Source organism: Companilactobacillus halodurans (genome assembly GCF_009600995.1).
In the GTDB taxonomy this organism is placed as follows: Bacteria; Bacillota; Bacilli; order Lactobacillales; family Lactobacillaceae; genus Companilactobacillus; species Companilactobacillus halodurans.
Genome location: NZ_VDFO01000024.1, coordinates 1 through 44460, shown reverse-complemented (window position 1 = coordinate 44460; position 44460 = coordinate 1). Strand labels below are relative to the sequence as shown.

Annotated in this window: 34 protein-coding genes and 1 pseudogene; 16 read left to right on the top strand and 19 right to left on the bottom strand. The window is 36.7% G+C overall.

Annotated features, from left to right (window positions below; all coding sequences use genetic code 11):
• Positions 1–356 precede the first annotated feature (356 nt).
• Together FHL05_RS07430 and FHL05_RS07425 are read right to left on the bottom strand one after the other, a co-directional pair.
• Positions 357–1901 carry an ABC-F family ATP-binding cassette domain-containing protein gene (locus FHL05_RS07430; protein ID WP_153386068.1) on the bottom strand — a complete coding sequence of 515 codons (1545 nt, stop codon included), beginning with the start codon at positions 1899–1901 and terminating at the stop codon, positions 357–359.
• Between the two features lie 74 nt (positions 1902–1975).
• A complete protein-coding gene (locus FHL05_RS07425; RefSeq protein ID WP_153386070.1) occupies positions 1976–3205 on the bottom strand; it encodes an LCP family glycopolymer transferase in 1230 nt (409 codons plus the stop codon).
• A 286-nt stretch (positions 3206–3491) separates the two neighbouring features.
• Here FHL05_RS07425 and FHL05_RS07420 point away from each other — a divergent pair.
• Positions 3492–4941: pseudogene (locus FHL05_RS07420) on the top strand (amino acid permease).
• A 192-nt stretch (positions 4942–5133) separates the two neighbouring features.
• Here FHL05_RS07420 and FHL05_RS07415 read toward each other — a convergent pair.
• The gene (locus FHL05_RS07415; RefSeq protein ID WP_153386074.1) at positions 5134–7854 is read right to left on the bottom strand and encodes a transglycosylase domain-containing protein; all 2721 of its coding nucleotides are present in this window, start codon (positions 7852–7854) and stop codon (positions 5134–5136) included.
• Between the two features lie 9 nt (positions 7855–7863).
• The gene (locus FHL05_RS07410) at positions 7864–9159 is read right to left on the bottom strand and encodes a hypothetical protein (protein WP_153522381.1); all 1296 of its coding nucleotides are present in this window, start codon (positions 9157–9159) and stop codon (positions 7864–7866) included.
• Between the two features lie 73 nt (positions 9160–9232).
• Between FHL05_RS07410 and FHL05_RS07405 the strand changes: the two genes are divergently transcribed.
• Complete coding sequence (locus FHL05_RS07405; protein ID WP_153386076.1) at positions 9233–10162, top strand: hypothetical protein; 930 nt, start codon at positions 9233–9235, stop codon at positions 10160–10162.
• Positions 10163–10571: 409 nt separating this feature from the next.
• Here FHL05_RS07405 and FHL05_RS07400 read toward each other — a convergent pair whose 3' ends face one another.
• The 13 genes from FHL05_RS07400 to dnaA form a co-directional block, all read right to left on the bottom strand.
• Entirely contained in the window at positions 10572–11858 is a 1287-nt protein-coding gene (locus FHL05_RS07400; protein ID WP_153386078.1) for an adenylosuccinate synthase, read from the bottom strand.
• A gap of 20 nt (positions 11859–11878) precedes the next feature.
• The gene (dnaB, locus tag FHL05_RS07395; RefSeq protein WP_153522379.1) at positions 11879–13258 is read right to left on the bottom strand and encodes a replicative DNA helicase; all 1380 of its coding nucleotides are present in this window, start codon (positions 13256–13258) and stop codon (positions 11879–11881) included.
• 7 nt (positions 13259–13265) lie between these two features.
• Positions 13266–13721, bottom strand: a complete 456-nt coding sequence (gene rplI, locus FHL05_RS07390) for a 50S ribosomal protein L9 (protein WP_153386081.1) — start codon at positions 13719–13721, stop codon at positions 13266–13268.
• Between the two features lie 17 nt (positions 13722–13738).
• Positions 13739–15742 carry a DHH family phosphoesterase gene (locus tag FHL05_RS07385; RefSeq protein ID WP_153386083.1) on the bottom strand — a complete coding sequence of 668 codons (2004 nt, stop codon included), beginning with the start codon at positions 15740–15742 and terminating at the stop codon, positions 13739–13741.
• Between the two features lie 226 nt (positions 15743–15968).
• On the bottom strand, positions 15969–16205 hold the full coding sequence (gene rpsR / locus FHL05_RS07380) for a 30S ribosomal protein S18 (protein ID WP_010625570.1): 237 nt from the start codon (positions 16203–16205) through the stop codon (positions 15969–15971).
• A gap of 21 nt (positions 16206–16226) precedes the next feature.
• Entirely contained in the window at positions 16227–16823 is a 597-nt protein-coding gene (ssb, locus tag FHL05_RS07375; RefSeq protein ID WP_153386085.1) for a single-stranded DNA-binding protein, read from the bottom strand.
• 37 nt (positions 16824–16860) lie between these two features.
• Positions 16861–17157, bottom strand: a complete 297-nt coding sequence (rpsF, locus tag FHL05_RS07370) for a 30S ribosomal protein S6 (protein WP_153386087.1) — start codon at positions 17155–17157, stop codon at positions 16861–16863.
• A 198-nt stretch (positions 17158–17355) separates the two neighbouring features.
• A complete protein-coding gene (gene gyrA / locus FHL05_RS07365) occupies positions 17356–19902 on the bottom strand; it encodes a DNA gyrase subunit A (protein WP_153522377.1) in 2547 nt (848 codons plus the stop codon).
• A 16-nt stretch (positions 19903–19918) separates the two neighbouring features.
• Positions 19919–21868, bottom strand: a complete 1950-nt coding sequence (gyrB, locus tag FHL05_RS07360; RefSeq protein WP_153386091.1) for a DNA topoisomerase (ATP-hydrolyzing) subunit B — start codon at positions 21866–21868, stop codon at positions 19919–19921.
• Positions 21868–22989 carry a DNA replication/repair protein RecF gene (gene recF / locus FHL05_RS07355; RefSeq protein WP_153386093.1) on the bottom strand — a complete coding sequence of 374 codons (1122 nt, stop codon included), beginning with the start codon at positions 22987–22989 and terminating at the stop codon, positions 21868–21870. Before recF ends, gyrB begins: the two co-directional genes overlap by 1 nt.
• Positions 22990–23199, bottom strand: coding sequence for a S4 domain-containing protein YaaA (yaaA, locus tag FHL05_RS07350; protein WP_153386095.1), 210 nt, complete (start codon positions 23197–23199; stop codon positions 22990–22992). It lies immediately after the preceding gene.
• A gap of 239 nt (positions 23200–23438) precedes the next feature.
• Positions 23439–24575: a DNA polymerase III subunit beta gene (dnaN, locus tag FHL05_RS07345; protein ID WP_153386097.1), complete on the bottom strand. Its 1137-nt coding sequence runs from the start codon at positions 24573–24575 to the stop codon at positions 23439–23441.
• Positions 24576–24732: 157 nt separating this feature from the next.
• Complete coding sequence (gene dnaA / locus FHL05_RS07340; RefSeq protein WP_153386099.1) at positions 24733–26109, bottom strand: chromosomal replication initiator protein DnaA; 1377 nt, start codon at positions 26107–26109, stop codon at positions 24733–24735.
• A 505-nt stretch (positions 26110–26614) separates the two neighbouring features.
• Between dnaA and rpmH the strand changes: the two genes are divergently transcribed.
• The 13 genes from rpmH (at position 26615) to FHL05_RS07275 (ending at position 42207) form a co-directional block, all read left to right on the top strand.
• Entirely contained in the window at positions 26615–26755 is a 141-nt protein-coding gene (rpmH, locus tag FHL05_RS07335; protein WP_025085419.1) for a 50S ribosomal protein L34, read from the top strand.
• Between the two features lie 67 nt (positions 26756–26822).
• Positions 26823–27164, top strand: coding sequence for a ribonuclease P protein component (gene rnpA / locus FHL05_RS07330; RefSeq protein ID WP_153386101.1), 342 nt, complete (start codon positions 26823–26825; stop codon positions 27162–27164).
• A gap of 32 nt (positions 27165–27196) precedes the next feature.
• A complete protein-coding gene (yidC, locus tag FHL05_RS07325) occupies positions 27197–28039 on the top strand; it encodes a membrane protein insertase YidC (protein ID WP_162000248.1) in 843 nt (280 codons plus the stop codon).
• Positions 28040–28180: 141 nt separating this feature from the next.
• Positions 28181–29569, top strand: a complete 1389-nt coding sequence (mnmE, locus tag FHL05_RS07320) for a tRNA uridine-5-carboxymethylaminomethyl(34) synthesis GTPase MnmE (RefSeq protein ID WP_153386103.1) — start codon at positions 28181–28183, stop codon at positions 29567–29569.
• A 19-nt stretch (positions 29570–29588) separates the two neighbouring features.
• The gene (gene mnmG / locus FHL05_RS07315) at positions 29589–31499 is read left to right on the top strand and encodes a tRNA uridine-5-carboxymethylaminomethyl(34) synthesis enzyme MnmG (protein WP_153386105.1); all 1911 of its coding nucleotides are present in this window, start codon (positions 29589–29591) and stop codon (positions 31497–31499) included.
• Between the two features lie 447 nt (positions 31500–31946).
• Complete coding sequence (locus FHL05_RS07310; RefSeq protein ID WP_420360966.1) at positions 31947–32783, top strand: ABC transporter permease; 837 nt, start codon at positions 31947–31949, stop codon at positions 32781–32783.
• Positions 32761–33549 carry an ABC transporter permease gene (locus FHL05_RS07305; RefSeq protein ID WP_153386107.1) on the top strand — a complete coding sequence of 263 codons (789 nt, stop codon included), beginning with the start codon at positions 32761–32763 and terminating at the stop codon, positions 33547–33549. The genes FHL05_RS07310 and FHL05_RS07305 overlap by 23 nt, the downstream gene beginning before the upstream one ends.
• Positions 33550–33559: 10 nt before the next feature.
• Positions 33560–34561, top strand: a complete 1002-nt coding sequence (locus FHL05_RS07300) for an ABC transporter ATP-binding protein (protein WP_153522375.1) — start codon at positions 33560–33562, stop codon at positions 34559–34561.
• Between the two features lie 12 nt (positions 34562–34573).
• Positions 34574–35638: an ABC transporter substrate-binding protein gene (locus FHL05_RS07295; RefSeq protein ID WP_153386111.1), complete on the top strand. Its 1065-nt coding sequence runs from the start codon at positions 34574–34576 to the stop codon at positions 35636–35638.
• A 24-nt stretch (positions 35639–35662) separates the two neighbouring features.
• A complete protein-coding gene (locus FHL05_RS07290; RefSeq protein WP_153522373.1) occupies positions 35663–37336 on the top strand; it encodes an adenine deaminase C-terminal domain-containing protein in 1674 nt (557 codons plus the stop codon).
• A gap of 177 nt (positions 37337–37513) precedes the next feature.
• The gene (locus tag FHL05_RS07285) at positions 37514–38587 is read left to right on the top strand and encodes a S66 family peptidase (protein ID WP_153522371.1); all 1074 of its coding nucleotides are present in this window, start codon (positions 37514–37516) and stop codon (positions 38585–38587) included.
• A gap of 162 nt (positions 38588–38749) precedes the next feature.
• Positions 38750–41284: an excinuclease ABC subunit UvrA gene (locus tag FHL05_RS07280; RefSeq protein ID WP_153386117.1), complete on the top strand. Its 2535-nt coding sequence runs from the start codon at positions 38750–38752 to the stop codon at positions 41282–41284.
• Positions 41285–41298: 14 nt separating this feature from the next.
• Entirely contained in the window at positions 41299–42207 is a 909-nt protein-coding gene (locus FHL05_RS07275) for a Gfo/Idh/MocA family oxidoreductase (RefSeq protein WP_162000247.1), read from the top strand.
• A 385-nt stretch (positions 42208–42592) separates the two neighbouring features.
• Here FHL05_RS07275 and lacB read toward each other — a convergent pair whose 3' ends face one another.
• Together lacB and lacA are read right to left on the bottom strand one after the other, a co-directional pair.
• Entirely contained in the window at positions 42593–43186 is a 594-nt protein-coding gene (gene lacB / locus FHL05_RS07270) for a galactose-6-phosphate isomerase subunit LacB (protein WP_153386119.1), read from the bottom strand.
• 2 nt (positions 43187–43188) lie between these two features.
• Positions 43189–43617 (bottom strand): galactose-6-phosphate isomerase subunit LacA, encoded by a 429-nt coding sequence (lacA, locus tag FHL05_RS07265; protein WP_153522369.1) that lies wholly within the window; start codon positions 43615–43617, stop codon positions 43189–43191.
• A gap of 185 nt (positions 43618–43802) precedes the next feature.
• On the opposite strand from lacA, the gene FHL05_RS07260 reads away from it, so the two are divergent.
• Entirely contained in the window at positions 43803–44276 is a 474-nt protein-coding gene (locus FHL05_RS07260; protein ID WP_162000246.1) for an Rrf2 family transcriptional regulator, read from the top strand.
• Positions 44277–44460: the final 184 nt, after the last annotated feature.

Sequence of the window (44460 nt, the reverse complement as noted above, 5' to 3'; positions counted from 1 at the left end):
GTTAAAACTTTGTTCAGTTTTCAAAGGTCTACCAGCTGATTAAGCGCTTACGCTCATCAGCGACTTAATTATTTTATCAAGCCGACAAGTTAATGTCAAGAACTTTTTAAAATAATTTTTCTAACAATTTAATGAAATAATCATCAAATTGTTAGGTCGTTGCTCTCAACGAGTCAACTTAATAATCATAACAAGTTATCAACTCAATGTCAACAACTTTTTAAAATTATTTTTTCAATGATTCAGCAGCAAAACTGCCAAACCATTGATACGACTGACTCGTCGTGACAACAGGTAATATATTACCGTTTATGGTAAACCAATGCAAGTACTTTTTCATATTTTTTTGAAAATAATCAATTTTCTTTGATCTTTTCAATATCTAGGACCTTATCGATCCAGTCGCTACTATAGAAATCCTCTTCGTGAGTTACTAGAATCATTGAGCCATCATAGTTTTTCAGCCCTCTACGCAAAGCGGCTTTACTTTCATCATCCAAATGATTAGTTGGCTCATCCATGAATAGGAAGTTAGTATTATCAAACATTAAATCAGCAATCTTGACCTTAGTCTGCTCCCCACCAGAAAGTGAACGCAACGATGACATGATTTGTTGATTAGTCAAACCAGTTCTAGCTAAGACCTGACGAACTTCTTTACCATCCCTATCAGGGTGTTCGCCACTGATATATTGATAAGGTGATTCGAGGTTATTCTTCCATACTAAATCTTGCTTGAAATAGCCAATCTTAACCGTCTCTGAGAAATCAAAGTTACCCTCAATAGGCTTCAATATCCCTAATAGGGTTTTGATCAAGGTAGACTTACCGATACCATTGAATCCTTTGATAACCATTTTCTCGCCACTAACAATCGAGAAGTTCAAAGCTTTATCAAAAAGAGCTTCTCCATCATATCCAACTTTTAGGTTATTTACTTCCAATAGCATCCTGGAACTAGGTACTTCGACATATGGAAAACCAAAGCTAGCGGCTGTCTTATTCCCAGGAGGAGTCAAAACGTCCATATGTGCGAGTTGTTTCTCTCTACTTTTAGCACTCTTAGAACGAGAACCAGCCTTAAATTTCCTAATATAGGCCTTAGTCTTTGAGATTTTCTCCTGTTGCTTAACGTAAGCCTTCATATATGTTTCTTTATTAGCAGCCTTTTGCTTGAGAGCTTGATTCAAAGTCCCAGTATATTTAGTAATCTTACCAAATTCAAAATCAGCCACGCAGTTGATGATGCGGTCCAAGAAAGTATAGTCGTGGGAAATTACGATAAAGGCACCACTAAAATCATTCAAATAATCAGCTAACCAGTCGATATGGTTAGTATCCAAATAATTAGTTGGCTCATCCAGTAAAATCATATCTGGTTCTTCTAACAAAATTTTAGCTAAGATAATCTTCGATCTTTGACCACCACTGAGTTTGGAAACGTCATGATCATATCCAATCGCATCTAATCCTAAACCTGTCGCTACTTGTTGAATTTTAGTATCCAACTCATAGAAATCATTGGCATCCAAGATTTCTTGGAGTTTTCCAGCTCTTTCAAGGTCTTCATCTGAAGGATTATTCATGTAAATATCGTTTAATTTGTCGCTTGTTTCATACAAGTCTGAAAAAGCTGTTTGTAGATACTCATAAATTGATAAACCTGGGGCTAATTTAGCTTGTTGGTCTAAATAACCAACAGTTAGATGCTTCTTCCAGGATATTTTTCCCTCATCTGGTTCGATTTGACCAGTCAATATTTTGATAAAAGTTGATTTACCAACACCGTTTTGACCAATTATTCCTAAATGATCTTCTTTATTAACTTGTAAATCCGCATCATCATACAATTTCTTATCCAAAAATTGTTGTGATAATCCGTGTACTTCTAAAACACTCATATTTATCTCCTTTTATTTCCCATAACATAACAAAAGGCTGAAACCTTTGTCTCAGCCCTTTTATTTAAACTCTATTAAAACATTTTATTTCTTGTATAGCCTGTTGTATTCGAGTTGTTTGTGGTTCCCGTATTGCCAAATGTACTTCCATAAGAACTTGTATTACCAGTATAAATCGTATAATTTTGCTGGCCATTAGTTGAATTAAATGAGAACCCATTCTTCTCATTCAAAGAATTTAGCTTCGTTTCTTTATTATTCAACTGTTCTTTTGAAAGATTCAATTGCTTACGCAATTTATTGGAAACACGTCTTAATTCCTTAGTTGGAATAACTTCATATGACGAACCACTAATCATAGAACTATATCCTTGCAAATGATCTGAATCGATATTCTTAGCTGCTCCACGGTAGTTGAAGAAAACTGATTGCATATCATTGAAACTTAGATTAGTTGTCATAGAACTAGAAATACTATCTAACACTTTTTGATAGTGCGTGAATGTATTGGCACTTGCCGCACTCTTGATGATTGCCGTTATGACCTGACGTTGTCGTAACTGACGTCCATAATCTCCTTGAGGGTCTTCGTAGCGCATTCTGGAATAATCCAAGGCTTGCTTGCCATTTAAATGCATCTTTCCCTTCTTAAAGTGAGATTCTTTTTCACCGGTATCTCCATAAGAGAAGCTAAATGGTACTTTAACATCTACACCGCCAACAGCATTAACAATTTGCTTCAAAGAATTAAAATCAACCTTAACATAATAATCGATTGGTATGTTCAAAAGCTTCTCCGTCGTTGCAACGGCGCCCTCTTCATTTCCGAGATTATAAGCTGAATTTATTTTTTGAATTTTCTTTGTTTTCTTATTATCATTTTTCCAAATTTGTGCCATTGAATCTCTTGGTACTGATACCATTGTCGTCTTGTTTGTCTTTGGATTGACTGTAACTACGATCATCGTATCTGAATTTCCGTGATAATCTTTTTCCATATCACGAATCCCATTATCGGTCGTATCGACTCCTAATAATAAGATAGAAATTGGTTTTTTATTGTTGATTCGTGTTGAAACCTTTTTACCATCCAAAGCCTTATAAGTTTTACCCAACGAGTTTTGTGCTTGAGCATATAATCTAAATCCATATGCACCCGTTACAAATATCACGACTAGAAGCACTAGCCCTAATATCTTAAGAAATGGGCGTTTAATCTTCCCATTATTGCCAGATGCTAAGGCGTTATTACGCGTTCTGCGCCTGCGTTCTCTGGACATATTATTCTTATTGTTATTATCCATAGTAAACTCCGATTAATTTGCTACCTAATATAAAACAAGCTCTCTTTTTGTTCCATTCTGTATTATATCTAGATAGAGTGCAATTATACAGCTTAATTCCATTGATTAAAAATAATTCTTTTTAACAGCCGCATTCCTAAATTATAATTTTTTGATGCAATCTGTCAATTTCATAAAAAATTATTTACTTTAATATAACATTATATATAGTAAAAAAACTATATCATTATTTAGAAGTTTTGTTTGTATATTTCATGTATAATCTCCTTCGTAGGAGGATTTAACTATGTCAGATGCTAGTAATGCAAAGACATTTAGATGGTGGAATATTGCTCTTTTAGGGTTTACCACCGTTTGGGGTCTTAACAACGTTATTAACAACTTCGCTAATCAAGGTTTAGCTGTTATAACATCATGGATTTTAATTATGGTTCTTTATTTTGTTCCATACACTTTAATGGTGGGACAACTTGGATCAGCCTTTCAAGAAGAAGGCGGGGGTGTCAGTTCTTGGATTAAGATGCTCTCAAACAATAAGTTTGCTTATTTTGCCGCTTGGACATATTGGGTAGTTCATGTTCCTTACCTTGCCCAAAAAACTACAAATCATTATGGTTAGTTTAAGTTGGTTATTCAAGGGAAACGGTTCATTTATCCAAACTGCTTCACCTTTAGTCGTACAAGGAGCAAGTTTGATTATTTTCTTACTCTTCGTTTGGTTAGCTAGTAAAGGGGCAACCACTTTAAATAATTTAGGTAGTATTGCCGGAATCGCAATGTTTACCATGTCGATGCTCTTTATTATTTTAGGTGTCAGTGCACCATTCATCACTCATGTTCAAATTGCCACACCAGACATGACTGATATTCACACATACATACCGAAATTCGATTTCCAATATTTTACAACTATCTCAATGTTAGTCTTCGCCGTTGGTGGGTCAGAAAAAATCTCGCCATATGTTAACAAGACTAAGAATGCTTCGAAGGAATTCCCACTAGGTATGATTATTTTAGCTGTTATGGTGGCTATTTCAGCTATTCTAGGTTCATTTGCTATTGGTATGATCGTCAATTCAAATCATATCCCAGCTGATTTGATGGCTAATGGTGCTTACCAAGCCTTCCAATTCCTTGGAAATAGCTTCCACGTAGGAAACTTGTTCGTCTGGGCATATGCCATCACGAATACCGTTGCTTCAGCGGCAGCCTTAGCAATTTCTATCGATGCACCACTAAGAATGCTTTTAGGCGATGCTGATAAGAAGTACATCCCTAAGTCGCTTTCGAAGAAAAACAAACGTGGTATTGCCATCAACGGTTATAAGATGACTGCCATTCTTGTTTCCATTCTTATTATTGTGCCTGCACTTGGTATCAATGGGATGAACGATTTATATAATTGGCTCTTGAATCTAAATTCAATCGTCATGCCAATGCGTTATCTCTGGGTCTTCATTGCTTATATGCTTTTGACTAAACAACTAGATAAATATAAATCAGACTATATGTTCGTTAAGAATAAGTACGTTGGCTTTGGATTTGGCCTTTGGACTTTCTTCTTAACAGCATTTGCTTGTGTTTTAGGAATGGTTCCTAAGATGGATATGGCAAAAGATCCATCATCATGGTGGTTCCAATTAGCTTTAAACATCATTACGCCAATTGTCTTGATTGCTCTTGGTTTAATCTTGCCAGCCATTGCTAAACGTACTAATGACCTTGATCCTGAATAATATTTCTTAATAAAAGAGAGCGGAATATAACATGGTCAGCTTTCGAATATTAAGGCAAATAGCTCCTGGTAATCGTACTTTGATTACCAGGAGCTATTTATTTTAAGCATAAAAAGCTATGTTATGTTCTGCGTCTATGCTGCAAGCTTAGAAGAAAAATAGTTATGTTCCAAACCTATTTTTTGTTTATCTTTAATTGCTACTTGAATCATTACTTGAATTCGAAGAACCCGAGCTTGTTGAATCTGAGGAAGATGAATCAGAATCTGAACTGGAACTGCTATTGACTGTAATCTTCACATCTGGCACTGTTCCACCATAACTACGAATCTCATTCATAATATCGACCAATTTTTGCTTTTGGTCTTCTTTATCAGAGTCGTTATTCTTATAAGCGCTCTTGACCTTTTGAAGTTGCGAATTATATTGCGGCATTAGTTTATCAACCATGTCTTGACGCTTTTCTTCTCTTCGAGTCTCGATTTCCTCTTTTTCAGATTCGTACTTGGCCACTTTCTTGTTATCCTTAGCAGTCTGGAACATCGCTTGACTCAAATTGAGATCCTTTTGCAATTCCAGAATTTGCTTATTGAAGTTGACCTTAGCACTTTGACGTTTAACGTTAGCGTTCAGGTACCGAATTTTTTGCAATTCACTCAATTTTTTATTGTATTGAGATTCTTTAGTAATTGGTGAATCAGTGTACTTATCAATTGCTCTTTGGACTTTCTTTTCCCGCTTGAATTCTTCTTTTTTCGTCAAATGATAAATAATCCGATAATCCAAGTTATAAAGTCGATTAGTATTCTTATTTTCTTGATCAGTATTGTACTTAGAAAAGTCAGTATCGATTACATCTTGAATGCTTGGCTTTTCATTACTAGTATTTACCGACAAATTATTGCCGCTGACAGTCACGGTACTTGGTTTTTTGAAGTTCTTATTCTTTTCTTTCATATAATCGACCATGTACTCTCCTTCAGCTTTAAAGGCTTGCATCGTTAGAGCATCTTCACTGCTAGTCAACGTTGATGGCGTATCGTTTCCGGTCCAGTTAGCAATCGTAAAGTCCGGAGTCATCCCTACAAAATAGGAATCCTTAGTATTATCAGTCGTACCAGTTTTACCAGCCGTATATTTGTAATTATCCAAAGCAGCTGCTTTACCCAAGCCGTCAGTGATAACTGACTGCATCGTATTAAGCATCATATAACTGGCATTCTTGGTATAAACGTCTTTTTTCATATGCGTGTTTTGATAAATGTAACGACCATTATCATTATCATAAATGCTGCTCAAATTGCTGGGATGAATGAATTGACCATTGCGAGCAAATGAGCTGTAGGCTGAAGCCATTTCCGTAGTTGTGACGCCATAAGTAAATGACCCGATTGCCAATCGTGGATCGGCCTTTTGATTAGGATCTAACCTTGCAAACTCCATTTTTACCATGTCATCGTAATAACTATGTTTCGTATCGGAAGCGGCCAATTTGTAAGCAATCGTATTGATTGAATTTTCCAAAGCGTGTCTTAAAGAATTACTGCCAGTATATCCGCTATACCAGTTATGAATGACTGGATTACCAACTGCTGAATCGGTGACAGTACTCTGTGGAAAATAGCCTCTTTCAAAAGCTGGTGCATAAGCTACGATTGGCTTAGCCGCTGATCCAGGTTGACGATAACCGCTTATCGCCCGATTAACTTGATCGCCATCTGTCGTCCGACCACCAACGACCGCTATAACGTCGCCAGTCTTATTATCGATAACAGTACTGGAAACTTGTGGCGTCAATTTGCCATTGGCATCGCGTCCTGTATACGATTGATAAGTTTTATCGACTAAAGCTTCAATCTTCTTTTGAAGATTCATATCGATGGTTGTACGAATCGTGTAGCCACCGTCCATCAACTCACCATGAGCCCGTTCGTATTCTTGTTGGTATCTCGTGTTGTAGGCTTTTCGCTGCGCATTATTTTTAAATGAATATTGCATTGTAAATCCTGAAGATTTCATCAATTCTTCAGTCGCATTGAAGACGGCATAACTAAGGGCATAATTATTTGAAACATTGTTATCATATTTACGTTCATTGACTTTTAATCCCAAAGGCTTTTTACGAGCAGCTTGATAAGTCTTTTTAGAGATTAAGCCACGTTGGTTAAAGATATAAAGAATCATGTTGCGGCGTTTCAATGCTCGCTTAGGATAACTGACCGGATCATAATAAACTGGATTATTAGGGATGCCCACTAGCACTGCTAATTTATCAATTGATAAATCCTTTTGTTTTTGGGAAAAGTAATAATCAGAAGCAGCACTGAATCCATAAGAACCGTGTCCCATGTAAACATCATTGATATAGAATTCCAGGATTTGTTTCTTAGTAAATTTCTTTTCCAATTGTTGGGCGATGACCATTTCTTTGAGTTTACGCGTGAGATTTTGCGATTGATCTTTTAAAACAACGTTTTTGACCAGTTGTTGCGTCAAAGTTGAGCCACCTTCAGTTCGATGATGCAACAAAGTTGACACGACTGAACGCGCGATACCGTATAGATCGACCCCATGGTGAATATAAAAGCGTTGATCTTCAACAGCAACTAAACCCTTCTTGATTTTGGGGTTAATTTTATTTATTGAAGTATAATTGGAACTCGACTGTGAGAGTTTCTTAAGTTCTTTACCGTTACGATCATATATAACGGTCGAATTTTTGGGATGAAAGTCAGATTTTTTTAATCCCTGACTATATGAATAGCCATCAGCAATCGTATTACGAATATCATAACCATATTTCCACCAAAAGGCCCCTACGCTCAAGACAATCAAAAGTACAATAGTCAGTAAGACAAAAGGCCATTTTTTTCTTTTTCTAATTAACCTATGTTCCATTTTTTTCTTACGCATAATTAGCTCCTAATTAACATAGAATGTTATTCCAGAAGAGATTTGTGACATCAAATTAGACAAGTCTGACGAACTAATTTGCATACCATTATTGTAGCTAGTGCCACCTGCATAAATAAATCCAATCGTCGAACTATCGCCAAAATAAATCGAACTCGTCAAAGCTGAATTATTCTTGAACCAAAAAACCGGCGTTGCTGAATTGAAATCTTCAGTCGTATTGTCAGGATCAGTCACATTTAATTCCTTAAGGTCATCTTCAGAAGCATTAGAGACGTATTCGCCAAAATTGCTATTAGAACTGTCAGTAATAATTGCATCAGAACTATTAGCATCTACGATTTTCTTGATTGTGTATTTTCCGGAACTGACTTGCGAACTCAAGACAGTACTATAACCATCTTCAGCGACATACTTGCCACTAACTCGAGTCATCAAAGCCAAAGTATTTTTACTTGAATTGTAATAGAGAACATTCTTTGCGGTAATGCCAGCCTGACTCAAGTTATCAGAAGCACCACTAGTTGAATTCATGCTGGAAACAATATCCACATTTGCTGGCGTATAGTCCTGAGTCAACGGCGACTTCTTCAAAGCCTCTAATTCAGCCTTGACTGCCGCAACTCTTGAACTTTCATTTTGATGATTGGCAAAATATTGATCCATTTGTCCAACGGCTGACTTCCAATTGTTCTTAGCCGTTTTGTTCTTGATTAACTTATAATACGTATTGACCATTGAAATCTTCTTAAAACTCAGGCTATCTTTGTCAGAATTAAATTTATTCCAAGTTTTATTCAAATATTTATCAGCATCTTGGGTCTGTTCAAACCAAATTTGAATCGTATCCAACTTATTTCGTTGTTTTTGATAGACATCCTGATTTTTTTCTTTGAGCAAAGTCTTATCCAAGCTGTTGATTTTATCGCTTGTCACACTATCTTTGTAGTAACTCTTGCCATTGTAAAGTCCATTGACATCTTTGGTACGATTTTTTCGTGCTTGAATGTAATCTTCCAACTCCTGATACTTCTTGATATTGCTAGGTGTCACTACATAACCATCGCTTACGTCGATTAATTTCCCAATGAAATCTAGCGATTTATAATTCAAGTTAGTCTTTAAAACTTCTAATTCCTTATCTTGATACTGACTAGATATTTTAGATGTAACCACGGCATTGACTACGCCACGTGAAAGCATCACAAAAAAAATGACTGCCGTTAGTACACCGACAACACCAGCACCTATTAGTAAATAATGTTCTGATTTAGTCCGAGTCTTTAAATCTTTCTTATCTTTCATGATTTTCCCCAAATATCTAGTTCATCTTGTTATTATATATAGTAAATTATCCTACAAATAAAGGGTGGAAATTTTGAAAAAATTAAACAAAAAATATATTAAATGGATCATTATTCTTCTCTTAGTTGTAATAATCGTTTCCGCATATGCCCTTAATCTTGGAAAAATCAAAGACAAAACCGTTGATCATATTGCCCAATTAACGATTCCCTTTTCATTGATTGTAAATCCTAAAAATATCGATGAAGATATTGCACCTAAGTCTATCACTTTAAAAAATAGCGACATGGACAAAGATAAGCAAAAAGCGCTTGATTTAATCAATACTCTTAACGATGACTATAATAATACAAAAGACTTGTCATTTTTATCTAATGATCAAGAAAAAGCCCTTTCTAAAAAGGTTCACAAAAAATCTCATCGCTATATTGCTAATTTGACCTTACTTAACTTTGGAAAGGATACTCACGGAAAGTACATCACTATCAGCTGCAATCGTTACGATGACACCAAAAATATCGTTGGCTACCGTTATCGTTTGTACTATCAAGATGATTCCATTACTTCTGCTAAATATCTCAATCAAAAAACCAATAAATACCCTGCCAAATACGTGCTCGATGACATTGCCATGGGAAAAGATGGAACTTCACAAGCAAATGCCTTCATGCAACGTCTCAAAACAGCTATTATCAATTCTAATTTAACAGCGACAAATGCTAATGACCCTGGTAATTTCAACCAGATATCACTCAATTTAGGTCTCAATCCTGACAAAAGCGACGTTGGACTTTTCACTTTAGCTAAGAATTCCAACTCTCGTGTTAGCAATTCAAGTATCGTGGGGTATCAGTTGTCTGATGTGCCTCGTTATACTCGGGTTTATATCAAACAATTGAGTAAGAATGATAGTTACTTTTATACGCTGACTTTTAGTCGTAATAGTGGACGGTTTATTAATTTTCAACGTGGGATTATTTCTACTGATGATTTGAATAAGTGATTAAATACTTTTAGACATAATAAAAAGCAATTTTCTTCTTTAGATTCAAAGGAGAAAATTGCTTTTTTTGTTGTTTGTGTTGAATTTAGTTTTTAGTTTTTTGGTTCGTTTTGGTGCATTTAATTTTTATTGTTTTAGTGCGCTATATATGCTGCATAGCGGAAACGAGCTACACAGGACAGACACTTCCGGTTAGACCTATTTCACGAATCACTCGCAAGGTACGCGAGCAATTTGTGAAATTGCTCTAATCCTCGGTGTCTAAGCGGTCCTGCTTCGCTCTCTAGTTTAAAACGAGCTACGCAGGGGCAACTCCCTACACCTAAGGCTATTTCCCGTCTCGTCTGCTTCGCAGCCAAGTCGTGAAATTGTCTTAGGCTCCGGGAGCTGGGCGCCCCTGCTTCGCTCTCTAGTTTTTCCAAACGTCATTAACTTCAATAGTCTGTTCTCTATCTGGTCCAACTGATACTGTGGCATATTCCACTCCCAATTGGTCTTTGATAAAGTCCAAATAATCTCTAGCTTCTTTTGGTAGATCTTCTAACTTCTTAGCTTGTGTTATATCTTCTGTCCAGCCTGGCAATGTCTTATATACTGGCTTGCATTTTGCTAGTACGTTTAAGTTAGCTGGATATTCGTCGATAATTTTGCCGTTTAGGTCATAACCGGTACAGATTTTAATTTCTTTTAATCCGGTCAATACGTCTAAACAGTTCAATGATAAATGCGTTACTCCTGATACGTTGCTGGAGTGTTTTAGGACAACTAGATCAATCCAACCAACTCTACGAGGACGGTGCGTTACGGTTCCGTATTCGTGGCCAGCTTCTCTTAAGAAGTCTCCTGTGTCGTTTAATTGTTCTGTTGGGAATGGACCAGCGCCAACTCTTGATGTATAAGCTTTTACAACGCCAATCACGTTGTCGATCAATGGTGCACCGATTCCTGCTCCGGTTGTGACGCCTCCGGCTGGGTTTGAAGAAGTTACGTAAGGATATGTTCCATGGTCGATATCGAGCATGATTCCTTGTGCTCCTTCAAATAATACGTTTTTGCCATTCTTTAATTCTTTATTTAAATAGGCTGATGTATCAATGACACGATCTTTAAGGTCTTGGCCAATTTGATAATATTTTTCAAAAATATCGTCAAATTCCATTGGTTCAACACCATAAATCTTTGTAAATAGTTCATTTTTTTCTTGAAGATTTTCTTTCAATAACTCTTTGAATAACTCTTTGTCCAAAATATCAGCTACTCGAATACCAACACGGGATGCTTTGTCAGTATAGGCAGGTCCGATTCCGCGGTTAGTTGTCCCAACTTTGGCATCGCCTTTAGCCTTTTCTTGGAGTTTATCTAATTCAATATGATATGGAAGGATCAACTGTGCACGATTAGAAATTTTTAGGTTAGTTGTATCTACGCCTTGGTCATGCAGACGCTTCAATTCTTCTTGAAGTGATTCAAGGTTTAAAACAACGCCATTTCCAATAACACTAGTTTTATCTGAATACAAAATGCCTGATGGGACTGATCTTAACTTGTAAACGTGATTATCGATGTTCAAAGTGTGTCCTGCATTATCTCCGCCTTGGTAACGTGCAATAATGTTAGCTTCACCACTGAAATAATCGGTAATCTTACCTTTACCTTCATCGCCCCATTGGGTACCTACTACAACAACTGTTGTCATTTCTTCTACACCTACACTATTTAATTTTCTGGAATATTCGCTATCGATGAAAACTTATTATAAGATTTCACGAACAATAACTTAGCCGTCCCTCTTGGACCAGAACGGTTCTTACTGATAATTACTTCAACTTCCCCAACATCTTGATCCTCAGGTTCGCCTTGGTCATTATCATTGTCATCGCCATCTTCATCACGATAATAATCATCACGATAAAGAAAAGCTACGATATCCGCATCTTGTTCAATTGAACCAGATTCACGGATATCTGACAACATTGGTCTTTTATCCTGACGAGCTTCAACGCCACGGGAAAGCTGTGATAAAGCGATTATTGGTACATGTAGTTCTTTTGCTAATTTTTTCATATTACGAGAAATTACTGAAACTTCTTGTTGTCTATTTTCTTGGCCGGTACCTTCGATCAATTGCAAATAATCGACGATAACGAGATCCAATTTGCCGCTTTCTTTTAAAAGACGACGACATTTTGAACGAATCTCAGCCATCTTGATACCAGGAGTGTCATCAATGTAAACATTAGTCCGAGCTAAGCTACCCATAGCTACGACCAAACTATTCCATTGATTCTCGTCCAATTTACCAGTTCTAAGCGCATTTGCATCGATACTGCCTTCCGAACATAGCATCCGGTTAACTAATTGCTCAGCACCCATTTCTAGAGAAAAAATAGCAACAGTGGCATTGGACTTAGTGGCGGCATTTTGAGCTAAATTAAGTGCAAAGGCTGTTTTTCCGACACCCGGTCTAGCAGCGAGAATAATTAACTCATCCTTGTGCAATCCTGTCGTCATGTCATCAAGGTCTTTGTAGCCTGTTGAAAGTCCAGTAACATCACTATCTTCGTCATATAATTTATCGATTTCTTCAAAAGAAGACTTAACGACATCAGAAATTCTTCGAAATCCTTTGTGGTTCCGATTTTCTGAAACGTCCATGATATCCTTCTCAGACTGATCGATAATACTATCGACATCTTCATCTTCTTCAAAACTGCGGCTTACAATATCAGTTGCAGCATTGATCAGACGTCTTAAAGTCGATTTGTTCTTAACGATTTTGGCATGATAAGTCGTATTAGCAGCTGTCGGCACAGCATTGGCCAATTCTGCTAAATAACTTACCCCACCAATATCTTCAATTTGATTTGCACGATCTAATTCATTTTGAACCGTCACGACATCGACTGGTTCTTCTTCATCGTTTAAATTCATCATTGCTTGGAACACTAGTTGATTGGCGTGTTGATAGAAGTCGTCGGCATCAACGTATTCCATAGCTTCAATTAAAGCATCCTGACTGAGAAAAACCGCTCCTAATACGGCCTGCTCGGCATCCTTATCATTGGGCGGTATTCTTGAAGTTATATCATTATTCATTTATATCCTACTTCTTTTCAGCGACATGAACTCTGATGGTTGCTTCAACACCTTCGAATAATTTAACTGGTACATTAATATATCCAAGGGACTTAATACCATCAGAAAGTACCATCTTGTGTTTATCAACTTTGATATCGTATTGCTTATTGAGTTCTTCAGCAATTTTCTTAGTTGTGACTGAACCAAACAAACGACCATCAGCACCAGATTTGGCTGAGATTTCAACAACTGTCTTATCGTTTTCGATTTGTTTCTTGATTTCCTTAGCTTCTTGTCTTTCAGCTTCGTAATCTTTTTCTTCACGATTTTGTTCAGCCTTCAACTTAGCTACATTAGCTTTAGTAGCTTCAATTGCTTGCTTATTTTTAATCAAAAAGTTTTGAGCGTAACCAGTTGCCACGTTCTTAACTTCGCCTTTTTTACCTTTACCTCTAACATCTTCTAGGAAAATAACTTTCATGCTATATGATCCTCCTCTTAGTTCTTCTTATCCGAATCAGTCAATACCTCAACTAATTGATTCTTGACCTCTTCTACCGTTGAATCAGGAATTTGAGTTGCAGCGTCAGACAAGTGTCCGCCACCGCCAAGTTTTTCCATAATTACTTGGACATTAACGCTTCCTAAACTACGTGCAGAAATACCAACACGACCGTCAGGACGTTTACTAATGACAAATGATGCTTCAACATTATTTAATGATAACAATGTATCCGCTGCTTGAGCAACAATAACTGGATCGTAAGTCTTATCCTCTTCGCCAAAGCAAATCGCCATATTGTCATTGACCATTGTGATTGTTTCAATCAAATGGCTCTTTTGAATAAAGGAATCAACGTTTTCCTTCAAGACATTTTGAATAATAGTCTCATCAGCACCAACTGAACGCAAATAACTAGCTGCATCGAACGTTCTCGTTCCTGTTCTAAGTGAAAATGACTTAGTATCAACAGTAATACCTGCCAACAAGGCTGTAGCTTCAATTTTTTCAATCGCTTTCTTATTCTTAGGTTGATATTCAAGCATTTCAGTAATCAATTCACTAGTTGAAGAAGCGTAAGGCTCGATATAAATCAACATAGGATTTTCAGGGAACTCTTCCCCACGTCTATGGTGATCGATAACAACGACCTTATTGTTGTCTCCTTCAAATAAGTCAGGATTGATTGAAATACTTTGCTTCGAATGGTCGACCATTACGATTAAAGTTTTCGGCGTCTTGATTGAAACCGATTCATCTGGTGAAATGATATCCTTCTTGATTTCAGGATCTTCGTCAATCATGCCTAGCAATCGACTGACATCAGAATGCAAAGTATTTGGATTAATGACAATCTTGCATGGAGTATTATTCATCATTGAAATTCGTCTAATACCAAGCGATGATCCCAAAACATCCATATCGGGATGCGAGTGTCCCATAACGATTACTTGGTCGCTTTCCTTGAGCAATTCTTGGAGAGCTTCACTGATCATTCTGGCACGGACACGAGTTCTCTTTTCCATTGGGTCGGTATTTCCGCCATAGAAACGAGCTTTTTCGCCAATCTCTTTGACTACGACTTGGTCGCCACCACGTCCTAAGGCCAAATTGAGATTTTTTTGTGCTTCAGTATTCAATTTATTTAAATCATCGACCCCATATGAGAAGCCCATACTTAAGGTCAATGGAACATTTTGCTGTGAAGTGAATTCACGAATGACATCCAAAATCTTGAAGCCATTTTGCTCCATGTTAAAAATCTTTCCAGTATATGCCATGATGAAGAAATGATCATCATCGATCCGCTTCAAAAACATTTGTTGGTCGGAAGCCCAGTTAGATAATTCATTGGTAATGTAATTATCCAAATTAGAGACATCCCGATCACTCATTGATTGCGTGATTTCAGCATAATTATCCAAATAAACTTGTCCAACAACAGAACGGTTGCCTTCATATTTATTTTCAATATTTGAATAATACGTAATATCTAATAAATAGATAACCTTCAATTCCGTTTGGACTTGAACTAAGTAATACTTATTATCTATTTGAATAGTTTTGTTACCAGCATGTTCTTGGTCGTCAATCAAGCTTGATAACTCGCTTGAAATATCGCCGACACTCATACTGTTAGATGGATTAAAGCCCGTCTTCTCAACAAAGTAAGGGTTTACCCACTGAATTCGTTTATCAGCATCATACAAAAGTATTCCTAAAGGATACTCTACGAAACTGTTGTCTGTTCCTCGATCGATTCGATATTGTAAATTGTTCGTATATTTACCTGCTTTTTCTCCTAAAAGCAAGAACAAATATATAAATAGTACTAATGAGATAATTATTAAAACAGCTTGGATGTAACCGGCTGCAGAGCCTCTGACCAATCCAACTATTAAAATAGCCACTAGCATTACAATCAAAGAGACCGCCGTGAGTTGAGTCGAATGGTCAACTCGCGAAAGGAAGAATTTCAGATTAGATTTTATCTTTTTCATATTAGTCCCCTCTTAGATATACCCCTTAATTTTATCACAGCCGACTTCTTCTTTTCGAATTATATTTATGGTAAATAAATCGTCAAAAGTCGTCTTATAAAAAATATTATATAGCATAATTTCTAAGAAATAATAACAATTTTACGAAACAAGAAATTTTAAAAAATCCGATTTAGAGTTTAAAAAAAGACCACCTGAAAGTGGTCTTTAATTAATTTTCAAAAAATTAGTCTTCAGCAACAAATGGTAATAGAGCCATGATTCTTGCACGCTTGATAGCAATTGTAAGTCTTCTTTGGTTCTTAGCACTTGTACCTGTAACACGTCTAGGTAAAATCTTACCACGTTCTGAGATAAATCTCTTAAGTAAGTCTGTATCTTTATAATCGATGTATTCGATGTGGTTAGCAGCGATGAAGTCAACTTTACGTCTTCTACGTCCGCCTCTTCTTTGTTGGGCCATTATCGATTGCTCCCTTCTATATTAAAATGGTAAATCATCGTCAGATATGTCAATCGGTTTACTATTGTCAGCAAAAGGATCGCTCATATTATTGTTAGAATTGTTAGATTGGTTATTATTTGAATTATTACTATCGTTATTATTGTTATGGTAATTATTTCCGTTACCGGAGTTATTACCATAACTGTTGTTATTACTATTATTGTTTCCGAATGGAGACTGATTTGATTGATTTGAATTATTGTAGTTAGAACCTTGGTTAGAGTTATTGTTACCGGCGTTTCTCTTTTCACTTTCGGCACGAGATTCAAGCAATGAGAAGTTTTCAACAACTATCTCAGTTACATAAACTCTTTGACCTTGTTGGTTTTCATAGTTACGTGTTTGAAGACGTCCATCAATTCCAACAAGAGAACCTTTGTTTGTAAAATTAGAAAAATTCTCGGCAGCTTTTCTCCAAATAACACAATTAATAAAATCGGCTTCACGTTCACCTTGAGAATTAGTGAATTGTCGATTTACAGCAACTGTAAAACTGGCAACCGCTGCTCCATTAGCAGTGTATCTCAATTCAGGATCACGTGTCAGGCGTCCAACTATAACTACTCGATTAATCATTTATCTGCCTCCTTAAAATGTTTCACGTGAAACAAGACTAGTCTTCGCGTCTAACGATCATGTGACGAAGAATGTTATCTTCAATCTTTGAAAGACGGTCGAATTCGTTGATTGCTTCATCGTTTTCAGCATCTACATTGATAATGTGGTAGATACCTTCTTTATAATTAGCAATTTCATATGCTAAACGTTTCTTTTCCCAGTCTTTTGAGTCGATTACTTTGGCGCCGTTATCAGTAATGATCTTATCGAAACGATCGATCAATGCCTTCTTTGCGTCTTCTTCCATATCAGGTTTAATGATATATGTGATTTCGTAATGTACTTCAGCCATGACTGTACACCTCCTTATGGTCTAATGGTTCTAATTAAAGAACAAGGAGCATAAATTAACTACATTTTATACTCACGAAATGTAAGTTTATCATAAATTACTCTCAATTACTAGAACCTATTCAATAAAAAATCGTTTCTGCCTGACACGCATCTCTTTTTAGAGATACATTTCAAAATACGCAGAAACGATTATTTTTTATTTATTATCTGAATCTTCATTATCATCAGTTGTTGTAGCATCATTTGAATCAACATTGTTTTGGTCGTCTGTCTCAGAATCAGAGTCAGAATCTGAATTCTCATCATCATCATCTGAACCTGAATCAGCAATTTTAGCCATTGTTGAAACGATTGAATTATCATCGACCTTGATCAATCTGACACCTAGCGTAGCACGACCTGTTTGAGAAACGCTTTGTACCTCAAAACGAATCATGACACCTTTGTCAGTAATCAACATGATATCTTCGTCGCCATCAACGACAGTCAAACCAGCAATTGGTCCATTCTTTTCAGTTACGTTAGCAGTCTTGATACCTTTACCGCCACGTCCCTTGACTGGATATTCACTGACTGAAGTTCTCTTACCATAACCCTTTTCAGAGATAGTCAAGATTTCTTGTCCAGCTTGGGCAATTGATGAACCAACAACGTAGTCTTCTTCACGAAGTTTAATACCACGAACACCAGCAGCAGTTCTTCCCATTGGACGAACGTCGCTTTCTCTAAAGGTTACAGCATAACCCTTGTGAGTTCCGATAACGATAACTTTACTGCCATCTGTTAAGAAGACATTCGTTAACTCATCTTCATCTTTAAGAGTGATTGCTCGTAAGCCAGAATGTCTGATATTAGCAAAGTCATTGACTGGAGTACGTTTAACAGTTCCCTGCTTAGTTACAAAGAACAAGAAGGAATTGTCGCGGTCAACATCTTTATCGACATTGATAATGGTTTGAATCTTTTCGCCTTTTTCAATATTCAAAAGGTTGATTACCGGAATTCCCTTAGCTGTTCTTCCATATTCAGTAACTTCATAACCTTTAAGACGATATACCTTACCAGCATTGGTAAAGAATAATAGTCGGTCATGAGTTGAGGTATAAATCATCTGTTCGATGAAATCATCCCCATGGATGCCCATGCCTTGAACACCACGGCCTCCACGATTTTGAACACGGAATTCGTCAGCTGAAAGACGTTTGATGTAACCATTGTGAGTCAATACGATTAAGATATTTTCCTCTTCGATTAAATCTTCATCTTCGATGTTAGCAATTTCACTAGCACGAATTTCTGTTCTTCTGTCATCGCCGAATTTTTCTTGAATTTCAAGCAATTCATCATAGATGATTTTATCGACACGTTCAGGTTTTGCCAAAATATCTTTGTAGTCGGCAATCTTAACCAACAAATCTTGATATTCGGATTCAACTTTATCACGTTCCAAACCTGTCAAACGAACCAAACGCATATCAAGAATAGCTTGTGATTGCTTGTCAGATAGTTTGTAACTATCCATCAAAGTTTGTTTAGCGATTGCTGAAGTTTGTGAACCACGAATAATCTTGATGATTTCATCGATGTGGTCCAAAGCAATCCGTAATCCTTCAAGGATATGAGCTCTTGCTTGAGCACGTCTTAATTCATATTCAGTTCTACGTCTGATTACGACTTCTTGGTGCTTCAAGTATTCAACTAAGATACCCTTTAGTGAAAAGACATGTGGTGTTTTTCCAACAATCGCAACCATGTTGATACCATAAGAAATTTGTAATTGCGTTAGTTTGTAAAGATTATTCAAGATAACTGAAGCACTGACATCACGACGAACATCAATAACGATTCTCATACCTTCACGGTCTGATTCATCATTCAAGTCAGTGATTCCTTCAATTTTCTTTTCACGAGCTAATTCAGCAATTCTTTCAACTAAACGAGCTTTATTGACCATATAAGGAAGTTCCGTCACGATGATTTGTTCAGCGCCACTCTTCTTTGTATTAACGTCAACTTTAGCACGTAAGATGATTGTTCCCTTACCTGTTTCATAGGCTTTTCTGATTCCAGAGCGACCCATGATGATACCGCCAGTTGGGAAGTCAGGTCCAGGAATTGCTTTCATCAAATCAGCAATCGTAGCATCTTTATTTCTCATCAAAATATGTAGAGCATCGATGACTTCTTTTAAGTTGTGTGATGGGATATTAGTTGTCATACCAACGGCGATACCAGTTGCCCCATTGACCAAAAGGTTAGGGAATCTAGCTGGAAGAACCATTGGTTCTTTTTCTTCGCCATCATAGTTAGGAACAAGATCAACGGTATCTTTATTGATATCGCGCAACATTTCAACTGCCATCTTGCTCATTCTAGCTTCGGTATAACGCATAGCAGCAGGTGGATCACCATCGATTGATCCAAAGTTTCCGTGTCCATCGACTAATGGATAGCGATAACTGAAATCCTGTGCCATTCTGACCATTGATTCATAAATAGCTGAATCCCCGTGGGGGTGATATTTACCCATGATATCACCAACGAAACGAGCACTCTTCTTGTATGGTTTGTCAGGCGTTACACCCAATTCATTCATACCATAAAGAATACGGCGATGAACTGGCTTTAAGCCATCACGGACGTCAGGTAGCGCACGTGAGACGATAACACTAGCAGCGTAGTCAACGAAGGAATTCTTCATGACTTCTGTCAAGTTAACATTTTCTATTCTGTGATCTGCCATTAAATTGTCTTCCTCCCTAGTAATCTACTTCTGCATAACGTGCATTGGCTTCGATGAACTCTCTTCTAGGTTCAACTTTGTCACCCATCAACATTGAGAAAATTTGGTTAGCTTCGATGGCATCATCGAGGTTAACGCGATCCAATCTTCTCTTTTCTGGGTCCATAGTTGTTTCCCACAATTGGTCCGCATCCATTTCACCAAGACCCTTGTAACGTTGAATCTTTGGTTCTGGCTTTGGTGGCAATTGTTCAACAAAGTCGTCTTTTTCCTTATCTGTATCGAAGTATCTCATCATCTTGCCTTGACGAACTTGATACAAAGGTGGCTTAGCGATATAAACATATCCTGCATCAACGACCGGACGCATATATCTGTAAAGCAAAGTCAAAAGCAAGGTTCTAATGTGGGCACCATCGACATCGGCATCGGTCATGATAATGATCTTGTGATATCTAGCTTTAGAAATGTCGAAATCATCCCCAAATCCAGTTCCCATAGCCGTGAACAGTGTTCTGATTTCTTCGTTAGCCAAAATTTTGTCCATCGTGGCTTTTTCAACATTCAAAATTTTACCTCTAATAGGCAAAATTGCTTGTGTCAAACGTGAACGACCGGTCTTAGCAGAACCACCGGCTGAATCACCCTCGACGATAAATAATTCTGAAATTTCTGGGTCTTTGCTGGCATTATCAGCCAACTTACCAGGCAAGTTACTGATTTCTAGTCCGTTTTGCTTTCTCGTTACTTCACGAGCACGCTTAGCAGCTAGACGAGCCTTTGTAGCTAGAGAACCTTTTTCAACGATTTTCTTAGCTGTATCAGGATTTTCCATGAGGAATTTCATGAAATGTTCACTGAATAAGCGATCAGTAATCGTTCGAGCATCAGAGTTACCTAATTTAGTCTTTGTTTGACCTTCAAATTGTGGATCTGGGTGCTTGATCGAAACAACAGCTGTCATTCCTTCACGAACATCTTCACCAGATAATTTTTCAGTATCTTTTAATAATTTATTCTTATGAGCGTAATCATTGATGACACGTGTCAAAGCAGTCTTGAATCCGACTTCGTGAGTACCACCTTCGTAGGTGTGAATGTTGTTAGCAAAAGTCATCAAATTAGTGTGGTATTCATCAGTATATTGAAGTGATACTTCAACTGTAATGCCCTTTTGAACACCTTCAAGATAAATTGGTTCATCAAAGAGAACTTCTTTATCTTTATCCAAGAATTCAACATAACTCTTGATTCCACCTTCATAGTGGAAGACTAACTTCTCAGCTGTATCAGCTCTTTTATCTGTAAAAGTCAATTTCAAACCTTTATTTAAGAAAGCCAATTCACGAATTCTAGTCGTCAAAACTTTGTCATCATAAGTAGTAGTTTCGGTAAAAATATCTGAATCAGGTACGAAATGAACCCGAGTTCCATGATCGAATTCACCAGCGTCGCCTAAAACGTGCATTGAATGATTGACTTTTCCACGTTTGAAGTCGATTCCATAGCGTTTGCCACCACGAACAACTTCAACATCAAGTTCGCTACTCAATGCGTTTACAACGGAAGCACCGACACCGTGAAGACCACCAGATACCTTATAACCGCCACCGCCGAATTTACCTCCGGCATGCAAAATTGTATAAACTGTTTCAAGTGCTGGCTTACCAGTCTTCTTTTGAATATCAACTGGAATACCACGTCCGTCATCAGTAACAGTAATGGAGTTATCTGGCTCAACAGTAACTTCGATCTTTGTAGCGAAACCAGCTAAAGCTTCATCAATACCATTATCAATAATTTCCCAAACAAGATGGTGTAAACCTTGCTTACTAGTAGAACCGATATACATACCGGGACGTTTACGAACAGCCTCTAGTCCTTCAAGAACTTGAATTTGACTTGCATCATATTCTTCGACTTGTTCTTCTCTTTTTTCTAGCTCAGCTTTTCTGTCTTCAGCCATTAAATCTCCTCCTGTTGAACTTTGCCATTAGTAATATTTAAAATATTAGGGTTTTTCACCAATTTTGGATCAACATCATCGATTGATGTGGTCGTAATAAAGGTCTGTATACCATTTTTGATTGACGATAATAAGTGGGTTTGGCGTTTATGATCAAGTTCAGATAAAACGTCATCCAATAAAAGAATTGGGTAATCGCCAACTTGATCCTTAATCAATTCGACCTCAGCTAATTTCAAACTTAAAGCCACCGAACGCTGTTGCCCTTGGGAACCAAAGTCTTGTGCATTTTTTCCATTTACCATAAATTTGATGTCGTCACGATGTGGTCCAAATAGTGTCACGCCGCGCTGAATCTCTTTTTGGTAATTCTTTTTGAAATTTTCTTTGAAAATATTATAGATGTTTTCAAGCGATTTTCCATCAGTATTGAAAAATGTCTTGTAAGCAATTTTTAATTCTTCATTGCCTTCAGTTATATTTGCATGAATCTTTTCAATATGTGTCTGTAATTCTTGTAAGAACTGTAAGCGCGAAAAAACTACTTCCGCACAAAAAGCCGAAAACTGATCCGACAAGACATCCAGATAAATCATATCGTTAGCTTGATGATGCTGAAGTTTTTTCAAATATGCATTTCGCTGTTTCAGAACTGATCGAAATTGACTAGTCGTTTTCAGATAATGACCAGACATCTGACCAAATTCCATATCAATAAATTTTCGCCGAATTCCCGGATTGCCTTTTACAATCGACAAATCTTCTGGAGAAAATAAGACAACGTTCAAATTACCGATATAACTCGACAGTCTTCGTTGTTCTAAGTTATTCAACTTAGCTTTTTTCCCTGATTTGCTGATTACCAAATCTAATTTCAAACGACTGGAATTATCTTTGATAACTGTTCCTGAAATTCTAGCAAAATCATTGCCCCACTTAATTAAATCCTTGTCATTTGAGGTTCGATGACTTCTTGTCAACGCCAAAAAGTACATGGCCTCTAATAAATTGGTCTTGCCTTGAGCGTTTTCTCCCAAAAAAACGTTGATATTGGGTGAAAAATTGACCTGTAAGGATTCATAGTTGCGATAATTTTGAAGTCGCAGTTCTTTTACGAACATTTATTCAATTTCAAAAGTTTGATCACCGACAACTATAACGTCCCCTGAGCGCAATTTCTTACCACGACGATCCTCAGGACTGCCATTAAGTAAGACTGAATTTTCTCTCAAGAACCATTTGGCTTGACCACCAGTTGCAATGACTCCTTCATCTTTTAAAAGTTGACCTAAAGTAATAAATTCAGTTTCTAGCTTAATTTTTTCAGACATTGTTAACACCCTATTTATTAGATTTATCCATTAATGACATACCAATATTATAGTTGTTTTCACAATAAAAGACAACTTAGAACGAAATATCAGGCGATATGAGCAATTTTTTAAATAAGGAGTATCTACCCACTAAAATTACTAGAAAAAAGTCCCATCGCTTATCTATTGCTTTTAAATCTATGAAGTCAAAAAAAATAGACCGAACCGAAAGTTCAGTCTATTTTGGTAAATTCACATTAAAAAGTACGTACTGGAGTGATAAGTTGAACGAAATTATCACGATCTTCGACTGGTCTTAAAGTGAATGGGTGCAATGGTGATGTAAAGCTCATTTCAATTGTCGTGTTGCTTCCAAAAGAACGTAAAGCATCTTTTAGATAATCAGGATTGAATGAAATTTCCAAGTCATCGCCCTCGAGACTGTCAAAATCTAAGACTTCTTCAACGGTACCAACTTCAGGAGAGTTTCCGTAAAGAGTAGCTTTTTTGTCGACAGCTTTGATTTCTAATTTAATAACGTTATTTCGACTTTCATGAGAAAGAAGCGAAGCACGTTCGACTGAAGCTAATAATTTTGATGAATCAAATGTTAAAAGCGTGTTCGATTCGTCAGGGATTAGACGATCAGTTTCAGGATATCTTCCATCAAGCAAGCGTGAATAGAACATAATATTGTCAAAGCTGAATAAAACTTGATTTTCAGAAATAGACATTGAAATTTCCTTAACTGAATCATCAATTGTTCTGACAAGTTCTGTCAAACTTTTACCAGGAATGATTAGATTGTAGTCTTCATCGCTTGTGATATTGATTTTTCTTTGTGAAAGACGGTGACTATCAGTCGCAACTGCAGTCAAACCTTCACTAGTAATCAAGAAATTAACACCAGTTAAAACTGGACGACTTTCTTGCGTTGAAACAGCGATAACTGTTTGATTGACAACTTCTTTAAAAACATCAGTTGGCAAAACTAATTGGTTATCAGTTTCAACATCTGGCAAGTGTGGATAATTAACGGCATCTAATCCGTTGATAGTAAATTCTGAAACTCCAGATTTGATTAAAGTTTGATTATTGTCTAAAACTTCGAGTTCAAAATTATCTCCAGGAAGTTTTTTAATAATTTCGTTAAAGAATCTAGCTGGTAAAACAATTGAACCGATGCTATCGATTTTTAAGTCATTGTCTGAATCATCTTTAGAAATAAATGATGTGATAGAGATATCAGAATTACTTCCAGTGATCGTTAGACCTGTTTCTGAAAGGTCTAATTTCATGCCTGTCAAAATTGGAATAGTTGTCTTCGTGGAAATTGCTCTTTGAACGTTACTTGTTTGATTTATGAATTTTGATCGATCAATAGAAAATTTCATAGGTAACTCCTTTTTTAATTAATTAATATAAAGATAGAAGTAGTAGTAGGGACTGTTAAAACTGTGGAAAAGTATCAGAAGACTAATTGTCTAGTGAAAAATCCTTGTTATTAACAGCTGTGGATAACTTTGGGAAAACTCAAAAGTTATAAACATGTTAATTTCTGAGGTCGTCTTTCAATTCGTTGACAGAACGTTTTACGTCCTCATCTTTTATGACTAACTCGGATATTTTATCACATGAATGCATAACAGTCGTATGATCTTTTCCGCCAAATTCCATACCAATTTGTGGAAGTGATCGATCTGTTAGTTCTCGGCTCAAATACATTGCAATTTGTCGAGGTAAGACAATATTTTTAACACGCTTCTTCCCTTTTAAATCCTGAACGGAAACGTGATAATATTTGGCAACTTTAGTTTGAATCTTCGCAACTGAAAGACCTTTTTTGTCATTAGAGAGTTTGAATACTTTCAAAGCATCAGCAGCAACTGACTTAGTAATATCAGTATTTTTAGTCGTTGAATAAGCTTGAACGCGAATCAATGCGCCCTCAAGCTCACGGACATTCGTATCGACTTGGGCTGCGATGTAAGACAAAGTATCATTTGGAATTTCAAGATGTTCTGCTTTGGCTTTGTTACGCAAAATTGCAATTCGAGTTTCTAAATCAGGAGCAGTGATGTCAGCTGACAAACCACTGGTAAATCTAGAAACCAATCTGGCCTGTAATTTAGGGATTTCGTTAGGTAAACGATCAGAAGTCATGACGATCTGCTTACCATTTTCATATAGTTCATTAAAAGTATGGAAAAATTCTTCTTGAGTTCCCTCTTTTTCAGCGAAAAATTGAATATCATCTATTAATAGTAGATCGACGTTTCGATATTCCTGTCTGAAATCGTCTTGGGTCCTCATTTGAATTGAATTGATAAAGTCATTAGCAAAAGTTTCGCTTGTAACGTATTTAACTTTTGCCAGTGGGTCTAGTTTGATCATTTGATGTCCAATTGCTTGCATTAAATGAGTCTTTCCAAGACCTACGCCACCGTAGATAAAAAGTGGATTGTATACTCCACCTGGATCTTCTGCCGCAGCAAGGGCTGCAGCATGTGCCATTTGATTACCGCTACCAACAATAAAAGAAGCAAAAGTGTATTTTGGATTCAGATGCGAATTATGAAATACATGCTTTGGCTGAGCTGATTCTTGAGCAGGTTCAATGTGAGGAGCAACTTTTTGCTCCTCTTTTTTTGCGCTGTCTTCATCGTTTTCTATTATTGGGTTAAGTTCAATCCCATTTAATTCATATGAGTAAATAGCAATTTTTTCCGTGTAATTTCTTTCCCAATAATCTTTATGTAGTTTTGTTGGGACAGAAATGTAAATGTTATTTCCATCTATATATAAGGGATTAGCACTTTCAACCCAAGTTGAGTAACTCACAGAAGTTAATTGAGATCTTAGTTTGTTTGTAAAATAGTCCCAAAATTCAATTAGTTTTGGATCAGTTGAGTTACTTATATTTGGCAATTATTTCCCCCCAATCTTGGTTGTGGATAATTTTTTTCCTAAAATGACATTCTATAGTTTATCATTCTATTAAATAGTTTTCCACAGAACACATGTTTAAATTTGAAGAAATAACAACAGGTATTTACTAAATGCACAACCCTGTGGAAAATATATAAGCTGAAAAGTTGTTAACACAGTTATGCACAATCCACAGGCTAAGAAAGTACCTATTTTCAGCTGTTACAAAGAAAAAACAAGATTTGAACAAACCTTGTGGAAAACTAAATCACAGCCAAATTAACAGATGGAAAAGTTTATTTACTGTCCTGTGGAAAAAATAAGTTATCACAATCGTCCACTTTTTATCCACAATAGAAATTGCGAAAAACTTTTTAAAATAATTAATGTTTATTTGACATTTATAGGAAATTAGCTGTTTAAAAAATTGCCATAACATGATATTATAGTTAAGCAATTGTCTGAAGAAGTGAATAATTTAATATAAGAGTCAGGAGGTTTATTGATGACTACAAAGAGAACATATCAACCAAAGAAGCGTCATCGTGAACGCGTCCATGGTTTCATGAAAAGAATGAGTACAAGTAATGGTCGCAAGGTTCTAGCAAGACGTCGCAAAAAAGGTAGAAAAGTATTATCAGCTTAGTTTTGAAGGATCACTGAACATTTTGGTGGTCTTTTTTTATTACAAAACAAGGGTAGTCTGGTGACATATGAGAAAAAGTTATCGCATAAAAAAAGAAAATGAGTTTCAATATGTCTATTCCAACGGTAATTCTGTCGCAAATCGTAATTTCGTTTTGTATAAGATGCCTAAGAAAGATCAAAAACATTTTAGAGTTGGTCTTTCCGTTGGAAAGAAAGTTTCGCATACGGCTGTGGGGCGTAATCGGATTAAAAGATACGTTCGCCAATCACTTTTGGAATTGAAGCCGGAAATTCCTGCTGAGTTAGATTTCTTAATTATTGCAAGAAAACCAGCGGTCGATTTAGATATGTTTGAAACGAAAAAAAATATTGTACATTTATTGAAATTAGGTAAAGTATTAAATTAGGGTAGAAAAATTTTAACTAAATAGGTGTAAAAGTGAATAAAAAAAGCTTAAAGAAATACGTAGGTATCGCACTGTTACTGAGTGTTGTCTTGGTTCTAGCTGGATGTTCAAACCTAAACGAGCCAATTACTAGTCATAGTACTGGTTTCTGGGATCACTATGTTATATATAGTTTTTCGAGATTCATTCTTTGGTTAGCTTCATTAGTTGGCAATAGTTATGGTTGGGCCATTGTATTCTTTACGTTGATCGTAAGAATTATTTTGTTGCCACTGAACTGGCTCCAGATTAGAAGCATGAATAAGCAAATGAAGATTCAACCTCAAATGCAGGCTCTTCAAAAGAAATATTCAGCTAAAGATGTCGATACACAACAAAAATTACGTGAAGAGACACAAAAACTATATAGTGAAGCTGGAGTTAATCCGGTAGCGGGCTGTTTGCCATTGGTAATTCAATTGCCAGTTATGTTCGCTTTGTATCAAGCTATCTATAAAACAACGCAATTGCGTAATGGTAGTTTCTTATGGATGGAGCTAGGAAAAGCTGATCCATATTACATTATGGCTGTGTTAGCGGCTGTATTTACTTTCTTGAGTACATACATTTCAAGTTACTCACAACCAACGCAAAATTCGACAACCAAGATTATGACATGGGTCATGCCAATCTTTATTTTCGTTCCAGCTTTGACATTCCCATCTGCCATCACTATTTACTGGGTTGTTACTAATGCGTTCCAAGTTCTTCAGACATTGGCTTTCCAAAATCCGTTCAAGTATCGTCGTGAAAAGAGAGAAGCTGAAGAAGCAGAGCGCGAGAAAAAACGTCGACTTAGAAAAGCTAAGAAACGTATCTATAAAAATCGTAAATGATTGACAATTGATAAAAATCTGGTTAAGATGTTTTAGAAATTGCTCATAGTATATAAATAGAAAAGTAGTCAAGGTGCTTTTCCGTCAAACAGGCGGATTATGCACTTTTTTTATGCTCAAAAATAGGAAGGGAGCTTTATTATGCCAAGTGCAGTAACAGAATATGACACAATAGCAGCCATTTCGACGCCTCCTGGGGAAGGTGCCATCTCAATCGTCAGAATGTCAGGAGACCAAGCGGTTGAAGTTGCTAAAAAGGTCTTTAAAGGACGTGACTTAAGTAAAGTTCAAAGTCACACCATAAATTATGGCCACATAATCGATCCTAGTAATGGTCAATTAGTTGATGAAGTTATGGTCTCAGTTATGCGTGCCCCAAAGACTTTCACACGTGAGGATATCATCGAAATAAATACCCATGGGGGTATAGTTGCGACTAATAAAGTACTGCAATTATTACTTGGTTACGGTGCCAGAATGGCTGAACCAGGCGAATTTACCAAACGGGCCTTTTTAAATGGTCGTATCGATTTGACGCAAGCTGAATCTGTTATGGATTTGATTCGTGCTAAAACTGATAAAGCAATGCAAGTAGCTGTCAATCAATTGGATGGTAATTTGCATCATTTGATTTCTAACTTACGTCAAGAAATCTTGGATTCTTTGGCTCAAGTTGAAGTTAATATCGATTATCCAGAATATGATACTGACCAAATGACGACCAAGATGTTGTTGGAAAAAGCTAAAACAGTTGGCAAGAGTATTGATAGTCTCTTGAAAACAGCTGATAGCGGCGAAATTTTGCAACATGGTCTGGCCACGGCAATCGTCGGTAAACCTAACGTTGGTAAATCAAGTTTGTTGAATCGTCTTTTGGATGAAGATAAAGCTATTGTTACTGATGTTGCTGGAACCACTAGGGATGTCGTCGAACAATACGTCAATATCGATGGCGTACCTTTGAAATTGATCGATACAGCTGGAATTCGTGATACACAAGATAAAGTCGAAAAAATCGGTGTCGAACGTTCTCGTCAAGCACTAAAAGGTGCTGACCTAGTTATTGTGGTTTTAGATTCTAGTCGGGAACTTGAAGAAGACGATAAAGAATTATTAGATGCGACAAATGACAAGAAACGAATCATTATCTTTAATAAGAACGATTTGATTCCGGTCATTTCACCAGAATCAGTAGTTCAATTGAAGCCTGATGACACGATTTTGAAGACATCAGCAATTAAAAATGATGGTATTGAAACAATCAAGCAAACCATCAGCAAAATATTCAACGCCGGAATTGAAGATAATAGCAACAACGTGATTATCACTAGTGCTCGTCAAGCAGGCTTGCTTCGTAAAGCCAAAAATAGCTTGAATGACGTTATTTCCGGTATCCAAGCAGGAATGCCTATTGATTTAGTTCAAATCGATATGACAGCTTGCTGGGACACTCTCGGGGAAATTACTGGTGAGAGTTATCAAGATGAATTGATCACGCAACTATTCTCACAATTCTGTTTAGGAAAATAAAATATAGGTGAAAAGATAGATGGAAGTTAAAGAATTTGATTCAGAAACTTATGACGTCATCGTCGTAGGTGCTGGCCATGCTGGTTCAGAGGCGGCCTTAGCTGCTGCTAGAATGGGCCAAAAGACCCTTTTAATTACAATTAATTTGGATATGGTAGCTTTCATGCCATGTAATCCTTCAGTTGGTGGACCTGCTAAAGGAATCGTTGTCCGTGAAATCGATGCTTTAGGTGGCGAAATGGGCCGAAACATTGATAAGACTTATATCCAAATGAGAATGCTCAATACTGGTAAGGGACCTGCCGTTCGTGCTTTACGTGCCCAAGCTGATAAGAACATGTACCACCGTGTTATGAAAGATGTTTTGGAAAATGAAGATAACTTAACTCTTCGCCAAGGTATTGCTGAAAAATTGATTGTTGAAGATGGCGTCTGCAAAGGTATTGTTACTGCTACTGGAGCTAGATATCACGCTAAAACAGTTGTTTTGACAGCCGGAACTTCATCACGAGGCAAGATTATTATTGGTGAATTAACTTATTCATCAGGTCCAAACAACAGTATCCCTTCAATCAAGTTGTCAGAAGATCTTGAAAAGCACGGTTTCAAGTTGACTCGTTTCAAGACTGGTACGCCTCCACGTGTTAACAAGAATACAATTGATTTTGACCAAACAATCGAACAACCAGGTGATAAGGAGCCTAATCATTTCTCCTTTGAAACACCTGATTCTAGTTATTTGCAACATCAAATCTCTTGTTGGATGACATATACCAATGCTGATACTCACAAGATCATTCGTGAAAACTTGAATCGTGCTCCAATGTTTTCTGGCGTTATCAAGGGTGTTGGTCCTAGATACTGTCCTTCAATCGAAGATAAGATTGTTCGTTTTGCTGATAAGCCAAGACACCAAATCTTCTTGGAACCAGAAGGCAAGGATACTCAAGAGTATTATGTTGGTGATTTCTCAACATCTATGCCTGAAGAAGTTCAATTGAAGATGATTCATTCAGTTGCTGGTTTGCAAAATGCTAAGTTGATGCGTCCTGGCTATGCCATTGAATACGACGTTATCGAACCATGGCAGTTGAAGTTGAATTTGGAAACTAAGGTTGTTAAGAACCTCTTTACAGCTGGACAAATGAACGGAACTTCTGGTTATGAAGAGGCTGCTGGCCAAGGTATTATGGCTGGTATCAATGCAGCTCTTCGTGCTCAAGGAAAAGACCCATTCATTTTGCACCGTAATGAAGCTTATATCGGCGTCTTAATCGATGATTTAGTAACTAAGGGAACTAACGAACCATACCGTTTGTTGACGAGTCGTGCTGAATATCGTTTGATTTTACGTCACGATAATGCTGACCTTCGTTTAACAGATTATGGCTATAAATTAGGTCTCATCAGTGACGAACGTTACCAAGCCTTTAATGAAAAGCGTGATACGATCAAAAAGGAATTGGATCGCTTAGCCCACAAGATGATTACGCCTAAGATGGCCTTGCCATTCTTGAAAGCTCACGGTTTGAAGCCATTAAAAGATGGCGTCTTAGCTGACCACTTCTTGAGAAGACCAGAACTTCACTATTCAGATATCGTTGATATGGTAGGAGAAGCTGATTACCCAGTTGATAGACGAGTTGCTGAACAAGTTGAAATTGCAACTAAGTATGCTGGATATATCAAGAAGGAACAAATGAGAATCGATCGATTGAAGAAGATGGAAGCAAAGGTTATTCCTGATCGAATCGACTACACAAAGGTCGACAGTTTGGCAACTGAGGCCGTTCAAAAATTAAGCAAAATCAATCCGCACACGATTGCTCAAGCAAGTCGTATCAGTGGTGTAAATCCAGCTGATATTGGTATTTTGAGTGTTTATATCGAACAAGGAAAGATTGCTAAATTGCCTGAAACAAGTAAGTAAAAAAAAGCAAGACAGAACATGTTCATCTTTCGAAAATTAAGATAAATAGCTTCTGGTAATTGTATTTTGATTACCAGGAGCTATTTTTGTTTATGCTGCAAGTTTAGGAGAAAGAATGGTTATGTCTCCAACTTCTTTTTGCGTCTTTATTTATCGGTTGATAAATTAACAGCATTTATCGTTATAACGTTACAAAAACAATATAAATCGGGTGTACGATTTGTAAATCGAAATAATATTTTTCTAATTTCATATAAATCAAGAGGTTTAGACAAATGTTGAATTACAAGTATTTTTTCTAACATAAGTAGTAGCAATAAAAAAATGTTTATTTTAAAATCCTAATCAATTTTATAAATTACGAACTATTATCGAAAACGATATTGACATCGTTCGTAATTTAATGGTAATTTGTCATTATCAATTGATTAGAAAGGTTGAGCACTTTTGAAGAAATTTGCTACTTTACTCTTATTACCCGGCTTATTGATAATCATAATATTATTGATATATCCAGTATTAAGAATGTTTGTACCGACGTTTACTGATGGCCGTTCGCTGTTTAGTAATTATCAATTATTTTTTTCCAGTCAAAATAATATCCAAGTTATTTTCCGAACATTATTCATTGCTGTAGTGACAACATTGATAACTCTCGGGTTGGGATTACCAACGGCTTATTGGATTTCAAGATTAAATGGCAGTTGGCGAAAAGTCGTTAGTATCATCGTATTATTTCCAATTTTGACCAATGCTGTCGTGAGAAATTTTGCTTGGATTATGATTTTGGGCAAAAACGGCGTTATCAATAATTTCCTCATGAAATTGCATATCATCAGCAGTCCTTTGACGCTCTTGTATACCAATTTGGCAATTATTGTTGGTGCAGTTTACTTATTCTTGCCCATCATGATTACATCTCTAGTCAGTTCTTTTAGCCAATTGAATTACGAAGTTGAAGAAGCTGCAGAGGTTTTGGGTGCAAGACCAATGATTGTTTTCTTTAAGGTGATTTTACCGCAAGTTTCAATCGGTATTTTTACAGGATCGATTCTGGTTTTCGTTGGAGCACTAACAGCTTATACGACGCCTCAATTGCTCGGTGGAAATAAAAATATGGTTCTAGCAACATTGCTGCAACAACAGTCTATTACTTTAGGAAATTGGACTAGTGCGAGTGTGATTGCAATTGTCTTAACCGTTATAGCGGTAGTGACGATGTTGATTCTAAATGGATTATCTAAATTGATTGATCGGAGGAATGGTCTTGAAATTAAAAATTAGGTTTTCTTCCGTGGTCGGGTTCCTAGTTTTACTATTGCTGATTTTGCCACTAGTTATTGTCGTGGTGACATCTTTTGGAACGGAACCGGCTATCTCATTTCCCATTAAGGGTTTTACTTTTGAGTGGTATCACAATGTTTTCCAACAACCGGATTTTGTCGATGGAATGAAGATGAGTTTCATCGTTGCTATCTTGGCATCGGGAATTGCTTTAATAGTGGGAATTCCAGCGGTTTATGCGTTGACTAGATTTCAGATTCATCGTAAGAATTGGTTCCAACATATTTTCTTAAGTCCAGCGTTGATACCGGAAATCGTTATTGGCTTCGCACTTTACCAAACTTTAGTAATTAGTTTTGGTTGGCCGTTATTCATCAGTTTGTTGATTGGTCATTTTCTCTTGTGCATGCCTTATGTGATTCGGCTTTTAACTGCCGGCATGATGGATTTAGACAAGCGGATTGAAGAGGCTGCTTGGATGGTTGGCTATAACAAAGTTATAACTTTCTTTAAAGTCGTCATTCCAAACATTAAGCAAAGCATTATGGCAGCATTTATTCTTTCGTTTATCACTTCTTTTAACAATATCCCCATCACGCTATTCATGAATGGTCCGTCATTGAGTATGTTGCCAACTTCAATTTTGAATTACCTGGAAAATAATTATGATCCAACAGTTTCAGCGGTCTCGGTTATTTTAATGATAATTACTGGCGCTTTAATGATGATTGCTGAAAAGTACTTAGGATTGAACAAATTAACTTAGGAGACAAATTTTGGCACAAATTAAAATATCAGATCTATCGCTTTCATATCAAAAAAATAAACAAGTTTTGAAAAACCTTTCATTAGAAATAAAAGATGTCGAATTGCTATCGATTTTAGGACCCAGCGGTTGCGGTAAAACGACGATGTTGCGTCTAATCTCGGGGTTATTGCCAATGCAAACAGGTTCAATCAAAGTTTCAGATAAAGATATTTCCAAAGTGCCCGTTTATAAGAGAAATTTTGGCATGGTCTTTCAAAGTTACGCATTATTTCCTCATATGACCATTTTTCAAAATGTTGCTTTTGGACTAAAACGTAAAAAGTTATCTAAAGCTGAAATTTCTGAAAAGACTTTGAGTATTTTACAAACGACCGGATTAGCTGAATTAAAAGATCGGATGCCAAATGAGTTATCTGGTGGCCAACAGCAACGTGTTTCTCTAGCTCGTGCTTTGGCTATTAATCCAGATGTGCTTTTATTAGATGAACCTTTGAGCAATTTGGATGCGAAGCTAAGAATTGAAATGCGTGAAGAAATCAGTCGCTTGCAAAAAAAGCTTAGTATGACAACGATTTTTGTTACTCACGATCAAGAGGAATGTTTTGCAATTTCTGATCGTGTCGCCGTTATGAATCAAGGCAAAATCGAGCAACTGGATACACCACAGACGATTTACCAACACCCAAGAACTAAATTCGTTGCTGAATTCATCGGTTACGAAAACTTTATTCCTAAAAAATGGGCTCAAGAAAATAATTGGAACTATAACGATGTGATTGCGGGGACTTATCTAACAATCAGACCGGAGAACATTACTTTAGGACAGGGTGAGAATAGTCTTTTAGGAAAGGTCATCGCTAAAAACTTCCTAGGTAACTATTACCAATATATTGTTGAAACGCCTTTGGGACGTATGAAAATCGATACTGAAAACGATCAGTATGTCAACGACTCACAAATAGCTTTAAATTTTGAAAAATCATCATTAATTGAATTGGAAGATAAATAGGGGATTAACATCATGAAGAAACAATCAAAAATTTTAATGACCGTTACAGCACTCTTAATCATGTTTTTGGTAGCCGGTTGTAGCGGTAAAAAAGAAAGCAAAAACCTAACTGTTTCAACTTTTGGGTTAGCTACTAAACAAATGACTAGAGATGTTCTTAAACCATTTGGCAAAGACAACAATCTAACCGTTAAGAGTCAATTTGGAGACAGTTCTTCGAGATTTACGCAAGTTTCTCATAATCCAAATTCTGGCATCGATGTGATTGAATTGGCTCAAAATAATGCTGTTGCTGGAAATAATAAAAATGTTTTCAAGAAAATCGATTTTAGCAAGCTCAAGAATTTCAAATATTTAACTAAAGATCAACAAAAATTAGCTAAGGATACTAACAGTGTTCCATACACGGTCAACAGTATTGGTATCATCTACAATCCTAAAAAGACTGGCAAGATTACTTCGTGGGATCAACTTTGGGATAAAGCATTAGAAGGAAAGATTGCTATTCCAGATATTGCAACAACCTTTGGACCAGCAATGGTCTATCTAGCCAATCAACACGCTTTAAACGAAGAACAACCTTCTAATACTTTGCAAAATGGCAAGATTGATCAAGACAAAGCTTTCAAAGCTTTGAAAGAACTCAAACCTAATGTTGTTAAAACTTATTCTAAGTCTTCTGATTTAGCTAATATGTTCAAATCAGGCGAAATCGATGCAGCTGTAGTTGGCGACTTTGCGGTCGGTATGATTAAAAATGCTGCTCCAGATGTTGAATATGTAGTTCCACAAGCTGGTACATATGCCAATTACGATACAGCCTCAATTTTGAAGAATAGCAAGAATACTGATGCTGCTTATAAGTATCTTGATTACCGTATCAGTAAGCAGTCACAAACAAAGGTTGCAGGATCAAACTCTTTGAACAATGCACCAGTCAATAGTTCAGTAACTCTAAGTGACCCACAATATATGACTTACGGTGATACAGCTAAACGTGCTAAGATGCTTGATTTCAACTACGTCAACAAACAATTGCCAACTTGGATTAAGCTTTGGAACAAGACAATGAACTAAAAATTGAACTAAGAGGAAGTAAAAATGCGAGTAGATTTGCTAATTAATAATGGTCAGGTTTTTAATACTTTTTCACAAGAATTTGAAAAAAAAGCTATCGCAATAAAAGACGGTAAAATTTTGATGGTTGGTCCTAATTTGGACTTCTCGGCCGATAAAATTATCGACGCTAAGAATGAATACATCATTCCTGGATTAGTTGATTCACATATGCATATTGAAAGTTCAATGACTGATCCGGCTAATTTTGGAAACGAAGCTGTAAAATTTGGAACGACCACAGTGATTGCTGATGCGCATGAGATTTCAAATGTCGCTGGGATTGCTGGTTTAAAAGAATTTATGGCTCAAAAGAGCGTGATTGATGTTTTCTATGCTTTACCTTCATCAGTTCCATCCACTAAGCCTGAAATGGAGACTACTGGGGGAATTATCGGTTTAGAAGAAGTAAAAGAGCTGCTCAAGAATCCTAAAATCGTCTGTTTAGGCGAGGCCATGAATTTCAAAGGAATCGTATCGCAACCTGATTCTTTGATTAGACAAATAATCGACCTTTGTAAAAAAATGCGTCCTACGATGCCACTTGAAGGCCACTGTCCACAATATTCTGGCTTAGATTTGGCTAAATTTGCTGGTAGTGGCATTACTTCCGATCACACTTTCCAGACTCCAGAAAGCATCATCGAGCGAATCAACGATGGGATGTTCATTCAATTTCAAAATAAGTCTTTATCAAAAGAAAATATGCAAACTATCGTTAAGAATAATCTTTATGAATATGCCGGCTTCGTGACTGATGATGTGATGGCTGACGATTTAGTCAACGGCCATTTGAATTTGATTGTTAAAAGAGCCATATCATTGGGGATGCCAGTGCGCAAAGCAATTTATATGGCAACGTACACTCCAGCAAGACGGATGTCGTTAAATGATCGTGGCGCGATTGCTCCAGGACGAGTGGCTGATTTGATCTTTCTAAATGATTTGGATAATTTTGAAATTGATCGAGTCTTTAAAAATGGTCAAAGTGTTTCTGATTTGCCAACTTTAAAACCTAATTTTTCAAAAGCATTGCAGCATTCAGTTATTGCTAAGCGACTTGGAAAAGAAGACTTGTTACTGAAAAGTTCTCAACAATCTGTCACTGCAAATGTCATTGTTTTAAACGAAAAAGGTACTTTTACCACTTCAAAAAAATTCGAATTGCCTGTTGTCGATGGTGTCATTGATTGGCAAACTAGTGGCTTAGCGTTGTTAATGGTTCAAGAACGCTATGGAAAAAATGGCAATATCAGTTTTGCTCTAGTTAAGAGTGCCATTGACAAAAAAGGTGCTATTGGGGCAACTTGGGCGCATGACCACCATAACTTGATGGTTTTAGGCACCGATATTGATTCGATCTTAAAAGTTCAACATCAAATATTGGATGAACAAGGTGGCTATGTCGTCGTCAATAACGGCGTTATAGTGGCTGATGCACCTTTAAAAATCGGTGGTATCATCAGTGAAAAGCCAATCGAACAATTGGCATTGGAGCTCAAGCAAGTTCGTTTAGAAATGCAAAATCTTGGATACCGTAACTTTAATGAGATTATGTCATTTTCGACGATTTCATTACTTGTTTCACCAGAATTAAAAATATCAGACAAAGGGATGTTCGACGTTAAGACACAGGAACACATTCCATTATTTGATTAAATAAAGATAACTATAAAAGAAAAAGCAGTGCCAATTCATTTTGAATTGGCACTGCTTTTTTTTGTTATCAGATGATAAACGAAGCCACTTAACCGTTATAACGGCTAAAATCGTGTGGCAATTCTCAATGATAAGAATTATAATCGAAGACAATTTATAGTTGGAGGGGTGTTCTTAATGATTAAATCTAAAGCGTTAAAAAAAGGTGATAAAGTCGCTATTGTCAGTCTGTCAGCTGGGACATTAGGCGAAGCTTTTGCTAAACATGAATTGGAAAAAGGGAAAGAAAGATTAGCGGAATTTGGACTCACTCCAGTTTTTATGCCCAATAGTCTAAAAGGCGTTGAGTATTTGAAGAATCATCCGGAAAAAAGAGCTGATGACCTAAAAAAAGCTTTTAGCGATAAAGAAATCAAAGGAATTTTCTCGGCTATTGGCGGCAATGATACTTATCGTTTAGCACCATATTTACTAGATGATGCCGAATTCGTTAAAAACGTTCAAGAACATCCTAAAATATTTAGCGGTTTTTCTGATACCACCGTTGACCACTTGATGCTCTACCAATTGGGATTGACGACTTATTATGGTCCCAACTTTTTAAATGACTGGGCAGAATTAGGACCAGAATTATTGCCCTATACTAAAAACACCTTGCAACATTACTTTGAGAATCCCAAAAGAACTGAAATAAAAACTAGTCCTGTTTGGTATGAAGAAAGAACTGATTTTTCGACTAAAGCTATTGATAAAACTAGAATAAGCCACAAAGAAACCAAAGGATTTCAAGTCCTTAGAGGATCAGGAATTGTTTCAGGAACCTTGTTAGGAGGGTGTCTAGATAGTCTTAATAGTTTAATCACTGATCGTTATTTTGCAGATGAACCAAAAGTAAATCAAAAATATCACCTTTTGCCAGAAGCTAAAGACTTTCAAGGAAAAATTTTATTCCTTGAAACTAGTGAAGAGAAGCCATCACCCGATCTTTATAGAGAAATGTTAGAACATCTTAAGCAAAAAGGTATTTTAGAAAGTGTTTCTGCGATTATTACCGGAAAACCTCAAGATGAAGTCTACTATGAAGAGTATTGCCAAATACTAAAAGAGGTCACTGAAGATTTACAAACGCCATTGATGACTAATTTAAACTTTGGACATGCTTATCCTAGAACAGCATTGCCATATGGATTAAAAGCCGAAGTTGATTTAGATAAGAATAGCTTAACGATAGTAGAACCTTATTTTGCATAAATAAAAGAACTAAGCCGATTTAATTGGCCTAGTTCTTTTTATCGAGTGATAAATCAAACTATAATGGCGTTATGATTCATAAGTGCAATCCCAATGAAATCAAGGCTTTGAATGTTATAATCAAGCCATTGGAATGAATTGATAAGGTGAGAGGGGAAATTTATGACAATCAGACATAGGAATTATATTCCGGAAAATATTGAAGTCATCGGTGCCAAAGCTAATAACCTCAAAAATATCGATGTGAAGATACCATTGAATTCATTTGTAGCTATCACTGGTGTTTCAGGTTCGGGGAAGTCATCTTTAGCAATGGATACGATTTACGCTGAAGGAGCTAGAAAGTATCTCAATGCTTTATCGACCTATACTCGCAGAAGAATCACGCAAATGGGTCGTTCCGATGTAAAGAACATCAAAAATCTGCCATCAACGATTGCATTGAGACAACGTCCAGTTGTTCCGGGCGTTCGTTCAACCGTTGGAACTATGACGGAAAGTCTAAATATATTGAGACTAATGTTTTCAAGATTGGCTTCAGTCGTTTGTCCCAATGGTCATCGATTAAAACCAACGTTAAAAATATCTGAAGTGATGGATCTGCCATCTTCAGATGAAAAAATGGGCATGATGACTTGTCCTGTCTGCCAAGTAAAATTTATGGCTTTCAGTGCAGAAGATTTTGCCTTCAATTCTGATGGAGCTTGCCCAAGATGTGAGGGAACAGGTTTCTTAAAAGAAATTGAAATCGATAAGATTATCCCTGACAAAAGTTTAACGATTGATGAAGGTGCGGTTCGTTCATGGGGATTGCCTGGTCGGACCTTGCAAAAGGATATCATCAAAGAGCTTGGCGTTAGGACAAATGTTCCATTTAAAGATTTAACCGATAAAGAAAAAGATATTGTCATAAATGGCAAAGAACAAAAAAAGGAAGTTTTGGTCCCAACTAAGACGGGACGTTCCTTTAGATTGAATGCCCTTTATGAAAATGCTATTACTGCCGTAAAAAATAGTTTGAAGAGTACTAAGAATGAAACTACCTTGAAACGTTTGGAAAGATTCTATTCAGAAAAAATTTGTCCTGATTGTCTCGGCAGTCGCTTCAATCCAAAATTGTTCACTAATGAATTAGTCGGCAAGAACATCGCCCAAGTCAGTCAATTTACTATTTCACAACTTCAAGACTTCTGCGATGAGATTATGTCATGGTTGCCAGAAGATATGCAAAAATTAGGAAAAAATTTGACCCATGAATTATTGGATCTCTTGTCACCCATAGTTGATTTAGGCTTAAATTATTTATCCATTTCACGAGCCGGTAATACCTTATCAACTGGTGAATTGCAACGGATTCAATTGGCTCGAACGATTCGCAATCAAATGACTGGCGTTTTGTACGTTCTAGACGAACCCAGTGTCGGATTGCATCCAGCAAATGTGGATGGCTTGATTAAAATTTTGCGTGAATTAGTTAAACTAGGCAATTCATTGATTGTGGTTGACCATGATACTAGCATCATTGCGGCAGCTGATTATGTGATTGAAATCGGACCCGATTCTGGTAATGACGGTGGACGTGTTATAACACAAGGAACGGTTGAACAAATTAAAGAAAATCAGAATTCTGTGATTGAACCTTATTTGACTGGGACAGCGCAAATAATCAAGCATCAGCAACAAAAACCTTTTGAACATGGGGCAATTACGATTGAAGTTGGCGACCGATACAATATCCATGATATGACGGCTAAATTCAGCAAGGAATCGCTCAATGTGGTTTCAGGGATGTCTGGTTCTGGAAAAACTACTTTGATTTTTGACAGTCTCTTGCCAGCTTTGAATGACCAAATTGAGGGTGAAAATTTACCTGATTTCGTTAAATCAATTGATGCGGCGGGAATTAAAAATATCGTTAAGGTGGATTCAGTTCCAATTGGTAAAAATGTTCGTTCAACGGTTGGGACTTATACGAAGATTTTGGATCGTTTGCGCAAGATTTTTTCTGAGACCCCAGCGGCTAAAGCCAAAAAATTTACGCCAACTTACTTCTCATACAACAATAAGCAGGGTGCATGCCCAAATTGCGGAGGAACAGGTGTAATTACCTTGGATATCCAATACTTGCCTGATATGGTACAAATTTGCCCTGTCTGCCATGGTAATCGTTATAAGAAAGAAATTCTTGATATCACTTGGCATGGCAAAAATATCGCTGAAATATTGGATATGTCAGTCAAAGAAGCAGTTGAATTTTTCCACGACGTGCCACGAATTAAAAGCATTCTTGACGTCTTGGTCAGCATCGGTTTGAGTTATCTCAAATTAGGTGAGAGTACGCCGACCTTATCTGGTGGTGAAGCTCAGCGGTTGAAGTTAGTAACTTATATGAAACGCAGTCAAAAAAATCAACTCTTCGTTTTCGATGAACCAAGCGTCGGTTTGCATCCAAGGGATGTTTCAGTGTTAATGGATGTCTTCAATAAATTGTTGAAAAATCATGCTACGATCATCGTTATTGAACACGATTTAGATATTATTGCCAATGCCGACTATATCAACGATTTGGGTCCCGAAGGCGGGGTCAATGGTGGTAAAATTGTAGCAACGGGTAATCCGAAAACGGTTGCAGAAAATCCAGACAGTTTGACTGGAAAATATCTCAAAGACCATTTGGAATTATTTGATGAAAACTAATTGGAGTTGATAATGTGGAAAAAATTGGCGTGATGGGACTTGGAAATATTGCTCAAAAAGCTTATTTACCAGTAATGGCGACCTTACAAAATGAGTATGAATGGCATTTAACGACTAGAAATGAAGCTAAAGGTAAGAAATTGGAGCGGATGTACGGCTTCAAACATTTTCACCAGACTTTAGAAGAATTGATAGCAGAAAAACCGTTGGCAGTCTTCGTTCATACGCCAACGCAGACGCATTTTAAAATCATTAAGCAATTATTGGAAAATGGTATCAATGTTTATGTTGATAAACCGGTGTCTGAAGACTTATCGCAGGTAGAATCTTTATACGATTTAGCAGCGAAAAATAATTTGCTTTTGACATGTGGCTTCAATCGTAGATTCGCACCATTTAATCAAGAATTAAAGCAAATTGAAGATAAGCGGACAATCGTATCTGAAAAGATTCGTGAAAAAGCAATTCAGCCAACAGCCTTTGCAATCTTTGATTTGATGATTCATTCAGTTGATACAGCAGTTTATTTGATGGATGAAAAAATTGCACACGTTGATAACTTTTTGGTAACTGATGATGGAAATTTGCAACAGGGCTATATCACTTTACGAGGTCAAAAATCTCAAGCTCAAATCATTACCAACATGATAGGTGGCAGCAATTTGGAGTTATCGACTGTCCAAGGAATTAGGACCAGAGAGGAAGTAACCAATCTTAATTTGTTGGATACTTTTCAAACTGGCTCTAAAACTCAAACTGCTCGTCCTGATTGGGAAAATACTTTGGTTACTAGAGGATTTGATCCAATTATCAGAGCATTTCTCAAAGCCGTCTCTGAAAAGGGAGACAATCCCGTTTCACCAGATTCTTCAATCCTGAGTCACAAATTATGTTATGACTTGGTCAAAACAATTCAAAATTAATTAATTAGTACCTTTTACTATATGTGGTGGCAAACGCTTGTCTTTATACAAGATGTTCCATGTGAAACAAGTTTGTTGAAGCCTTGTCAGAGTAAGAGTTGCCAATTCAACTTATTGAAAACGGATACTAAAAGCAATTATTTCAATTAATAAAATTGACTTATGAAGGCAAAACATGCGATACTATCAAACGGTGCCAAACCGAGTTAAGGGTACGTGGTTGGCGCGCAAGCGTTTGGAAAATCACCGCACCTTACCACAGAAGAGTCCTGCAGACATGTAGGGCTCTTTTTTTATTATTCATATTTAAATATAAGAAAAGCTCTTAGTTTGAATTTATGTTCAAACTAAGAGCTTTATTTTTATAAAAAGTATTTAATTTTTATTAATCGTGATAAACTCCTTGAGCCCACTTCTTATTTTCACTATCAAAGAAGTCAGGGTTATCAGTTTGATCTGGATTAGGAGTGGCGATTTGATCGATTCTCTTAATGAGATCTTTGTTAGTATCGCTTGGTTGATACTTAGCATTTAAGTAATAATCAACGATATCGAAGACGAAGTCACGTCCAAGAACAATTCCAGCAAAGGCCAAAACATTGGCATTTAATTGTTCCTTAGCATAAACAGCTTGGGCAATATTGCCAACGATAGCACAGCGGATACCGTCATTTTTATCAGCGGCTGTTCCAATACCAATCCCAGTACCGCATAGCACAATAGCGCAATCAGCTCTGCCATCATTAACTGCATCAGCGGCACGTTTGCCGTACATTGGATAGTGAGTTCTTGTGTGATCATAAGTACCGACATCTAAGACCCGATAGCCTTCAGACTTCAAATGGTCGGAAATCAACATTTTCAAATCAGTGACAATGTGGTCATTGGCTAAAGCAACAATTGTATGCTTGTCGATTTTTGGATCGACATATTCAGGTTGAGCTCTATCTTCATCATATTCATATTTATCAGTTGCCATAATTAAATCATCTCCTCAAGCATGTTTAGACGAACTTGGTGTCTACCTGCAGCATATTCAGTCTTTAAGTAACGATTAATAATTGACATGGCCAATTCAGGTCCGACAATACCGGAACCTAAAGCAATAGCTTTAGCACCATTGTGTAAGGCTGTCATATGTCCGGTACGCTCCTCTTCAACGTTAGCTGTAACCATACCCTTAACTTTGTTAGAAGCCATGGTACTGCCGACACCGTATTTATCAAACATAATTGCTTTTTTGATACCGCTTTCTAGAACCTTATGAGTAACTGCCAATGAAGATTCAATAAAGTCCTTGGCTGGGGTAGTTGAGAGATCAACAATCTCATAACCTTGCTCAGTCAAATTCTTTTTAACAAATTCTTTGAGTTCAAAACCATCTTTATCTGATCCTAAAACAACTTGCATATTACTTCCTCTTTTCTATTTGATGTTATTCTCAGATTAGTTGGAAGACTCCTCTTCATCTCCTTATGAATGCTTTCTAATCAAGATAGTGCATGCTAAAATTAGCATGATAAAAATGTTAGAATCATTTAGGGATACCAGGTGTCCCTAATATCGATAGTAGTTTCGTTAAGAAGGTGTGTCAAGTGAAAATCTCATCAGGTTGGGAGCAATCAATTTATGTTTTATTAATCTTATCGCGCTTGCCAAAGGGCAAACATATAAATTCTTTAGCCTTAAGTCAACGATTGCACGTTTCTCATTCCTATCTAAAAAAGACTATCAAGGCTTTGGTAAGAGAAGGCCTAGTCAAATCCGCTACTGGAAAATCAGGTGGCTTTTCTTTAGCTGTGCCTTTAGCGGAAATTGATTTTTATAAAATATTTAAAGCTATCGAAGGTCCTGAAAAAGTTTTTGCCAGCCAACATTTACTCGTTAAATTTTTAAATAAAGATAAAGCTAAACTCGAGCCTTGTGCTGTCAGTACGGCGATGAACAATCTCGAAGATACTTTGATTACGACAATGAATAGCATGACTTTGAATACGATGATGGAACAAATTCAAGAAAATTATGATGTTGAGGATTTAGAGCGTTGGATTCAGACGGTTGCTAAATAACAATTTCAAAAAAAATCTCACTTAGAATTGTAAGTAAATTACATTCTAAGTGAGATTTTTGGTTCTAAACTTTCTGGTGTTGATGAATAAATCAACGCCAGTTTTTTATTCTCTTTTAGATAAAAAAAGAACATCACTGTTCTCGTGTTAAGATTTAAGCAACCAAACCAAATCAAACAGGAGT

Excerpts from the sequence above, each read along its gene's own strand:
- FHL05_RS07430 (WP_153386068.1), bottom strand. The coding sequence starts at position 1,901 with ATGAGTGTTTTAGAAGTACACGGATTATCACAACAATTTTTGGATAAG.
- FHL05_RS07425 (WP_153386070.1), bottom strand. The coding sequence starts at position 3,205 with ATGGATAATAACAATAAGAATAATATGTCCAGAGAACGCAGGCGCAGA.
- FHL05_RS07415 (WP_153386074.1), bottom strand. The coding sequence starts at position 7,854 with ATGCGTAAGAAAAAAATGGAACATAGGTTAATTAGAAAAAGAAAAAAA.
- FHL05_RS07410 (WP_153522381.1), bottom strand. The coding sequence starts at position 9,159 with ATGAAAGATAAGAAAGATTTAAAGACTCGGACTAAATCAGAACATTAT.
- FHL05_RS07400 (WP_153386078.1), bottom strand. The coding sequence starts at position 11,858 with ATGACAACAGTTGTTGTAGTAGGTACCCAATGGGGCGATGAAGGTAAA.
- dnaB (WP_153522379.1), bottom strand. The coding sequence starts at position 13,258 with ATGAATAATGATATAACTTCAAGAATACCGCCCAATGATAAGGATGCC.
- rplI (WP_153386081.1), bottom strand. The coding sequence starts at position 13,721 with ATGAAAGTTATTTTCCTAGAAGATGTTAGAGGTAAAGGTAAAAAAGGC.
- FHL05_RS07385 (WP_153386083.1), bottom strand. The coding sequence starts at position 15,742 with ATGAAAAAGATAAAATCTAATCTGAAATTCTTCCTTTCGCGAGTTGAC.
- rpsR (WP_010625570.1), bottom strand. The coding sequence starts at position 16,205 with ATGGCCCAACAAAGAAGAGGCGGACGTAGAAGACGTAAAGTTGACTTC.
- ssb (WP_153386085.1), bottom strand. The coding sequence starts at position 16,823 with ATGATTAATCGAGTAGTTATAGTTGGACGCCTGACACGTGATCCTGAA.
- rpsF (WP_153386087.1), bottom strand. The coding sequence starts at position 17,157 with ATGGCTGAAGTACATTACGAAATCACATATATCATTAAACCTGATATG.
- gyrA (WP_153522377.1), bottom strand. The coding sequence starts at position 19,902 with ATGGCAGATCACAGAATAGAAAATGTTAACTTGACAGAAGTCATGAAG.
- gyrB (WP_153386091.1), bottom strand. The coding sequence starts at position 21,868 with ATGGCTGAAGACAGAAAAGCTGAGCTAGAAAAAAGAGAAGAACAAGTC.
- recF (WP_153386093.1), bottom strand. The coding sequence starts at position 22,989 with ATGTTCGTAAAAGAACTGCGACTTCAAAATTATCGCAACTATGAATCC.
- yaaA (WP_153386095.1), bottom strand. The coding sequence starts at position 23,199 with ATGTCTGAAAAAATTAAGCTAGAAACTGAATTTATTACTTTAGGTCAA.
- dnaN (WP_153386097.1), bottom strand. The coding sequence starts at position 24,575 with ATGAAATTTTCTATTGATCGATCAAAATTCATAAATCAAACAAGTAAC.
- rpmH (WP_025085419.1), top strand. The coding sequence starts at position 26,615 with ATGACTACAAAGAGAACATATCAACCAAAGAAGCGTCATCGTGAACGC.
- rnpA (WP_153386101.1), top strand. The coding sequence starts at position 26,823 with ATGAGAAAAAGTTATCGCATAAAAAAAGAAAATGAGTTTCAATATGTC.
- mnmE (WP_153386103.1), top strand. The coding sequence starts at position 28,181 with ATGCCAAGTGCAGTAACAGAATATGACACAATAGCAGCCATTTCGACG.
- mnmG (WP_153386105.1), top strand. The coding sequence starts at position 29,589 with ATGGAAGTTAAAGAATTTGATTCAGAAACTTATGACGTCATCGTCGTA.
- FHL05_RS07305 (WP_153386107.1), top strand. The coding sequence starts at position 32,761 with ATGGTCTTGAAATTAAAAATTAGGTTTTCTTCCGTGGTCGGGTTCCTA.
- FHL05_RS07295 (WP_153386111.1), top strand. The coding sequence starts at position 34,574 with ATGAAGAAACAATCAAAAATTTTAATGACCGTTACAGCACTCTTAATC.
- FHL05_RS07290 (WP_153522373.1), top strand. The coding sequence starts at position 35,663 with ATGCGAGTAGATTTGCTAATTAATAATGGTCAGGTTTTTAATACTTTT.
- FHL05_RS07285 (WP_153522371.1), top strand. The coding sequence starts at position 37,514 with ATGATTAAATCTAAAGCGTTAAAAAAAGGTGATAAAGTCGCTATTGTC.
- FHL05_RS07280 (WP_153386117.1), top strand. The coding sequence starts at position 38,750 with ATGACAATCAGACATAGGAATTATATTCCGGAAAATATTGAAGTCATC.
- lacB (WP_153386119.1), bottom strand. The coding sequence starts at position 43,186 with ATGGCAACTGATAAATATGAATATGATGAAGATAGAGCTCAACCTGAA.
- lacA (WP_153522369.1), bottom strand. The coding sequence starts at position 43,617 with ATGCAAGTTGTTTTAGGATCAGATAAAGATGGTTTTGAACTCAAAGAA.